Below are 55,389 nucleotides of genomic sequence, written 5' to 3'. Positions count from 1 at the left end.
GCCATCGTGTCGGTTACCGTGAGCAGGTGCTCACCGGCATCGACCGGAGCCTTGCGGTGGATCTGTTCTGCGGCAGCGCGTTCCACCGCCTGACGAGCGAGATACATGTCATCGACACGTTCTGGCGTCATCTCCATGACGAAGAGTCCGCGGTTGCGGATCGACAGCAGGAGCCCCTCCTGGGCGAGTCGTTGGAGGCCTTCGCGCAACGGTCCGCGGCTGACGCCGAGCTGGTGGGACAGCTCGGCCTCGCCGAGCTGGGCCCCTGGAGGCAGATCGCCGCGCGCAATGGCCTCGCGCACCTGATCGGCGATCATCCTCGCCGTGGACTCCTGCACGACGGGCTCAAGTGGTCTGCGCGCGTGCCGGCTCGTAGGCAACGGGTGCTCCTTCGGTCTGCTACGGGGACTCGGGGGTATCTGCTTTTCCATCTCCAGGTGAGAATACGTCGGATTGATCCGGCGGATCCTTCAGTCTCCTTCCGGGCGAGGGTTTCCGGGGCCGAGGAGCCGGGCGGCGGTCAGGGCATACGTACGTGCGGCCACCAGCAGCTCGGCGATGGCGACGGACTCGTCCGGTCGGTGCGCCTGGTCGTTGACCGATCCCGGTCCCAGCACCACCGTCGGCACGCCGAGGTCGCATGCGATGTATCCACCGTCACAGGCAGCTGTCCATCCGCCCAATGGCAGTCCGGGACCGCCGGACTCGGCCAGAGCGGCGTCGACGGCAACCGGGAAGGGGTCGGTGGCCGAGGTGTCGAACCCCGGCATGCTCATCGGCATCACGATCTCGAACGACAGGCCGTCGTTCTGCAGTCGCAGTGTCGCGATGCGCTGCCGCACGGACTCCAGCACCTGCGCCGGGTCCTCGCCTGGCAGCAGTCGCCGGTCGGCCTGCACTCGGCAGCGTGCGGGCACGATCGCCGTGCCCTGGCCGCCATCCACCTGGCCGACACTCCATGTCGCCGCACCCGCGAGTGGATGCGCGTGGGAGGCGAGCTCGTCGTGCCACGCGCGCAGGGACTCGATGATGCGCGCCGCCCCGTAGATGGCGTTGCAGCCGTCGGACGGGCGACCCGAGTGCGCCGCGACACCGTGCACGGTGATGTCCAGGTAGCAGTCACCGCGTGCGGCGATGATCGTCTGCAGGTCGGTCGGCTCGGCGGTGATGCACCCGAGATAGGGCGGATGCGACTCCTGCATGAGGTGCCGTATGCCGAGCCCGCCCTCCTCCTCGTCCACCGTGGCCGCCAGCTCGATGGGTCCGGTCAAGGCCGTTTGAGTCTCCGCAGCGGCACGCTGCACCGCGCTCATGGCGATCACGCAGGCGGCGAGTCCGCCCAACATGTCGGTGGATCCACGCCCGAAGATGCGTCCGTCACGCACGACACCGTCGATCGGGTCGACGGTCCAGCCCTCGCCGATCGGCACGACGTCGGTGTGTCCGAGCAGGAGGAGGCCAGGGCCTTCGCCGGCCCGCGTGGTGGCGTGCACGTTGTCCCGCCCGTCGGCTGCAGTCGAGGTCCGCACGGCCAGGTCGTGGTCCAGGCAGGCGCCGACCAGGGCCGCCACCGTGGCGGCCTCCTGCCCCGGTGGGTTCTGGCCGGGCTGGCGGATCAGCAGCTGCGTCAGACCGACCAGGTCGGACTCGTCGATCAGCTCCAGCGCGCGCCGCTCGAGCGGTGCGGGCGGCCGGGAGGGGGTCGGGTGGCGTGCAAGGTGGTCGGTCGTGCTGCTCACTTCGTCACCTTGTCGACGGCCCGGGCCAACCGGGCGACACCCTCGTGGATCCGGTCCGGCCGAGTGGAGGCAAAGCAGACCCGCAGCGCGTTCGGGAACCGCTTGCTCGGTGAGAACGCATTGCCGGGGATGAAGGCAACGCCTTCGGCCAGAGCCGGTTCGAAGAGTGCCTCGGTGTCCACCTCGTCACCGAACGTCACCCAGAGGAAGAACCCGCCTTCGGGGTCCGTCCACCGTGCCCGACCGGCGAAGTGCTCCTGCAGGGCAGCCTGCATGGCCTGCTTGCGCTCCAGGTAGACCGCACGCTGCGTGACCAGGTGGTCCTGGAGGTACCCGCCACGCAGGAATCCCGCAACGAGTCGCTGCAGCGGCAGGTTGGTGCAGGTGTCCATCGCCTGCTTGGCGTTGATGAGCAGCTGGCCCAGCCCGGGATCGGCATCGACCCAGCCGACCCGAAGGCCGGGCGCGATGATCTTGGAGAAGGTCCGCACCGAGTAGACCAGCGGGTCACCGTCTGCCAGCTCGTGCAGTGAGGGCATCGGATCGCCCTCGAACCGCAGCATGCCATAGGGGTCGTCGTCGATCACGGCGCTGCCCCACGTCCGTGCGAGCTCGAGCAGCCGCTTGCGGCGCGCGATCGACATGGTGGAGCCGGAAGGGTTCTGGAAGGTGGGGATCGTATAGATCGCCTTCGGGCTGCGACCGGCCTTCTCGACCAGCTGCTCTAGCCGGTCGACATCCATGCCCTCGTCATCGACCGGCGCCTCGAGCAGCTCGGCCTGGTAGGACAGTGCGGTCGCGGACCCGTTGGTGTAGGTGGGGGACTCGACGATCACCAGGTCACCGGGGTCGACGAACAGCTTGAACGCCAGGTCGAGTCCCTGCATACCTCCCGAGGTGATGGTCAGCCGCTCGGGTGTTGTCGCGTCGGTGGTTCCCGCGAGCATGTCGAGCAGTGCCTCTCGCAGGGCCGGATCACCCTCTGTCGCGGCGTAGTCGAATGCGTCCGGTGAGTGCTCACCCATGACCGCAGCGCCCACCTGGGCGAGTGCACGAGTCGGAATCGCCTCTGGCGCAGGGCTGCCCATCGCAAAGCGGACGATGTCGTGGGTCTGCTTGGCGAGCAACGAGGTGCTGGAGTCGATCACGGACCCCACCAGATCGGTTGCGCGGGATGCCAGGGGCAGGGAGGCGGTACTCTGCTGGGGCGGGTGTGTCATACGTTCACTCCTTCACGGTCAGGCCACGTGGCACGTTCGTCAGTTGTTCTGCGCCCTCACTCGTGACGAGCAAGGACTCCGAGGTCTCGTAGCCCCACCCGTCCATCCACATCCCGAGAATGATGTGGAAGGCCATGCCGGCCTCGATGACGGTCTCCTCCTCGGGGCGGATGCTCATGGTGCGCTCACCCCAGTCCGGCGGGTATCCGATGCCGATCGAGTAGCCGATCCGCGACTCCTTCTCCAGCCCATACCGACCGATGGTGCGGGCGAAGGCCCAGTGCACGTCCCGGCCGGTGGACCCGGGTCGCATCTGTTCGAGCGCGGCCGCCATTCCCTCGCTGACCGCATCCGCCACTGTGCGTAGGCGGTTCGGCGGGGTGCCGAGGGCAACGGTTCGGGCGAGTGGGGCGTGGTATCGCTGATGGACCCCAGCGATCTCGATCGTGGTTGCCTCGCCGGTCAGCAGCGGCAGGTCGCTCCAGGTCAAATGTGGTGTGCCGGACGTGATCCCGGTCGGCAGCATGGGGACGATGGCGGGGTAGTCGCCACCGAGATACTGGGAGCCGAGTGCCTGCGCGTGCTGGATCTCCGCGACGACGTCGCACTGCCGGCGGCCGGGGATGATCTGCTCGATCGCGATCTCCATGACGCGCTGGGCGATCTGACCCGCGCTGCGCAGCTTGGCCTGCTCGCGCTCGGACTTGATGACCCGCACCCAGTTGACCAGCTCGTGGCTGTCCACGAGACTCGCGTGCGTCAGCTGGCCCTGGATCGCCAGGAACCCACGGGGGCTGAAGAAGTGTGCGTCCATCTCCAGTGCGATGTGTGCATCGGAGGTGTCCGGCAGCAGCCCGATCTCCAGGGCGGTGCCGGCGATCCAGTCGAAGGGGTGCATGTCCGCCCGGTGGACGAGGTAGTCGGGGTAGCCGTGAATGTGCTCGGGCGGCAGGTAGGCCGTGTGCTGCGCCCCTTGCGCATCCATGTAGCGCGAGAACAGGTGGCATGGTCCATCGGCGGGCACGATCACGCACTGTGGTGTGTAGAAGGACCAGGCGTTGTACCCGGTGAGGTAGTACAGATTTGCCGGATCGACGACGATCAGCGCGCTCAGTGAGCGCTCGGCCATACGCGACTGCACCGCATGCAGACGTTCGATGTACTCCTGCTCGGGGAACGGGCGGGAGTAGAGCTCTTCGGTGGGTGCTGAGGGCACCGCCTCCTCGTTGTTGGTCACGTACTCATCGTGCCTCCAAAGTTAATTGTTGACAATCAGACACTTCGATTTCTACGTTGTGACCATGAGTGAGCATCAACCGGTGGTGGCGGTGCTGTGTGCCGAGCACGGCCCACGCCCGGCACACCTGGAGACCCTGGCGACCAGGGTGAGCCTGCGGTATACCGATGAGAAGGGCCTCGCTGAGGCGGTCGACGGCGCGCAGGTGCTGCTGCTCTGGGACTTCTTCTCCAGCGCGGTCGCGCAGGTGTGGGAGCACTGCGGCGCGCTTCGATGGATCCATGTGGCGGCCGCGGGCGTCGACAAGCTGCTCTTCGACGACCTGCGCGCGTCGGAGGTCGTGGTCACGAATGCCCGAGGTGTCTTCGACCGGCCGATTGCGGAGTATGTCCTGGGCGCCCTGCTCGCCGACGTCAAGGAGTTGCACGAGAGCCATGACCTGCAGCGCAGCCACACCTGGACGCACCGCGAGACGCGCACGCTGGTCGGTTCCCGCGCGATCGTGGTGGGCACCGGCGGCATCGGGCGCGAGATCGCTCGGCTGCTGCGCGCCGTCGGGGTGCAGGTCCGTGGCGCCGGGCGCACCGCACGCGCCGCCGACGACGACTTCGACGAGATCATCGCCAGCGGTGACCTGCCGCAGCACGTCGGGGAGGTCGACTACCTGATCAATGCGGCGCCGCTCACTGCGGCCACCCGCGACCTCATCGACGCCTCCGTGTTCGCCGCGATGCCTGCGCGCGGCTACCTCGTCAACATCGGACGCGGCGAGAGCGTCGTCGAGGCGGATCTGGTGGCTGCGGTCCGCAGCGGCCGACTGCGTGGCGCCTGCCTGGACGTCTTCCAGGAGGAGCCGCTGCGGGGCGATTCACCGCTGTGGGACCTGGCGGGCGTCACGGTGACTCCGCACATGTCGGGCGACACCCTCGGGTGGCGCGACGACCTGGCCCACCAGTTCGTCGACATCGCCCAGTCCTTCCTGGACGGTCGGCCGATGCCGAACGTCATCGACAAGCAGCTGGGCTTCGTCGCCACCTGACGCCGTTGGTCGGCGCCCTGGTGCGCCGTGCGCGACCTCGACGCCGGTGATGAGAGGATCGGCGGTATGACGCAGCGCGCCTCTGGCTGGTACGACGACCCCGACAATCCCGACCAGCTGAGGTACTGGGACGGCATCCTGTGGACCGGCCGGGTGATGTCCAAGGTCAAGCCGGGGCTGGAGGACTCCCACCTCACCGCGCCGCCGCCGGGTCCGTCTGCCGATCCGTATGCCGCGCGCCGCGCGCCGCATCCGGCAGCACACGACCCCTATGGGGGCCCCGAGCGCGGCCGGCGCCCCGACTACTCGAACCACGGAGGGAGCTACGCGCCCGTACGGGTCCCGACGACGCCCGACGGACAGCGCCTGTCCGGCTGGTGGCGACGCGTGTTCGCGCTCATCATCGACAACATCCTGATGTTCCTGGTGGCGGTCGCGATCACCTACCCGTGGGTCTCGGTCTGGATCAGTGCCTACCAGGACTGGGTCAATGCGGTCATGACCGCCGTCAACCACGGCAGTCAGCGACCCGCCATACCCGAGGCCGTGCTGCACTTCCCCTGGCAGACGCTCGCGGCAAACCTGATCGTGTACGCCGTGTACGAGATCGTGCTGATCACCTACCGGGGGCAGACGGTCGGCAAGATGATGACCGGGATCCGGGTCCGTCGGGCGAGCACCGGCGGGAACCCGTCGTTGCAGGAGTCGGCGATCCGCTTCGTCATCAAGCAGATCACTCTGATCGGCGGGCTGATCTCGGTGATTGCACCTCTGGCGTTGATCTTCACGATCGTCGACTACCTGACGCCGCTCTTCGACCGGTTGCACCGGGCGATCCACGATCGTGGCGCTCGCACCTACGTCGTGCGAACCAGCCCGCGAACAAAGCAGCGACAAGGCTGAGGGCGGCGGACCGAGGCGGTCAGTGGGCGGCGAGGATGGTGCCGCTCACCTCGCCCAGTGCGAGACGCCCGCCGTCCCTTCCCGCGGCATACCCCGTGATGGTCACGGTGTCACCGTCCTGGAGGAAGCTGCGAGTTGTCCCGTCCGCCAGGGTGATCGGAGTCTTGCCGCTCCAGGTCAGCTCCAGCAGGCTGCCGCGCTGGCCGGGTTCGTCCCCGGAAACGGTGCCGGAGGCGAAGAGGTCGCCACTGCGCAGACTGGCGCCGTTCACGGTCAGGTGCGCGAGCATCTGCGTGGGGGACCAGTACATGCCGCAGTAGGGCGGGCGGCTGACAGTCGTCCCGTTGATCGCGACCTCCAGGTGCAGATTCAGGCCGTAGGGGCGCTCGCCGCGCAGATAGGGCAGCGGTTGCGGATCCTGCCCGGGCAGGTCGACCTTGGTGTGCTCTAGTGCTTCCAGCGGCGTGATCCAGGCGCTGAGCGAGGAGGCGAAGGACTTGCCCAGGAACGGGCCGAGGGGGACGTACTCCCATGCCTGAATGTCCCGCGCGGACCAGTCATTGAACAGCGCGACCCCGAACAGGTGGTCATCTGCCTCATCGACGCTGACCCGTGAGCCGATCTCGGTCCGGCCGCCCACGATGAAACCCAGCTCGGCCTCGATGTCGAGCCGGATGCTCGGTCCGAACACCGGCTCGGAGTCCTTGGGTGTCTTGCGCTGACCGACTGGGCGAGTGATCTCGGTGCCGCTGACGACAACCGTCCCGGCGCGTCCGTGGTAGCCGATGGGCAGGTGCTTCCAGTTGGGGGTGAGTGCGGCCGAGTCAGGGCGGAAGATGCTGCCCACGTTGGTGGCGTGCTGCTCGCTCGCGTAGAAGTCTACGTAGTCGGCGACGTCGATCGGCAGGTGCAGGCTCACGTCTGCGAGCTCGTGCAGGTGTGGTTCGACGCCGGCCCGATGCACCTGGTCGGTCAGGATCTCGATCAGCCAGGCGCGTGCAACCGACCAGGCGTCTCGACCCAGCTCGAGGAACGCGTTCAGGCTCGGGGTCTGCCAGGCGGTGGCCAGGTCGGGGCCGTCGCCGACTCCGACGGCGCGGCCGATCGCGGCGACCGCTCCCGCATCGAGCACCCGATCGCCGATGCGCACGCCCACCCGGCGCGCTCCGCCTGCCGGTGAGAACACGCCATACGGGAGGTTGTCGATGCCGAACGGGTGGTCGGCAGGCAGGTCGAGCCAGGTGTTTGTGGTCATATGCGCTCCTCGATGAGGCCGTGGTCGGACAGGGCATGCACAGGGTCCAGGACGTCGCAGCACCCGTAGGAGTGGAAGGTTGCGCGGATGGTGGCGGCACGGTCGGCGGACAGGCTCCGCAGCGTGCCGACGAGGGCGTCGGTCTCTCGCGACGCCAGCAGGTCCTCGACGGCGGAGGCGCCGGCTCCGGCGAGCGCGGCATCGGTGGCGACGAGCACGTTGAGGAACCCGAACTGCGTCTCGCCCGCACCCGCGGGCTCACCGGTGATCGGGTGGTGCAGGCCACCGGTCAGCTTGAAGGCGAGGTCCTGGCTGAGGCAACCGACGATGAACGCGCCCAGCTGGGCCGGGGTGGGCACGGGGTTGTGCGGGGTGGATCCGGTGCGCAGCTTGACGTGGACCTGGCCGTCCACTTCCGTGATGTCCGAGAGGCGCTCCAGGCCGTCGGGGCCGGCGGGGATCTCCACGGCGAGCGGCACGCCGAGTGCGAGGGCGTTCCGCCAGTCGGAGCCGTGCGGCAGCTCGATGCCGGCAAGGGAGTGGCCGGCGGACGCCACCACCTTCTCGGCGGCAGCCAGCAGTGCGCCGGTCGAGGCACCGGGACGACCGACGACGGAGATCGTGAGCGGCGTGGCACAGGCGAGCGCCTCGTCGATCAGAGCCACAGGCAGCAGCAGCGGCCCGACATACCGGGCCGCGGCAGTGCCGCGGCGCCGCATCCGACGGGCGATGGCCTCCTCCAGCGGGAAGTTTCCCGGTGGGAAGACGGCCGCATCGTCGAGGAGGCCGTCGAACAGCGCAAAGGGCGGAAGCGGCGTTGACATACGAGTCACCGTACTGGATGCTCGGGAAGAAATCGATACATCAATGTCCGATAGTCGGACATGGGCTACTGTCCTGCTGCTCCGAACCCGGGCGCGGGAGACGACACGGAGGTCGGTCGATGGCGTACTACCGGTCCATGGGCAGGCTGCCCCGGCAACGGCACACCCAGCTGAAGAATCCCGATGGCGGCCTCTTCTATGAGGAGCTGATGGGGGAGGAGGGCTTCTCCTCCGACTCGTCACTGCTCTATCACCGCGGACTGCCGTCGGCGATCGAGAATGCCGAGCGGTGGGAGCTCGGTGACTCTCTGGCCACGACCGCCAACCACCCGTTGCTGCCGCGCCACCTCAAGCTGCACGACCTGTTCGCGCAGGACGGCAAGACCGGCGCCGACGCGGTCACCGGTCGTCGCCTCGTGCTCGGCAATGGCGACGTGCGGATCTCCTACGTCGTCGCCGACACCGTCAGTCCGTGGTACCGCAACGGCATCGGCGACGAATGCGTCTACCTCGAGCGGGGCAACGCGAGCGTCGAGACGGTCTTCGGGTCCTTCGAGCTGCGCCAGGGGGACTACCTGATGGTTCCTCGGGCGACGACGCACCGCTGGCTGCCACGCGTCGAGGGAGACGAGGGGTATGCCGAGCCGCTGCGGGCCTATGCCATCGAGGGCAACTCGCACATCACCCCACCGAAGCGCTACCTGTCCCGGTTCGGGCAGCTGCTCGAGCACGCGCCCTACTGCGAGCGGGACCTGCGCGGACCGCAGGGACCGTTGCTCGCCGAGGACGTGCAGGCGGAGGTGTCGGAGTCGACCCGGGTCTACGTGAAGCATCGCGGCGACGGCCCGAGCGGCATCGTCGGCACGATCTACACGTATCCCTACCACCCGCTCGACGTCGTGGGGTGGGACGGATGTCTTTATCCCTACGTGTTCAACGTCGAGGACTTCATGCCGATCACCGGCAAGGTCCACCAGCCACCGCCGGTCCACCAGGTCTTCGAGGGCACGAACTTCGTGATCTGCAACTTCGTGCCACGCAAGGTGGACTACCACCCCGACTCGATCCCGGTGCCCTACTATCACTCGAATGTCGACAGCGACGAGATCATGTTCTACGTCGACGGTGACTACGAGGCGCGCAAGGGGTCTGGCATTGGCAAGGGATCGATCTCGCTGCATCCTGGTGGGCACGCCCACGGGCCGCAACCCGGCGCCTACGAGAACTCGGTCGGTGTGCACGAGTTCGATGAGCTGGCAGTCATGGTCGACACCTTCCGGCCGATGGAGCTGGGCGAGGGCGGCCGCGCCACCGACGACGGGGCGTACGCCTGGAGCTGGGTTGGCGGCAAGCGCTCCTGACCCTGCGGTGGATGTGCCGTGACCACCGACCTGACGCTGACCGTGCTCGGCACGACTGACCTGCACGGCAACGTCTTCAACTGGGACTACGTGCACGGCGGGGCGTATGCCGACGTCGGCGGCAACGCTGTCGGGCTGGCCAGGTGCGCCAGTCTCATCCGGCAGGTGCGCGCCGAGCGCGGTTCGGAGCGCTGCATCACGCTGGATGCCGGTGACACGATCCAGGGCACCCTGTTGGCCCACTACTTCGCCCGTGTCGACCCCGTCACCGAAGGTGCCGTCCATCCGATGGCGGCGGGCATGAACGCTCTGGGCTATGACGCTGCGGCCCTGGGCAACCACGAGTTCAACTACGGGATGGATGTCCTTCGCGCGTTCCAGCGGCAGCTGGATTTCCCGCTGCTGGGCGCGAACGCGGTGGACTGGGAGACCGGTGAACCCACCTTCCCGCCCTTCGTCATCCGCACCATCGAGGTGGACGGGCTCCCGCCGCTGCGGGTCGGCATCCTCGGGCTCGTCACACCGGGGGTGGCGGTCTGGGATCGCGCGAATGTCGAGGGGCAGGTGCGCTTTCCAGGCATTGTCGAGCAGGCTGCGCGTTTCGTCCCGATCCTCAAGAGTGGGGGTGCGGACCTCGTGGTGGTGTCCTGCCACTCCGGCATGGATGCGGATGCCTGCTCCTACGGCGATCAGATCCCGCACGCGGAGAATGTGAGCACCCTTCTGGCGCGGCAGGTCCCAGGCATCGACGCGATCCTGGTCGGGCATGCGCACGTTGAGATCGCCGAACGCGTCATCAGCAACGAGGTGACCGGCCGGGCGGTGCTGCTCAGCGAGCCACTGTGCTGGGGGATGCGGGTGAGTGTGATGAACCTCGAGCTGTCCTGTGCGGGAGGCACCTGGCGGGTCGTGAAGTGCAGTGCAGAGCTGCTTCGGGCGAGTGACGCGCAGGAGGACCGGGCGGTGGCCGAGGCCGTGCGTGCGGCGCACGAGACGGTGGTCCGCTATGCAGACGAGGTGATCGCTGTGTCGAGCACCGAGCTGTCCTCTGCCGCAGCGAGATACCGGCAGAGCCGCGTGGTGGACCTGGTTAACCGGGTGCAGGCCGAGGTGCTGCGGGAGGCGCTCGTCGGCACCGAGTCCGAGGGGCTGCCGATCTTCTCGGTGACCTCTCCGTTCAACCGGGCATCGGCGATTCCGGCCGGTGTCGTCACGGTGCGAGACCTGACGGGCGTGTACGTGCACGAGAGCACGCTGGTCGGGGTGCGGATGACGGGCGCCGAGCTGCATACCTACCTTGAGCGCAGCGCGGAGTACTTTCGGCAGGTCGCCGGACCGGGTCCCTTTGCACCGGACGAGGTGACTGGTGCAGTGACCGCCGCGGCACCGCATGGCACTCCCGACTACAACTACGACATCCTCGGTGCCTTCGACGCACCAGTGGCATACGACATTGACGTCAGCCGTCCGTGCGGACAGCGCATCAGGGCACTGACGTATGCGGGCCATCCCGTTGATCCGGACTGCAGACTGGTCCTCGCAGTGAACAGCTATCGGCAGGCCGGTGGCGGACACTACCCGGTCGTGACGAAGGCACCGGTGGTGCATGACGCCCGCCGGGAGATTCGCCAGCTGCTCATCGACTGGGTGCGCGCGGTCGGACGCCTCGAGCCCGATCGAATTCCCGTGACGACCTGGCGACTGGTTGCCGGTGACGAGCCGGTTGAGGTCTCCGTCATCAGTTAGATTATCTATGTAGTTTCGGATAGACTGAGGCCGGTGAGTACGCGTCCCGTGGAACCGTCGACTGGGCCGACAAGTGTTGTCGGTCAGCTCTTTTCGGGCGTATTCGCCATCGGCCCGCACGCCGGTGCTCATCGCGTCGCGGTGCGCGCCGGCCTTTCGATGCTGGTGCCGCTCGCGGTGCTCGTGCTGTCCGGTCACGTGCCCTGGACCCCGTATGCCGCGTTCGGCGCGTTCACGTCGCTCTACGGACGGCGTGAGAACCACGCCAGCCGCATGGGTATGCAGGCCGCGGCCGGCCTGTGCCTCACCCTCTCCGTGTTGCTCGGCGTGGCCGTCTCACTCACCCACGACGGTCGCGTGCTGAGTGTGATTCTCGGATCTGTGGTTGCCGCCGGCGGATACCTCTTGTCCGGCGCATTCGACTGGCATCCGCCGGGACCGCTGTTCATGGTGTTCGGCTTTGCCGTGTGCGCGATCATGCCCGCCACCGGGTTCGGGCTGTTGATCGCGGCAGGCGTGGCCGGCGGAAGTGCGCTGCTGGCCATGCTGATCGGCCATGCGGGGTCGCTGCGCGAGCCGAAGTCATGGCGCCGCCCGCAGCTGCGGATGCGCAGCCTACGGTCAGTGTTGGGGATGCCAGGAGTGCGCAGCGATGTCGTGCGCTACCTCATCGCAACGCCGATTGCCGGCGGCATCGGCATGGCCATGGGTGGCACCCACCCATACTGGGCAATGGTCGCGGTCGTCGTGGCGATGTCCGGCCCCGACCTGCGATCGCGTCTGACGCGAGCATCGCATCGGGTCGTAGGCACCCTCGTGGGACTGCTGGTGGCCGCCGCCATCCTCAGCCCGCATCCGACGGGGTTGGCCGCCGTGGGCGTCATCGCCGTGCTGCAGGTCGCCGCGGAGATGCTGATCGGACGCAACTACTCGCTGGCACTGCTGGCGATCACGCCGTTGGCCCTCATGATGGGTCAGCTCGCGCACCCGGTGGCGGTTGGTCCGATGCTGGCCGATCGCTTCCTGGAGACGTTGCTGGGTGCAACCGTGGGCGTGGTCGCGCTGCTGGTGCCCGACTACTTCCCCGGCCGCCGGTCAAGGTCGCGGGCGCCACAGGGCTAGCGGACCGGTCAGGGGATCTGCTCGAAGGCGCAGCATGGTCCTCTCGTGTTAGCCAGCCTGGCGTCGCAAGTAACCAGCACGGCGTCGAGCCGTACCGCGTACGGGCTGACGTAGTCCCCGGCCAGCGGGTTCTTGCCGGCGACGTGCCACACGACGGTACGGGTGTGGCGACAGGGCTGGCAGGAGGCCCGTGACGACTTGTTGTTCCTCGGCCTGCACGTCGTCGAGATCGCAGTTCTTCGCCTCAAAACTGGGTGGAAGGGCAGAGAATTGCGATCTGGTTGACGGGCAGCGTCGAAAACTGCGACCTCAGCGGCGTGACGCTGAGAGGCGTGCAACCCCGGCCGGGGAAGGAGGTGGCGGTCCACGAGCTGCGGCCCGGGAGTCCTCACCGTGGGCCGAACGCCTGTCGGCCTGCGCACCATACGTCCACCGAGTCAACCTATGGTGGTTGGGCGCCGGCCACGATCAACACCACCCGTCACGGTCTCGGGAGTCGTCTGATGCTGTCTCGTTGCTGATGCGGGCCGAGGGGCCGGTGAGCTACGCGGTGCGGACGACCGGTTCGCCGCTGAGTATGACCCCGGCGCCTGCCAGTTCGGTCAGCGTTTTCGCAGTGCTGCTCGCGGCGACGCCGGCCGTGAGGCCTAGGAGCACGCGGGTGGAGAGGTTCGCGGCGGCGGCATCGAGCGCGGTCGCCCGCACGCAGTAGTCGGTGGCGATGCCGACGACGTCGACCGCGTCGATGGCGTGTCCGGACAACCAGTCGGCCAGACTCTCGGTGCCGCCCTCGACTGTTGCCGAGCCCTCGAAACCACTGTAGGCAGCGCTGAACTCGCCCTTGCGGAAGATGGCCTCTACCCGGTCGACGGCAGGCTGGACCGCCGGGTGGAACTCAGCTCCGTGGGTGCCGATCTCGCAGTGGACTGGCCAGCTGTTCACGAAGTCCGGTGCATCGGACCAGTGCGATCCAGGATCGCGGTGCCAGTCGGCGGTGGCGACGAGCGCGGAATACCACTCGCCCTGCTGCGTCACGTAGCGGGAGATGGCCGCGGCGACGTCGCGACCGCCGGTCACGCCCATCGAGCCGCCCTCGCAGAAGTCGTTCTGCACATCGACGATGATCAGCCCACGGCGCGTCTCACTCATGCTCCGACTCTACGGCCGGGCGCACGGGATGCGCCTGCGGTCAGTCCTGCCGGCCCTGGTAGATCGTCGAGATGACGGGCTCGCCACGTGACAGCTGCGCCGCCTGGACCGGCAGCTCGGCCATCGACGCGGCATGTCGCGCCCTGGCGTCACCCAGCGTGCCCGTCCACACCACCTCGCCCCGCCGGACCAGCGGGACCAGAAGGTCCCTGGCCGATGTCCTGACTCCCGCCGAAACCCGGCCCACCTCGGGGGGCTCGCCGATGCCGATGAGCTCTGCGTCGGCGACGTCGTCTGCGCCGAGTCGGCGCAACGCATACTTGCGACCCCCGACCGACAGCTTGTCCTGGCTCTTCTTGGCCACCCCGATCAGCTCACCGGACCCGTTCTCGCGGGCCACGAGCTTGTAGACCAGGCCGGCCGTCGGCGCCCCGGATCCGGTCACCAGGCTGGTGCCGACACCATACGAGTCGACCGGGCCGGCCTGCAGGGCCGCGATGGCGTATTCGTCGAGGTCGGAGGTCACCACGATGCGGGTCTGGGTGGCCCCGAGCGCATCCAGCTGGTCGCGCACCTCGCGCGCCTGCTGCAGCAGGTCGCCGGAGTCGAGGCGCACCGCGCCGAGCTCGGTGCCGGCGACGTCCACCGCGAGCTCGACTGCCTGTGGCACGTCGTAGGTGTCGACGAGCAGCGTCGTGCCGGAGCCGAGGCAGTCCACCTGCGCCTGGAACGCCTCCCGCTCGGTGTCGTGCAGGAGGGTGAACGCGTGCGCGGCGGTGCCGGCGGTCGGCACGCCGAAGGAGCGACCGGCCTCGAGGTTGGAGGTGGCATCGAACCCCGCGAGGTATGCCGCTCGTGCGGCGGCGACGGCTGCCTGCTCGTGGGTGCGTCGCGAGCCCATCTCGATGCACGGCCGCCCGTCGGCGGCCGCCGTCATCCGCGACGCTGCCGCCGCGATCGCACTGTCATGGTTGAGGATCGACAGGGCGAGGGTCTCAAGGATCACGCCTTCTGCGAAGGTCGACTCGACCACCAGGAGAGGGGACCCAGGGAAGTAGGCGTCGCCCTCGGCATACCCCCAGATGTCGCCGGAGAACCGGTAGGCTGCGAGCCACTCCAGCGTGTCCGCATCGAAAATGCCCCGGCTGCGCAGCCGGTCCAGGTCAGCCGGCGTGAACCGGAAGCATTCGAGGGCGTCCAGGAAACGCCCGGTCCCGGCCACGACCCCGTAGCGCCGGCCGTTCGGAAGCCGCCGAGCGAAGACCTCGAAGACGCTGCGCCGGTGGGCAGCGCCACTGCGCAGCGCGGCCTCCAGCATGGTCAGCTCGTAGTGGTCGGTCAGCAGTGCCGTGGACCCGGCACGAGCGGCGTCGGCCGCGGGGGTGGTGTCGATGCTCACCCGGCCACCTTAGGGTGGAAGGCGTGTCCGTGGCGCCCCCTGAGCATGCAACGCCCGACGTCGATCGCGACGTCGAGCGGAATACCGACGTCCAGGAGGGTCTCGATCGGCCCTGGGTGACGATTGTCTGGAACGACCCGGTCAACCTGATGTCCTACGTCTCCTGGGTCTTCCAGAGCTATTTCGGCTACTCCAGGAAGAAGGCGGAGCGGCTGATGATGGAGGTGCACACCCAGGGCCGCGCCGTCGTGTCGTCGGGGTCGCGCGAGAAGATGGAGGCCGACACCGAGGCCATGCACGGCTACAGCCTGTGGGCGACCCTTCAGAAGGACGAGTGAGTGGCAACCGCATTCAAACGTAAGGGACCCCAGATCGTTGGCCGGCTCGGTGAGCAGGAGCGTGGGCTGGTCGTCGAGCTCTTGACGCAGACCCATGAACTGGTTGCGCCGGCTTACGACGAGGTGACCGGTGATGTCTTTACCGACCTGATGTCGAGTATGGGGGAGGGCCCGGGCCAAGAGGAGCTCGCCGATCGTGACTCGGCGCTGCGGCGCCTGCTGCCGGATGCCAGTCGGGACGATCCGGAGATCTCGGCGGAGTTTCGCCGGCTCACGGAGCACGGCCTGCGCCGGACCAAGGCGACGCGTCTGAAGGCTGCTGCCGATGCGCTGCGCGGCGAGTCCGGCGGCCGGGGCACCAAGGTGGTGCTCGACGTTGCGCAGGCGCAGGACCTGATGGTTGCGCTCACCGACGTGCGGCTGGTCCTCGGCGATCGGGTGGGCCTGCAGACCGAGGAGGACGGTGAGCGGCTGCAGGCCCGACTGGAGGCGTCCGAGGGCCTGGACGACCCCGTCGTCGTGCTCTATGCCTACTACGACTTTCTCACCTGGCTGCAGGAGTCGCTCGCCCAGGCGCTGATGGGCTGAGCCGACGGACTGACGGTGCTGTCGCAGGGGTTGACTAGGATCGGCCCATCATGAGCACCTCTTCTGCACCCAGCGATGGCCGTCCCGTCCGACTTCGCGTGGCACCGTCCCCGACCGGCGACCCGCACGTCGGCACGGCCTACATGTCGATGTTTGACCTGGCCTTCGCTCGCCAGCAGGGTGGCAAGTTCATCCTGCGCATCGAGGACACCGACCGCGTCAGGTTCCAGGAGGACAGCGAGCAGCAGATCTTCGACACGCTGCACTGGCTCGGACTGAACTGGGACGAGGGCCCGGACCTCGGTGGGCCGTTCGAGCCCTACCGGCAGTCCGAGCGACTCGGCACGTACAAGCCGTATGCCGACAAACTGGTTGCCGAGGGCCATGCGTACAACTGCTGGTGCTCCAGTGAGCGGCTCGCCGAGATGCGTGACATGCAGCAGAAGACCAAGCAGCCGACCGGCTATGACCGGATGTGTTACGGCAAGACGCGCGAGGAGCGCGCCGAGCTGCCCGGTTTCAGCGACAAGCCGGTCGTGCGCATGCTGGTCCCGGACGACGTCCAGCTGACGTTCACCGACCTGATCCGCGGCCAGGTCAGCGCACCGCGACCCGACGACCAGGTGATCGTCAAGGCCGACGGGTTCCCGACCTACCACCTCGCCGTTGTCGTCGACGACCACGAGATGGGCATCACCCACGTGGTGCGCGGCGAGGAGTGGATCTCCAGCACGCCCAAGCACATCCTGCTCTACCAGTGGCTCGGCCTGCCGATGCCGCACTTCGCGCACATGCCTCTGCTGCGTGATGAGAAGAAGGCGAAGATCTCCAAGCGCAAGAGCCCGTGGGCGCGCCTCACCTGGTTCAAGGAGCGGGGCTACCTTCCCGAGGCCCTGATCAACTTCCTGGCGCTGCTCGGCTATCCGCCGATCATCGAGTCGGACGGGAGTGAGCGGGAGATCTTCACCTTCGCCGAGTTCACCGAGCGCTTCGACTGGTCCAAGGTCAACGCGGTCGGCCCGATCTTCAACCTGGAGAAGCTCACCTGGCTGAACGGACACTACATCCGCGAGCTCGAGTTGGATGACCTGTGCGCGCGTCTACTGCCCCACCTCCAGCATGACGGTGTGCTGTCGGAGCAGCCATCCGCCGACGACCTGGCGCGTCTCAAGCGGATTGGTGAGCTGATCCAGACTCGGATCACGTTGCTGACCGACGCGACCGCGCTCGTGGCGCCGTTCTATCTCGACGACGCCGCCCTGGAGGTTGCCGACGATGCCCGCAAGCAGCTGAAGGACGGCGCGCCACAGGTCCTCGACGCCGCAACTGCCGTCCTTGAGCCGATCAGTGACTCCGTCGGTGCGTCGGATGGTGCGCAGTGGACCGCCGAGCGGATCGAGGCGGTCTTGCGCGAGACACTCGTTGAGGGGCTGGGAATCAAGCCCCGGCTCGCCTTCGGGCCGCTACGCACCGCAGTGTCCGGCCAGAAGATCTCACCCCCGCTGTTCGAGTCGATGGAGATCCTGGGAAAGGAATCGACCCTCGCACGCCTGCACGGCCTGCGCGCCTCGCTGTGAGTGGTCGCGCCGTCGCCGGCGTACTGCTCGATCTCGACGACACTCTGATCGACACGACAGCGGCCCTCGTGGCTGCCGGTGCGGTGGCTATGGCGGCCTTGTGGCCGGACGCACCGACCGACGTGCACCGGGCGGCCGCGCGGCTGTATCGCGACGACCCGGCGGGGCTCTTCCGCCGTTTCATGCAGGGCGAGATCACGTTCGAGCAGATGCGCGCCGTCCGCCTGACGGCGGTGTGCGACAAGTTCAGCCTGGATCCGGTGGAGGATGCCGGTCCCCGCTACGACACGGCGTTCGCGCCGGCGTTCCGCGCGGCCTACGGCGAGCCGGGCCGGCTCTTCGAGGATGCCGTGCCGCTCATCGAGCGGATAAGAGCGCAGGGGACACCGGTTGGTCTGCTCACCAACTCCAACGACGACTTCACCAAGGCCAAGCTCGAGGCGACCGGGCTCGCGGGACGTTTCGACTGCGTCGTAACGCGCGATGCGCTGGGTTTCGGCAAACCGGACCCCAGGGTCTTCCACCACACCTGCCAGCTGATCGGCATCGACCCCGGCCGATCGACGTACATCGGGGACGACCTGCACGCCGACGCGCTCGGTGCGGCGGCGGCGGGGATGACCGGCATCTGGTTGAACCGTACGAGCGGGGGAGTGGACTCGAAGGTGGCGTTCGACCGCGCGCCGGCCGCGGCGGAGATCCCTGCGCACATCCGCGTCGTCGAGACGCTCACCGAGGTCTAGCTCGCGGGGCACCGAGTCACGGCCTCGATTTGGGCTAGAGGACCCGAGGCAGGTAGAGTCTCCCCTCGGTTCACCCCTTCAGGATTGTGGGGCGTGATACCCCCTTGGGGTATGGTGTAATTGGCAGCACGACTGATTCTGGTTCAGTTAGTCTAGGTTCGAGTCCTGGTACCCCAGCGCTGATCAACAGCGATTGCAAGATCGTGGTGGATTCGGAGAAATCTCACGGATGCCGTAGGATTTCGTCCGCTTGCGCATTCGGCTCGCCGAGTGTGAAAGACGCAATGGCCCCGTTGTGTAGCGGCCTAGCACGCCGCCCTCTCAAGGCGGTAGCGCCGGTTCGAATCCGGTCGGGGCTACATTCGTGAAGGACCCCAGCTCATCCGAGCCGGGGTCCTTCATATTTCATCGGCGCAGCTCTGCTGGTGGCGTCAGTGCGTCGCGGTTGCGTGACATTCGCCACCCAGGGAGCTCATCGACTGCACCGTGCGCCGGTAGGACGCGGAGCCGACAGGTGCCTTGTGCACGACATGACCGGGGCCGACGTAGACCGGCAGGTAGGACATCGACCGGTGGATCCGGCCGTGAGCGTCGCGCCGGAACGTCAGGGTCGCGATGACACCGTCCTGAGCGGACTCCGACAGATCCGCCGACGGGCCCAGTGCATCGAGACGATCACGATGTCCGCGCGGGCGGCCCGTGCCCGCCGCGCGTCGGCAACGATGCCGGCCGAGCTGCGGGCGGGGTAGAGATTGGTGCGCAGCCAGGGAGCCGACGGTGGCGGCTGGGCGGTGTCGTGCTCTACGGCGTTGTCCACCGAGTAGCTGTAGGGCAGCTGCGCCCGCATACGCCCAGCGCAGTGACGAACCACCCTCAGTCGAGGCCGAACCGCTGCGCACTGACATCCTGCTGCCCGAGCCGGCGCAGGGTGATCAGGATCGGGTCGATCAGGACCGTCGCCACGACGACCTGGCGCACCGCGCCCTGCGGGTCGTCCGGCACGGACTCGACGTCGACCTGTGCGACCTCGTGCATGCTGGTCGCGTAGGTGCGTAGTCGCTCGTCCGGCACCGCAACACCGGCCGCATCCGCGGCATCCAACTGGTGCTCGAGATCGGTCAACAGGGGTGAGCCGGGGTCGATCCGCCAGCTAAGGTCGTTCATCAGCGCCCGTGCTCGTGGACAGGAGACAGGCTCCGCCCTCGTGCTGCCCGTCAGGGCGCACTGCGCGGCGCCGAGCAGGTCGTGGCGCCTGTCCGGTGGGCTCTCGAGCGCCTGCACCACCTCCTTGACGCTCGCGAGGCTGAGACCGCCGGCCTCGATGAGCGCACGCACCAGCCGCACGCGTGCCACATGCGACGCGTCGTAGTCGGCCTGGGTGCGTCCCCGGCTCGCACCGGCGTGCAGGAGGCCCTCGCGCAGGTAGTACTTCAAGGTGGCGCGGGCAACACCGGTCTCGTCTGAGAGCTGGGAGATCTTCATTGACATTGGATAGTACTACTAGCCATTATTGGAGAGCGCTACTATCCAATGGAGGAAATCATGGGTGACCGCACGACGCACGCCCACACCGGTGAGCTCGCCGTGTTCCTGATCGGTATGCGGATCAATGCCGTGTGGCGACCGGACCTCTGGGGGCCGACGATCGCCGCAATGCGGCCGATGCTGACCGAGCTCTACGAGAACAAGGCAGCCGCACGGGCCGGCGACGTCCCCTGGTGGGGCTTCTATGACGCCCGCACGATGGTCGACGGGCGCGGGCCGACGGTGCTGCAGTACTGGCGCAGCGTCGATGACATCTACGCCTACGCAAACGACACCGAGCTACGACACCGGCCGGCCTGGGGGGCGTTCTATCGCAGGGCGCGCCGTGGCGACGGTGCGGTCGGCATCTGGCACGAGACCTATCGCATCCCGGCGGGCGGTCACGAGTCGATCTACACGGGGATGGCGCCGACGGGCCTGGCTCGGGCGACCGGCTCGGTGCCGGTCGCCCGTCGTGGTGAGCGCGCGCGTGAGCGGATCGCGTCGTGGAAGGGTTAGGCGGACTCGCTCTGCCGCGGCTGTGAGGCCGCGTGTGCTCGCGCGAGCACCTCGGTGAGCTTGTTGGCGCCCGCGACGACCGTGGCCGCATGCAGCCGACCCGGCTGGCGGGACACTCGGTCGATCGGGCCGGAGATCGAGACCGCGGCAATGACGCGGCCGGACGGGCTGCGCACCGGCGCCGAGACGGAGGCCACGCCTTGTTCGCGCTCGCTGACGCTCTGGGACCATCCACGTCGGCGAACGGCGGACAGCATCGTCGCGGTGAACTTGGCACCCTGGAGTCCTCGGTGCAGTCGGTCGGGCTCCTCCCAGGCCAGCAGCACCTGTGCGGCCGAGCCCGCCTGCATCGACAACGTGGCTCCGACCGGGATCGAGTCCCGCAGCCCCATGGGGCGATCGGCGGCCGCAACGCAGATCCGCTGGTCACCTTGACGGCGGAAGAGCTGCGAGCTCTCATTCGTGTGGTCCCGAAGCGCTCCGAGCACCGGCCCGGCGGCGGCAAGCAGTCGGTCCTCGCCGGCGGCCGACGCAAGCTCGCTCAGGCGAGGGCCGAGCACGAAGCGACCCTGCATGTCGCGCGCGACGAGTCGGTGGTGCTCGAGCGCAACCGCCAGGCGGTGCGCCGTGGGGCGAGCGAGTCCGGTGTGCGCGACCAGCTGGGCCAGGGTCGAGGGACCGGCTTCCAGGGCTGAGAGCACGATGGCGGCCTTGTCGAGCACGCCCACTCCGCTAGAGTTGTCCATGCACTGATACTGACGTCTCATTCCGCGAGACGCAAGTCCTTCACTCGAACTCCCGCGAGATTCTTGTCACAGATGGAAGGAGAAAGCGTTGAAAAAGACACTGGCTGAGAAGGTCTGGCGCCAGCACGTCGTGCGGGCGGCCGACGGGGAACCCGACCTGCTCTACATCGACCTTCACCTGCTGCACGAGGTGACCAGCCCCCAGGCATTTGACGGTCTCCGCCTCACCGACCGGTCCGTTCGCCGCCCCGATCTAACAGTGGCGACCGAGGACCACAACGTGCCGACCACGCCCGGCCCGATCACCGACCCGGTCAGTCTGACCCAGGTGGAGACGCTGCGCAAGAACTGCGCCGAGTTCGGGGTGCGGCTCTTCTCGATGGGTGATGCGGAGCAGGGGATCGTGCACATCATCGGTCCGCAGCTCGGGCTGACCCAGCCGGGGGCGACGATCGTCTGCGGCGACAGCCACACCTCGACGCACGGTGCCTTCGGCGCGCTCGCGTTCGGCATCGGGACCAGCGAGGTCGAGCATGTCCTGGCAACCCAGACGCTGCCGCTGAAACCGTTCAAGACCATGGCGATCAACGTCGACGGCGACCTGCCGGACGACGTCTCGGCCAAGGACATCATCCTGGCCGTCATCGCCAAGATCGGCACGGGCGGCGGTCAGGGCTACGTCCTCGAGTATCGCGGGTCGGCCATTCGCAGCCTCTCCATGGAGGCGCGGATGACGATCTGCAACATGTCGATCGAGGCCGGAGCACGGGCCGGCCTGATCGCGCCCGACGAGACGACCTTCGAGTACCTGCACGGACGTGACTACGCGCCCAAGGGATCCGAGTGGGATGCGGCGGTGACCGCCTGGCGGGAGTTGCGGACCGACGACGGCGCGGAGTTCGACGCGGTCGTCGACATCGATGCCGCCACCCTGGCGCCATTCGTGACCTGGGGCACCAACCCCGGTCAGGGCCTGCCGCTGTCGGCGAGCGTGCCCGACCCGGAGATGTTCCCCGACGAGGGCGACCGTTCGGCCGCCGAGCGGGCCCTGTCCTACATGGGCCTGGAGCCCGGGACCCGGTTGCGGGACATCAAGGTCGACACGGTCTTCCTGGGGTCCTGCACGAATGGCCGCATCGAGGATCTGCGCGCGGCGGCCGGCGTCATCAAGGGCCGGCAGGTTGCTGCCGGCGTACGCATGCTGGTGGTGCCCGGCTCTGCAAGAGTGCGTCTGCAGGCCGAGTCCGAAGGGCTCGACCGGGTCTTCGCCGAAGCCGGCGCCGAGTGGCGACTGGCCGGGTGCTCGATGTGTCTGGGGATGAATCCCGATCAACTGACACCCGGGGAGCGGAGTGCGTCCACGTCGAACCGCAACTTCGAAGGGCGGCAGGGCAAGGGTGGCCGAACTCACCTGGTGAGCCCGGGGGTTGCCGCCGCAACAGCCGTTCGGGGCACGCTTTCGAGCCCAGCCGACCTGGCCGGAAGCCGCTGAGGCGCAGGGAAGGACACAGCTGTCATGGAGAAGTTCACTACGCACACCGGTGTTGGCGTGCCGCTGCGCCGCAGCAATGTCGACACCGACCAGATCATTCCGGCGGTCTACCTCAAGCGGGTGACTCGGACCGGGTTTGACGACGGGCTGTTCGCCGCATGGCGCGGTGATGAGACCTTCGTTCTCAACAATCCGGTCTACACCAGAGGTTCGGTCCTCGTGGCCGGGCCGGACTTCGGCACCGGATCATCCCGAGAGCATGCCGTGTGGGCCCTGATGGACTACGGCTTCCGGGTTGTGCTGTCATCAAAGTTCGCTGACATCTTTCGAGGCAACTCGGGCAAGTCCGGGCTGCTGACCGCGCAGCTGCGGCAGGAGGACATCGAGCTGCTGTGGAAGCTGCTCGAAAACAGTCCGGGCACTGAGGTGACCGTCGATCTGGAGCATCGGATGGTCACTGCGGGGGAGCACGTGTTCGCCTTCGAGGTGGATGAGTACACCCGCTGGCGCCTCCTGGAGGGCCTCGATGACATCAGTCTGACGCTGCGACACGCGGATGAGATCAAGAACTTTGAAACGTCTCGGCCCGCCTGGAAACCCCGGGTAGAGCCGGCTCGCTGATCGGCTCAGGAAGCGCCGGTACCTCGTTGAAAGCGAGGTGCCGGCGCTTTCGTCATGCTGAATAAAGTTCGGAATAAATAAGATTCGAATTTCACCCGAAGGTCTGAAGTTTTCTCGTCAGACTCTGCGAATGTGTCGCGCCGGGTGGAATGAGTCCAAAATTGCCCGCCAATGCTGTTGTGCGACAAGGCGATGCAAGGGCGGGTCGGCTTGCCGCCAAGGCCCTGCGCGGCATACCGTCTGTCCCAGCCGGACTAATCGTCCGGTGTGAAAGAGGCAGAGCCGGCGACAGCCGGGTCGCGTGTATCCCTGAAGGGGCAACCATGAACAAGGCAGAACTCATCGAGAGTCTGGAGAATCGCCTCGGCAGCAAGAAGGCTGCCAGCGAGGCGGTCGAGGCCGTTGTCGATGCCATCATCCGCGAGGTTGCCAAGGGCAACAAGGTGGGCATCACCGGTTTCGGCACATTCGAGAAGATCGCACGGGCAGCCCGCACCGGCCGCAACCCCCGCACCGGTCAGACGGTGCGCATCCGTAAGACCGCGGTGCCCAAGTTCAAGCCGGGCACCGCCTTCAAGTCGGTCGTCGCCAACCCCCGTTCGTTGCCGAAGTCGGGCAACGCCGGTGGCCGCGCGAGCGCGGGCACCTCCGCGGCACCCGCGGCGAAGAAGGCCGCCGCGAAGAAGACCACCGCCAAGAAGGCGACTGCGGCGAAGAAGGCCACGGCCAAGAAGGCGACTCCGGCGAAGGCTGCCGCGAAGAAGACCACCGCCACAAAGGCCACGGCCAAGAAGGCGACTCCGGCGAAGGCTGCCGCGAAGAAGACCACCGCCACGAAGGCCGCTCCGGCGAAGGCTGCCGCGAAGAAGACCACGGCAAAGAGGGCAGCAAAGCGCTAGTCGGGTCACTGACCAGGCGTACACCGAGAAGTGCCGATCCCGCTGAGGGGTCGGCACTTCCGGGGCGTTCGGCGGCTATCGAATGCGCTGGCCCGGGCCGATTCCCTCGATCCACAGCCGTTCCACCCCGGAGGGACCGACGTCGATGCTGACCCGCTGTCCGGTGCGTACATGGCGCAGACGCGAGGCGGAGAACACCGATGCGCTGAACGCGAGCTCGCGCCCGTTGTCGGTCAGGACGGAGCCCTCGCCGGTCGCGAGGTCGAAACGATGAATGGTGGCCTGCACGACGTTCAGGGTAGTGACATCTCGCCCGTCAGGTCATCGGGCCCTGTGCTTGAGCGATTGGCCAGCACGCGTGAGGTCGCCGGCCCGAGGCCGAGCGCGGATGCCGCTGCAAGCGCGACATCGTCGTCGACATCGGTGCGCAGGCGAGGGAGTGCAAGATCCAGCCGAGTTGCGGTGCGCGCGTGTCGAGCCGCGGAGCCGGTGCCGAAACGGGGCTGTAGGCGCGCCACGTCGTGGTGAGCCAGCAGCACTGTGCCCGTGCCCTCATGGTCGGGCACGAGTGAGGACTCGGCGGCAGCACAGGCATGCAGACCGTCATACAGCTCGGTCGCCGTCAGTGCAGGCAGGTCGCCGAGGAGGATAGCACCGGCCACGCCCGGGTGATGGCTGATGGTTGCCGTGATACCGGCAACGACAGCAGCATTGAGACCGCGACCGGGGTCGGGCAGGACGCGGGCCCCCCGGAGACCCACGTGCGTGGCGATCTCGGAGTCACTGCTCACGACCACGAGGTGGTCCGCCGGTAGGACCTCGAGGACGACTTCCAACGTATCTATGGCAATGGCGAGCGCGAGGTCGCTACGTTGGACCCCGTGCGGTGGATGCAGCCGTGACTTGCCCTGGTGGTGGTCCTTCACTGGGACGACCAGGTGCCAGGTCGAGGTGACTGCGGCATTCACGGGCATGATGGTGTCAGATGGGTTGTCGACAGATGTCGGCGGTTCCGGTCGACAGCAGAGCCAGCACCGGTCAAGATGGCTCGAACATCGTTAGCGAAGGAGGCCCGGTTGTCCCGCCCACCGATGAGCGAGCAGATCACGCCCCTCTACGAGCATGTGATCGCCGGGCTGCGACCGATGCTTCGACAGATCACCGTCCAGGACTGGAGGGGCACGGAATATGTCCCTCGGACGGACGGATTCGTCGTCTCCTCGAATCACCTGTCCTACCTCGATCCCTTCGTGCTCGCCCACTTCCTCGTGGACCAGGGCAGGGCTCCGCACTTCCTCGCGAAGAGCTCGCTCTTCAAGCCTCCCGGCGTGCGGCAGGCCATGGAGGGCACCGGCCAGATCCCGGTCTATCGCGGCACGGCGCGCGCCGTAGACGCCTTCAGCGCCGCGCTGAAGGCCATCGCGAACGGCGCCTGCGTGTGCGTCCTCCCCGAGGGCACGTTGACCCGAGATCCCGACCTGTGGCCGATGACGGGCAAGAGCGGGGCCGCCCGGATAGCCCTGGAGACGGGATGTCCACTGCTTCCCGTCGGAGTGTGGGGCACACAGGACGTGCTCTGGCCCTACCGTGGCAGGGTGCCCAGACTCCTGCCCCGCAAGACGATCCACGTGTATGCGGGTCCTCCGGTCGACCTGGATGATCTGCGTGGGCAGCAAGTGACCGGGGGCCTGCTGAAGCTGGCGACCGAGCGGCTGATGGACGCGATCACCGCGCAGGTGGCTCTGGCACGACGGATGGAAGCACCCGAGACGCGCTGGAACCCCAACGAGCACGGTGGATACAAGGGAGCGCAGTGATGACCCGTACAGCGGTGCTGGGCAGCGGCAACTGGGGCACGGCATACGCCGCCATCTTGGCCGATGCCGGCCAGGAGGTGTGCCTCTGGAGCAGGCGCAGGGAGGTTGCCGACGAGATCTCGGCGACCCACGTCAACAGTGCATACCTGCCGGAACTGATGCTTCCGGAGTCTGTGACCGCGACCAGCGACCCGGAGCGGGCGGTCGAGGGGGCCGAGATCGTCGTCCTGGCCGTGCCGTCGCAGAGCCTGCGCGACAACCTCGCCCAGTGGGGGCCGGCGCTACCTCGAGATGCAGCGATCGTGTCCTTGATGAAGGGAATCGAGCTCGGCACGGCAAGCCGGATGAGCCAGGTCATCGCCGAGGCCGGGAAGGTGGAGCTGGAGCGGATCGTCGTAGTCTCCGGCCCGAATCTGGCCAAGGAGATCGCCGCGAAGCAGCCCGCTGCGGCAGTTGTCGCGTCCAGCAGCGCCCGCATGCGTGCGAAGGTCGCGGAAGTGAGCGCAGCCCCCTACTTTCGTCCCTACCTGGGCGGCGACGTGGTCGGGACAGAGATTGCCGGAGCCGTGAAGAACGTCATCGCGCTGGCCGTCGGGATGGCGAGCGGGATGGGCATGGGAGAGAACACCATGGCCAGCCTGCTCACCCGAGGGCTCGCAGAGACGGCACGACTCGGCGCCGCTCTTGGCGCGGATCCGCAGACGTTCCTAGGCCTCGCGGGTGTGGGCGACCTGGTCGCGACATGCACGTCTCCGCTGTCTCGCAACCGGACCTTCGGTTACAAGCTCGGCACGGGAATGACCTTGGCGGAGGTCGTCGCGGTGACCAAGCAGACCACCGAAGGCGTCAAGTCGTGCGAGTCGATTCTGCAGCTTGCCCGGTCGGTGAACGTCGAGGTGCCGATCGTGGAGAACGTCGCGGCAGTCGTGCACGAGGGCCGCAAACCGATCGATGTCCTTGAGGCACTGATGTCCCGGGCGCGCAAGCACGAGGCTTCCTAGCCCGGTCTATTGGGCCGGGTTCCGGGGAGGATCAGCTGCCGGCGCGCAGTGCGGTGTCCAGGTCACGCCAGAGGTCCTCGACGTCCTCGATGCCGACGCTGAGACGCACCAGGTGCTCCGGCACGGACTTGGGCTCCAGTGGGTGGCGGCGGCGTCGCTCGAGCATCGACTCCACACCGCCGAGACTGGTGGCCGGCAGCCAGAGCCGCACGGCGTGCTCCAGCGCCTTGGCACTCGCGATGCCACCGACCGGTTCGATGGCGATGATCGCGCCCCGGCCGGGATAGCGGACCCGTTCGATGGCCGGGTGCTGCTGGAGACGATCCACCAGCACGGCCGCGCTCGCGCAGGCCCGCTGCAGACGCAGGTGGAGGGTCCGCATACCGCGTAGTGCCAGCCAGGTCTCCATCGGTCCGGGAATGGCTCCGTGCAGAGTGCGATAGGTGGTGAGGCGTTCGTGGAGGTCGTCGCTCGCGGCGATCGTGGCTCCGAGCAGAAGATCGGAGTGTCCGGACAGGTACTTCGTCACGGAGTGCACGACCACGTCGGCGCCGAGCTCGATCGGCCGCTGCAGCAGCGGCGTGGAAAAGGTGTTGTCGCAGACCGACAGGACTCCGCGGGCACGGGCCTGCTCGAACACGGCGGGCAGATCGGCCACTTCGAGCATCGGGTTGGTAGGCGACTCGAGGTAGACCAGCGCGGCGCCGTCCATGGCCTGCACAACCTCACTCGTGCGCGTGACGTCCACCCGACGCACCTGCAGCGCCCCGTCGGACTCCAGCTGTGCCAGCAGGCCGCCAGTGCCGTTGTAGGCATGCTGTGGGGCCACCACGACGGTCCCCGGCGGGCGGGATGCGCTGCCACCGTGGCCAGTGAGGGACAGACTGGCGGCGATGGCCGCCATGCCACTGGCAAACGCCAGAGCGCGACCGCCCTCGAGGCATCCCAGCGTCTCTTCGAAGGCACTCCAGGTGGGGTTGCCGCTGCGCGCATAGCTGAGCTCGCCGTCCGCCAGATAGGTCGACGTCAGCTCGACGGCCGGCCCAACCGGTGCGCCGGGCTCACGTGGTGGGCGGCCCAAGGTCACCAGTTGCGAGTCGACGGACAGGTCGGACGGCATCTGTGGCATGGCGACAGGGTGGCACGCCGAAGAGGCCGGCAGCACCGGCGACCGCATATCGGGCGCTACGCTCAGGCGTGATGAGCACTGCAGCCCACCCCAGCCCAGCCGGATCCCGGTCCGCCAAGCCCGTTGTCGCGATCGTCTTCGGCGGCCGGTCGTCCGAGCACGCCGTCTCCTGCGCGACCGCCGCGAGTGTGCTCCGGTCGATCGACCGGGACCGGTTCGACATCGTGCCTGTCGGGATCACCGAGCAGGGCCGATGGGTGCTGATGGCGGACGACCCCGAACCGCTCCAGCTGGCCATCGGCCGCACCCCGCGCGTCGAGGGCACCAGAGAGGTTGTGCTGTCGGCAGATCCATCCAATAGCGAGCTGACCGTTATGGACCCGGGGCAGCCTCCGCAGCTGCTCGCGGAGGTCGACGTGGTGCTGCCGCTGCTGCACGGTCCATTCGGCGAGGACGGCACCTTGCAGGGCTTCCTCGAGCTGGGCGACGTGCGGTATGCCGGGTCCGGTGTTGCCGCGTCTGCGGTCATGATGGACAAGGCACTGATGAAGGTGGTCTTCACCTCCGCCGGCCTGCCGGTCGGCCCCTATGTCGTCATCACGGACAAGCAGTGGCGTCGCGACCCGGCCAGCTGCATGGATCCGGTGCCGGCTCTCGGCTGGCCGGTCTTCGTCAAGCCTGCCCGCGCCGGATCAAGCGTCGGCGTGGTCAAGGTGGACCGACCCGAGGACCTCAAGGACGCGATCGAGCACGTTCGGCAGTTCGACCCGAAGGTGCTGGTGGAGGCCGCCATCGAGGGGCGAGAGGTGGAATGCGGTGTGCTCGAGGGCCACGGCGCGCAACCGGCTCGTCCGGGCGAGGTCGGCGAGATCGAGGTGGTCAAGGGCAAGCACGGCTTCTACGACTTCGAGGCGAAGTACCTGGGCGACGACGCGCAGCTGACCTGCCCGGCGAATCTGCCCGACGCGGCCGCGAAGGAGATCAAGGAGCTGTCCGTCAAGGCGTTCGAGGCGGCCGGCTGTGAGGGCCTGGGCCGGGTCGACTGGTTCTATCAGCGGGACGGTCGAGTGGTGCTCAACGAGATCAACACGATGCCGGGATTCACTCCGTCCTCGATGTTCCCGCGGTCCTGGGACGCGGCCGGCATCGACTACACCAGCCTGATCACCGAGCTGATCGAGCTCGCGCTGGAACGTCGGATCGGACTGCGCTGAAACCCACGAAGGCGGACCTCGGACCCGGCCGGCGAGGGACCGGTCGGAGCCGGCTCAGCATCGTCTCAGGCGCACAGTCAAGCATCGGGTCGTGCCATGTCCGAGGAACTACGTCCGGTGCCACCGGACGGCGTCTGCGGGGGCTGCCCTGTTGGCCCTCGCATCGCTTGCGGGTGCGGCTGGTTGCTCGGGATCGACTCCTGACCCGATCCATTCACCGACGTCACGGGCGACACAACCGGTCGGCGCCGGGCCCCCGCGGACGCACGCGGGTGTTCGCGCCGCTGTGATGCCGTGGCGGGTGCCGCAGGTCAGCCGGGAGGCCGTCCTTCGGGTCGACGACACGCACGTGACGGTGCTGGGCGGGCTGCGCGCCGGGGGAGTCTCCAGCGGCGAGGTCGACCTGCTCGACCTCGCCTCGGGCACTACCCGCCGGGTGGGCACGTTGGCGCTGCCCGTGCACGATGCCGCCACCGGGCTTGTCGGCACCCAGGAGATGGTTGTCGGCGGTGGTGCCCCGACCACGCTCGGGCAGGTGCAGACCGTCACTGTGTCGGCGACCGCGGTGACCGGGCGACCGCGGGTCACCGGGCGGCTGCCGCGGCCCCGATCGGACGCCACCGGTGTCACGGTGGGTGGCAGGCTGTTCATCGTCGGCGGGTATGACGGGTCGGTCGCCGACCCCATGGTTCTCGCCACCACCAACGGTCGCACTTTCACCGATGTGGCGGATCTCCCTGTGCCCGTGCGTTATCCGGCTGTGGTCACACTAGGAGGCGTGATCTATGTCCTCGGTGGTCAGGCGACCCAAGGACCGGATGCCGGTCGGGCGGTGGACGTCGTGCAGATGATCGACCCTGCTCGCCGGTCGGCGCGAGTCATGGCTCACCTGCCGCACCCGTTGACGGGTGCGAATGCCGTGCCTGTCGCGGGAGTCATCTACCTCCTCTGCGGTCGTGAGACCGCCGAGACCACCGCGACGGCTACGCATTCCATCGACCGACTCGACCCGCATACCGGCCACCTGGTGTCGGTGGGCAACCTGCCGGTGCCCGTATCGAACGCCCCCGCGGTCGTCACGGGTCGCACGGTGTGGCTGGTGGGCGGCGAGACGGTCTCCACCCCCCAGCCCTACGTCCAGCGAGTCGTCATCACCCCATGAGGAGACCCACGATGCCCAAGAGTCCCGCCCGATTGACTCTCCTTGCCGCAGTAGCCCTCGGCCTCGCGGCCTGCAGCAGTGGGACGACTCCCTCGTCCCACGGGTCCTCGCACTCTGCCCGTGCGACGCACCATGCGGCAGCGCGCACGGCCACCGCCGCCCGGCAACCCTGGCAAGGAAGCCCCCCGCCGAACAGCGTCGGGCACCTGCAGCCCGGCTCGGACCCGGCAGCGTTGCCGACCGGCCTGTTGATCGCGGACAAGGCGAACAACCGGTTGATCATCGTCGACCCGCAGGGAAGGATCCGCTGGGAGTTTCCGCGCAAGGGGGATCTCGCACCCGGCCAGACGTTCTTGATCCCGGACGACGCGTTCTTCACCCCCGACGGTCGTCACATCATCGCCACCGAGGAGGACGACTACGTCATCCGGGTCATCGACATCGCGACCCACAAGATCACCTACGAGTACGGCAAACCCGGCGTCCATGGCACCGGGCCCGACCGGGTGTGGAACCCGGATGACGCGATCATGCTCAAGGACGGCTCGATTGTCACCGCGGACATCAAGAACCAGCGACTGCTGCACATCGCCAAGGGCGCGCACCGACCCAGCCAGGTCTGGGGCGGGATCACGGGCGGTTATCACCACCCGCCACAGGACTGGGGCGCCCCGAACGGCATGTTCCCGCTCGGCAACAACCAGTTCCTGGTCACCGAGATCCGCGGCGACTGGGTGACGGCGATGAACCTGCGAAGCAAGGTCATGTGGTCCACCCACCCTCCGGAGGTCCTCTACCCCTCCGACACCAACCAGATTGCCCCCAATCGCTACCTGACGGTCGACTACTCCTATCCGGGACAGATCGTCATCTTCAACAAGGCCGGCACCGCCCTGTGGCGATACAAGCCCACCGGTACGGCGGCGATGGACCACCCCTCTCTGGCGCTGCCCATGCCCAACGGCGACATCGTGTGCAATGACGACTACAACGAGCGGGTGTTCATCATCGACCCGCGCACCAACAAGATCGTCTGGCAGTACGGGTACACCCACCACAAGGGCAGCCGCGCCGGCTACCTGTCGAACCCGGACGGGGTTGACCTGGTCCCGCCGAACTCCCTGGTCGACCGGATGCTCAACGCCGGCCACTGACGGGGCCCGCCGCGAGACTGCCCGGTGGCCGCCATAGGTTGACGCTCGGTGGACGGATTGCGCCCGTGATCGGGTCAGCCGCACCATGGGTTGCCGCTCGGTGGACGTATGGTGTGCCGGTCGATGGCCGCACGCCAGCCCTGTCGCCACGCCCCGCACCGTCATCGGCCTACGAGATCCGACTGGCCGGGTGGCGCGCGGCCTCAGCAGCGATCTCGATCGGGTGGGACTTCGGCTGGATCGCGGGCGCAACGACGACGGCAGGTGGATGAACCCGCAGCCGGTTTCGATGCCGCCTGATGGGAGTGAAGTTCAGTGTGAGTGGTGCCGTCGGGTGCCGCATCGCGCATACTTCGTCGTTGACCAGCAGCCGCTGTGCATCAGGCATGCTGCGGACGCCGTGTTCCCGGCGGACGACACGAGAGCACACGACATGGTGCACGCCGCCTACCTTCGCCTACAGGGTGACGGAGTGAGCGACGCGTACTGACGCTCGTCTGCCGGCCGGCCCGCGCATACGCGAGCCCGGCGACCCGTAAGCATCGATCCGTCTTCGACGCATCGCCGACCGGACGTCGGATTGCCTGGAGTGCGCTCCAGGGTGACATCATCGTGAGGTGATGCCTGTCGATCTCCCGCCGTCCGGGCTGTCCATTGCCGATGCCGCCGCACGCACGGGTCTGACCAGCGACGCCCTGCGGTACTACGAACGTGACGGGCTGCTTCTGCGGCCCGTGCGGCGAGCAGCGAGCGGGCACCGGCGATACGAGGCCGAGGACTTGCGCTGGATCGACCTGCTGACCCGGCTTCGCGCGACCGGCATGCCGATCCGAGACGTCCGTCGGTATGCAGCGCTCGTCCGAGACGGGCCCGGCACCGAGGCCGGGCGGCTCGATCTGCTGCGGGCACACCGCCGGAACGTTCTCGACCGGCTCGCACAGATCACTGAGCACCTCGGAGCGATCGAGAGGAAGATCGGGATCTACGAGGACGCGCTCACCGAGGTTGAGGAGCCGGCTTGACCTGGAGTGCACTCCAAGGCGTTGACTAGGGCGCATGGCCACCTCAACACGCACTCTCGGTGCGACCTCACCCCTGACCGTCTCCGCGCTCGGCCTCGGCTGCATGGGCATGTCGGAGTTCTACGGCACCGGCGACGAGCAGAGCGGCATCGACACCATCCGTCGCGCGATCGACCTCGGCGTCACCTTCTTGGACACCGCCGACATGTACGGACCGTTCATCAACGAAGAACTCGTCGGGCGGGCGATCGCCGGACGCCGCGACGAAGTTCAGCTCGCGACGAAGTTCGGCAACGTCCGCGACCAGGACGGCGCGCGCCTCGGCATCGACGGCAGCCCCGACTACGTCCGGAAGGCCTGCGACGCAAGCCTTCGGCGACTGGGCGTTGACCACATCGACCTGTACTACCAGCACCGTGTCGACCGGTCGGTCCCGATCGAGGAGACCGTCGGCGCCATGGCCGGACTCGTCGAGGACGGCAAGGTGGGCCACCTCGGCCTGTCCGAGGCCTCCGCCGCCACGATCCGCCGGGCCCACGCCGTCCACCCGATCACCGCACTGCAGACCGAGTACTCGCTGTTCACCCGGGACCTGGAGGACGAGGTCCGGCCGACGCTCCTCGAGCTCGGCATCGGGCTGGTCTCCTACTCCCCGCTCGGCCGCGGCATCCTGACGGGGGCGATCACCTCCGAGTCCTCGCTCGAGCTGAGCGACTCGCGGCGGACCGCGTACTTCCCCCGCTTTCAAGGAGAAGCGCTTGAGGCCAACCTCGCTCTCGTCGAGAACGTAGCGGAGCTCGCAGCGCAGAAGGGCTGCACCGCAGGCCAGCTTGCCCTCGCCTGGGTCCTCGCGCAGGGCGCAGACATCGTCCCCATCCCCGGCACGAAGCGGGTGCGCTACCTCGAGGAGAACGCCGGCGCACTCGACGTGCGGCTCTCCGGCCAAGAGCTCGCCGCCCTCGAAGCCGCGGTCCCGCGCGGCTCGGTAGTCGGCGAACGCTACGGCGACATGAACTCCATCGACCGCTGAACTCGGCGAGTAGATATACCAGAGGCCGAAGCCGGATCGCGCAGCGGGCACACTGTCCGTATGCGAGTCATCGGTGCGGGCTGGGGTCGGACGGGGACCACGTCGGCGGCGGCCGCACTGGAACTCCTCGGCTTCGGCCCTTGTTTTCAGATGCAAGACGTCTGGAGCCGCCCGGAGCTGGCGTCGCTGTGGAACAGCCACCGCTTAGGAGAATCGGTGGACTGGCGTACGGAGCTCGGCGATTTCGATTCCTGCGTGGACTGGCCGGGGTGCTGGCAATGGCGCGAGTTCGCGGCGCTGTGGCCGCAGGCCCGAGTCCTTTTGACCGTGCGAGATGCGCAGTCCTGGTATGACAGCGCACTCGGTTCGATTCACGCATGGACGGCACCGGGTCAAGACGTTGGACCACCCGAGGTCGCCAGGCTGCTCGCTGCGGTCTGGGACGAGCATTTCGGGGGTTGGGAGGGCTTCCTCGATCGCGAACGAGCCGTCGCGGCCTACGAGGCCCACGTCGACGACGTTCGCACCAGCTGTCCCGGCGATCGTCTGGTCCAGTGGCAGGTCTCCGACGGATGGCAGCCCCTGTGCGACTCCCTTGGCGTTCCGATCCCCGACGTGCCCGTTCCGCACCTCAACGCACGCGAATTGCCGTGACAGGTTCGACCCACGCGTCCTGAGCCAGCCCTGCCCGCGGTGGCGTCGATCGACGTCACCGGGTCAGCCGATCGACCAGTGCTTGGTATCGGTCCGAGGTCGCGCTGACCACGGCGGGCTCGAGTTCGGGCGGTTCGCCTTCGCCATTCCAGTGCTCCTTGAGCCAGTCGCGCACAGGCTGCTTGTCGAAGCTCTGGCCGCGATGGCCGGCTGCATAGGTCGTGGCATCCCAGTAGCGACTCGAGTCGGAGGTCAGCACCTCGTCGCCGAGGGTGATGACACCATCGGTCACACCGAACTCGAACTTGGTGTCGGCGAGGATGATGCCCTTGGCCTCCGCGATCGTGGACGCTCGGTCGAACGTGAGGAGGGACAGGTCGCGCAGTGCAGTCGCATTCTCGATCCCGACGAGCTGGGTCATGCGCTCGAACGTGATGTTCTCGTCGTGCTGGCCCGTCGGGGCCTTGAACGCCGGGGTGAAGATCGGTTCGGGGAGCTTGTCACCCTCCTGCAGTCCGGCGGGAAGCTCGACACCGCACACGCTCTGGCTCTGCTGGTATTCGACCCAGCCGCTGCCCGCGAGGTAGCCGCGCACGACGCACTCGATGGGGAACATCGCCAGCTGCGTCACGAGCATCGCGCGGTCGGCGACGGACCCCGGGATGGCCGTCCACTCCTCGCGGGGCGCCAGGTGGTTGGTCACTTCCTGCAACTGGTCGAACCACCACACGCTGAGTTCGGTGAGCAGGGCTCCCTTGCCGGGGATCGCGGGCGAGAGCACCTGGTCGGCCGCGCTCACGCGGTCGCTTGCGACCATGAGAACCCGGTCTGGATGCTCGGGCGACGAGTAGAGGTCGCGCACCTTGCCGGAATAGTCGTGGTCGAATCCGTCGAACATCCGCTCTGCCATGACTTTTCCGCCTTCTTGTAGCGATCGAATGGTGCATTCGACACTGGCGATCTGCCGGTCGAGTCGCGACTTCTCCTCCTCGAGCCAGCGCAGGTGCGAGCCGAGCGCGTCGACATCCGAAGCCCCGTCCCGAAGAATCTGGGCGATGGCCGGTATGCCGAGTCCGAGTCCGCGTAACAGCAGGATTCGCTGCAGTCGCACCAGCGCATCGGCGTCGTAGTAGCGGTACCCGTTCGAGCCGATGCGGCTGGGTGCGAGCAGCCCGACGTCGCCGTAGTGGCGAAGGGTTCGAGATGTCGTCCCGGCAAGCCGCACGACCTCCTGGATCGAGAACTCGCTCGAAGTCATGCGCCGACCGTACAAGTTGACGCAGAGTCAAGGTCAAGCGCCGGGCTCGACGGCAACTAGGTGCAGTGGTGCGGGCCCTGCGGGATCGCCTTGGCCGCGGCGGTGAACGCCGGTAGCAGCTCCGCGGAGTACTTCTTCGGCGCGAGGACCTCGATGGCCGGGGATCTGCCGAAGGTCACCATCTCGTTGCCGTCGGACAACGGGTTCACTACCCAGTCGACGCCGTTGACGGTGATGCAGTTCGGATTGGGTCCGGGTGCGGTCACCCCGCAGCGCGCGATGATGGGCGGGTCGCCCCAGGCCTTCACCGTGGGTGACTTCACCGACGTCTTGCGGGACGTCTGGTTGGAGACGGTGCTCGGCCAGTGCGCAGCGGCTCGCGCGCATGCAGGCAGCCCCGCATACTTGGCGGTTGTCACCTTGACCCGTGACGGTGAACCGCCGCACGCGGCGAGGCTCACCGCCAGCGCGGGTAGGAGCAGCAGGCTCAGACGTGAACGATGGTGCACGTGAGGGTTCGCGAGACGCCCGGGGTGTCCTGGATCTTGGCGATGACGAGACTGCCCAACGCGTTCACGTCTTCGGCCTCGATGCGCGCGATCACGTCATACGGACCGGTCACGTCCTCGGACAGGGACACTCCGTCGATCTCCGCGACCTTCGCCGCGACGTCCCGCGCCTTGCCGACGTTCGTCTGAATGAGGATGTATGCCTGGACCATCTCGCCTCCGAGGGTGCGTGCCGTGCGGGAAGGGTGCTGCACCCGGCGGATCCGCCGGGCGAGGACCTCACTCTAGCCGGGGTCCCCGCGAAGTATCGGAGTGAGGCACGAGCGGAGAGCTTTGTGGGGTGGTTCTAGCCGGGGTCCCCGCGAGGTATCGGAGTGAGGGAGAGGGGAGAACTTTGTGGGGTGGCTGGAGACGCTACGGTGCGGGTGACCTGTCTCGTGCTCACTAGGGGAGAACACCGTTGCTGCCTCCGGTTCATCCGCAGACCCTCGCCGACGTGAGCGAGGACGATCTGCTGGCCCTGATCTTCCCGAGCCTGCCGACGAACGACTCGGTCCTGGTCGGACCGGGTGATGACACGGCCCAGCTGGCAACCGGTTCGGGTGCAGTGCTGGCGACCACAGACGCGATGGTGCTCGGCCGGGACTGGCGCGATGAGTGGTCCACCGGTGAGGACGTGGGACGTAAGTGCGTAGCACAGAATGTCGCAGACATCGCCGCCATGGGCGGTGTCACCACCGGCCTGCTGATCACCCTTGTGGCCGCGCCCGAGACCAACGTCGCGTGGGTGCAGTCGTTCACGAAGGGGCTGGTTGCCGCCGCCGGTGAGATCGGCGTGGCCGTGCTCGGCGGTGATCTCTCGTCGGCTCCCGCAGGCGTGCGGATGATCAGTGTGACGGCACTGGGGGAGACCGAGGTGCCGGTCGTGCATCGATCCGGTGCCACGCCCGGGGACGTCATCGCGTTCGCGGGGTCGCTCGGTCGATCCGCGGCCGGACTCGAGCTGCTGCAGCGGGGGACCCCCGACCTGGCCCCCGAACTGGTGGCCTACCACTGCCGCCCGCGGGCGGCATACGAGCAGGGTCCGGTTGCCGCCCGCTGCGGCGCCACCGCGATGCTGGACCTCAGTGACGGGCTCGTGCGCGACCTCGGGCGCATTGCGAAGGCCAGTGGTGTCCGGGCACAGCTGGATGGTGCTGCGCTCGCGCCATTCGTCGAGGCACTCGCAACGGCCGTCGGCGAGGAGGCGAGAGCCTGCGTGCTCACCGGTGGTGAGGAGCACTCTCTGCTCGCCACGTTCCCGGACCGGGGGGCGGTGCCGGAGGGCTGGCACGTCCTCGGGACCGTGGGTGAGGGTGCGGGAGTCGTGCTCGACGGTGAGCTCCAGCACGGCGGCGGCTGGGATCATTTCGCGGGTTAGTCGGCCGCGGGACGGGCGAGGACCTGGGCGTGCGGGATCATGAACCAGCCGTCGGCGTCGTCGGACCACCGCCGCCAGCCGGCACTGATGCGCCGCAGGTCCGCAGGGGAGGCCCAGCCGAGGTCGGTCAGCTGCCGGGCCAGTGCGCTGCCCTGTATGCGGTCGGCCCACATGCCGCCCCACCAGTGGCGTTCCTCGGCGGTCCAGTAGGTCCAGGTCGACGTCGTGACCTCGACCGGCTCCAGACCGGCCGCCCGTGTCCAGGCATACAGGTGCCGGCCGGCATCCGGCTCGCCGCCGTTGTGCCGTGCGGCGCGACGGTAGAGGCCCAGCCACTCATCGAGCTCGGGCACCACGGGATGCCAGAGGAACCCGGCGTAGTCCGCGTCGCGCACAGCGACCAGCCCGTCCGGGCGGGTCACCCGGCCCATCTCCCGCAGGACCTGCACAGGGTCCGAAACGTGCTGCAGCACCTGATGGGCGTGACTCACATCGAACTCGGCGTCGGCAAACGGCAGGTGCAACGCATCGGCGACCAGGACGTCCGCCTCCGCGCCGGCGTCGGCCAGCCCGGACCGGGTGAGAGCGGCCGCCTCCTCGTGCATCTCGACCGCGGTAACCCGCCCCGGGGCCACGAGGTTCGCCAGATCCGCCGTGATCGTGCCCGGGCCGGACCCGACGTCCAGAACGTCCTGACCGCCCGTGAGGTGCGGCAGCAGGTAGGCAGCCGAGTTGTGCACCGTGCGATTGCGGTGGGAGCGCAGCACGCTCTCGTGGTGACCGTGGGTGTAGGACGGCGCATCGCCGGTGTCATGGGCCATGTCTCAGGGGTAGCAGAGCGGCGTGGCCGAGCCCAGGGCCGTCTCACGGGTGGAACGCGACATCCGGCGGAAGGGGGCAGCAAGAAGGCCGACCCTCGGGTGGAGGATCGGCCTTACGAGTATGCCCGGGGAGGAAGGTCAGCGCTTGACCTTGCCCGCCTTCAGGCAGGAAGTGCAGACATTGAGCCGCTTCGGGGTCACGCCGGCCTCGCCCACAAGCGCCTTTACGCGCTGAATGTTGGGGTTCCAACGGCGCTTGGTGCGGCGGTGCGAGTGCGAGATGTTGTGACCGAAGCTGGGGCCCTTGCCGCAGACGTCGCAGGTGGCAGCCACGGTGATCTCCTACAGGTGATTGAGTGAACGTTCGTAGCCCCGATCACGTGCGACGCAAGGTCGTCCGCGGTGGGGACCTGCCAAGATTAGCCGAGGCGCGGCATACGGCCAAATTCAGCCCGCCGTCGCAACCTGGAACTACATTTGCGCGCGTCACCGGGTCGAGGGAGGGTTCGATGTCGTATGGAGTGGCCCCAGGTGGGCTGGGCCCGCGCCGCGCTGCTAGCGCAGCAGCAGGACGATTTATCGCAACGGTCATTTTCCAGAAGATCCGGTGCGGTGTGCTGCTGAGCACGATCATGGTCGTTGCGGCGGTGGGCGGTCTGCTCGTCGCCTTCGGCTGGCAGGACTACCGCGATCCCTACCGCGAGAGGTCACACGGCGTGACCCTCACGTTCTATGGCGTCGGCCTCGTGATGTGCGCTCTGGGAATCGTCGGGCCGATCCTCGTCACCTGGCGCGGTGCGCGGTGGACACACACCTTCCGCAGGACCGTCACTCGGGACCGCATGGCGGCGGCCAGAGGGCTGGCGGGCCCCGTGCCTGTCGAGTTGGCGACGCTCTGGGATGTGCGCCGACCGGAGCAGTTGCTGCCGGGCCTCGTCCCGGCCCTGCCGGGGATCCTGCGTGCGCCCCACGTCCGACACTCGCGCTTGCGCGGCGGCTGGACGGGCCTGCTTGTCGCCCTGCTGACCTGCGTCGTCGGTCTGGTGAATCTCTGGGATCCGATCGACCCGCCCGTGGAGCACGCGCCGGGCACCAGGCTCGCCTCGACTCCCGCCCTCGCGACCGGGATCACCTACCTGGTCGCCTGGACGGTGCTGTGGACCTTCATCGCGCGAGCCTCCGATCTGCGGGACGTTCACCTCGTGGAGGTCGTGGCCTACGGGTGGGTTCTCCCCGGTGGGGAGGAGGCGGCAATGGTGGGCGTCCCCTCGCGACGCCTGACCGGTGGTCCGCTGGCCGTCGTCGTGATCCTGCTGGTCATCGGTGTCGCGCGGTTCCTCCGCGACCCCCTGGCGGCCGGGATCGCCATGGCGATCGTCGCCCTCTTCCTGGTCCCGGTCATCGTCGTGAGGGTCTTGAGACGCCGTCACCCGCGTACGCTGCCGATGATGACCTGGGACCAGAAGGGGCCTGCGCCGTTGGGCTGCGCGCCCGCGTGCCGGGTCGAGCTGACCGCTCAGCCGGGGATGCTGCACGTCGTCGATCGCCAGGGGACCAGGCCGGCCCTCACCTTGGCGGCGCACGACGTCGTGGCGGTCGTCGACGTGGTCGGTGTGTCCGGCACCGTTGCCGTGACCGGCACCGACGACATTCTGCTGGCCCTGACCGGCAACGACGCGGGCCGGCTGATCCGGGAGTGGTGGGCAGAGAACCGGACGGAGGAGACACACGCCAGGGCCGCCGAGTAACGTGCCAGTGACCACGACAGCCGACGGTGGATGGATCGTATGACGCTCACGCAGCTCGATGTGGTCGCGCTGCGCCGCTGGGTGGTGACCGCACGGGCCGATCTGTCCACGCATGCCGCGTCGCTCGACCGGCTGAACGTGTTTCCCGTGCCCGACGGCGACACCGGCACCAACCTGCTGATCACCATGGACCGGGCGCTGCACACGCTGGCCGAGGAGGCACCGACGCAGCTTGGTCCGGCGGCGCAGGCCCTCGCCCAGGCGACGCTGGTGGCGGCACGCGGCAACTCCGGTGTCATCCTCAGTCAGCTCGTGCGCGGCGTCGCCCAGGTGGTGTCCGAGCTCGACCGGGCAGCGCTGGACGGCCGGGACGTTGCGGCGGTATTCCAGCGCGCGAGTGATCTGGCGCGCCGTGGCGTGGGAGACCCGGTCGAGGGCACGATGCTCACGGTGGCCGCGGCCGCTGCCGAAGGTGCTCGGCGAGCCGCCGAGAGCTCCGGTCGCCTCGTCGACGTGGTCGACTCGGCGATCGACGCCGCGTCGGTAGCGCTGCTCGCCACCCGCGAGCAGCTCGAGGTGCTGCGCGAGGCGGGTGTGGTGGACGCCGGCGGCGCCGGCTACCTGTTGGTGATCCAGGCGCTGCAGCGCGTGGTGCATGGCGGCCCGCCGATGATCGGGGAGGACGAGCCCGAGTGGCTGCGAGTCAGCCGGGGTGCCCGGACTCCGCAGACCCCTGGTGCGGTGGGGCGCTTCGGGTCCGGTGCCGGGCCGGGTGGCCCGGCATACGAGGTGATGTTCCTGCTGTCCGACAGCGACGACGAGCGGGTCGAGATGCTGCAGGAGACCCTGCGACCGTTGGGGGACTCGCTGATCGTGGCCGGTGGGCCGCAGCTGTGGACGGTGCACGTGCACGTCGACGATGTGGCCGCGGCGCTGAACGCCGGCGCGGAAGCCGGTCGACCGCATCGATTTTCGGTGACCCGGTTCGTCGACCAGATGGCGGGCACCGGCTGCGTCGAGCTGGACGAGAAGCACGTGTGCCGTCTCGCGCTGGTCGACGGGCCCGGACTGGTCGAGGTGGCTCAGCGTGAGGGCGCGGTCGTGCCTCATGCGGCCGGCGGAGGCATGCCCACCGCGGCCGAGTGCAGCGCCGAGGTCGCGGCGTCCGGTGCCGCTTCGGCGGTGCTGCTCGCCGGCTCGAAGCATGCGCGCATCATCGCGTTGGAGGCCGCCGAGATCCTCGGACGCAGCGGGCGCCGGGCCGTGGTGCCGCACTGCGCTCACCCATCGCAGGTGCTCGCGGCGCTCGCCGTGCTGGGTCCGGAGCCGGACGGCGACCTCGACTCGCTGGGCACGTGCGTGGAATCGGCCGTCGCGGACATGCGCACTGCACGAGTCGAACTGAAACAGGGCGGTGGACCCGTCCCGGGCAGCGGGGTGCTCGGGACGATCGGAGACGAGGAGGCGATGGCCGGCGCAGACGTCGCGGACGTCGCCACGGCGCTGCTCGACCGGCTCCTCGACGACGGAGGCGAGCTGGTCACCGTCGTGGCCGGAGAGGGCGCACCGGACGACCTGTTGGATCGTGTGGTCGCTCACCTGCGGGCGCGCTCGCAGGGGCTGGAGGTCACGGCCATCGCCGGCGGTGGGCACGGCCAGGCGCTCGCGATCGGAGTCGAGTGATGGAGCAGATCGACCGCAACACCAAGCTGCGCACGGTGCTCGGCGAGATGGCCGCACGCCTCAAGCGCGGCCGGGATCTGGAGACGGTCGGCGATCTGCTGGACTTCCTCCCGCGGCGCTACATCGACGCGACCACCTCCGGGCGGTTGGCGGACTTCGAGATCGACGACACCGCCGTGCTCATGGCGACCGTCGTCTCCGCCACGACCCGAGCAATGCAGCGGCGCAAGGGCCGAATGCTCCAGGTCACGATCGAGGATGCCGACGGCAAGCAGGCCGGTCTGGTGTTCTTCAGCGCCTACGGGCATGAGAGCCGTTTGATCCCAGGCGTTCGGGCGCTGTTCCGGGGCAAGGTCCAGCGATACAAGCAGTCTCTGCAGCTCGCGCATCCGGACTACACGCTCATCACCTCCGACGACGACAACCCGTATGCCGGCGGCCTGGTACCGATCTATCTGGCCGTGCCCAAGGTCAGCGACATGCAGATCAGCCAGTCCGTGCGATTGGCGCTGGACCACCTGGACGACGCCTCGGACCCGGTCCCGGCGCAGATCCGCACGGCGCGAGGGCTGGTCGGCCAGGCCACCGCCTACCGGCTGATCCACCTGCCTTCGGATCACGCGGATGTCGGGCGAGGCAAGCGGCGGCTGCGCTACGACGAGGCGCTGGTCGTGCAGACCGCGCTCGCCGCGCGAAGGGCGGCGTATGACGCGCAGGAGGCCACGGCGCGGCCGGCGGTCTCCGGCGGTCTGCTCGCGGCCTTCGACGAGCGGCTGCCGTTCGAGCTGACGAAGGGTCAGCGGCAGGTGGGGGAGGAGATCGCGGCGGACATGGCCAGGTTGCATCCGATGCACCGGCTGCTGCAGGGTGAGGTCGGCTCGGGCAAGACCGTCGTGGCGCTCCGGGCGATGCTGGCCGCGATCGACGCCGGCGCGCAGACTGCGCTGCTGGCGCCCACGGAGGTGCTCGCGCAGCAGCACGAGCGTTCGATCCGTGCACTCCTGGGCGAGCTGGGCGAGGCCGGCATGCTCGGCGGCGCCGAGGACGGCACGCGGGTCGCCCTGCTCACCGGGAGCATGACCAAGAAGCAGCGCGAGAAGGTGCTGCTGGAGATCGCCACCGAACCCATCGGCATCGTCATCGGCACCCACGCGCTGATCCAGGAGCACGTGATGTTTGCCGACCTCGGGTTCGTCGTCGTGGATGAGCAGCACCGATTCGGAGTCGAGCAGCGGGATGCCTTACGCGGAAAGGCCGTTCGTCCGCCGCACGTGCTCGTGATGACGGCGACACCCATCCCTCGCACCGTCGCTATGACCGTCTTCGGCGACATGGACACCTCCTCCTTGATGGAGCTGCCCCGCGGCCGTCAGCCGATCGTGTCGCACGTCGTGCCGGCCGCGAAGCCCGGCTGGTTGGAGCGCACCTGGCAGCGACTGGCGGAGGAGGTCCGGTCCGGACACCAGGCCTACGTCGTGTGCCCGCGGATCGGCGAGCCCGAGGACGGTCGAGTGGACACCGTCGCCACCGAAGCCGTCGAGCCGCTCGATCTGGAGGAGGCGTACGGGGACCAAGAGCTCGCCGAGCAGGAGCCGCGGGAGCTGACCGGCGTCTACCAGCTGATGCAGAGGCTGCACGACGAGCCGGCGATGAAGGGCCTGCGTCTGGAGATGCTGCACGGCCGCCTCCCGAGCGACGAGAAGGATGTCGTGATGCAGGCCTTCGGCCGCGGCGAGATCGACGTGCTGGTCTCGACAACGGTCATCGAGGTCGGAGTCGATGTCCCCAACGCCACCGCCATGGTGGTCATGGATGCGGACCGCTTCGGCATCTCTCAGCTGCATCAGCTGCGTGGCCGCGTCGGCCGGGGGGACGCGGGCGGCCTGTGCCTGTTGGTGACCGAGTCCGACAACCCGGACACGCTGCAGCGGCTCGAGTCCGTCGCCGGGACCACCGACGGGTTCGAGCTGGCGAATCTCGACCTCGAGCTGCGCCGTGAGGGTGACGTGCTCGGTGCGAGCCAGAGCGGATACCGCTCCCAGCTGCGGCTGCTGCGCCTGACACACGCCAAGGACGTCGAGCTGATCGAGCAGGCGCGCGAGGACGCCACGGCGCTCGTGGCGCGGGACCCGCAGCTGGCCGGGCACCCGGAGCTGGCACAGATGGTGCGGTCCCGACTGGACGACGAGCAGGCCGCCTTCCTGGAGCGCGGCTGATGACGCGAATCATCGCCGGCACAGCCGGTGGTCGGCGCATCGGCACGCCGCCCGGCAGTGGCACCAGGCCGACGAGCGACCGGGTGCGGGAGGCGCTGTTTGGCCGCCTCGAGCACCTGGATGCGCTGCACGAGGCCCACGTGCTCGACCTGTATGCGGGGTCGGGTGCCCTCGGACTGGAGGCCGCCAGTCGGGGTGCCGCATCCGTGCTGCTGGTGGAGTCCGACCGGCTGGCCGGGCAGGTGATCCGGCGCAACATCACGGACCTCGACATGCCGCAGGCGCAGGTGCGCGCCGAGCCGGTGGAACGGGTCCTTGCCGGCCTCGCCCCGCAGCGGATGCACCTGGTTGTGGTGGACCCGCCCTATGCGGTCGGCGACGAGGCGCTGGCGGGTGTGCTCGCCCAGCTGGTCGACGGGGACTGGCTGGCTCATGACGCGGTCCTGGTCGTCGAGCGGTCCCGTAGGTCGCCGGAGCCGACCTGGCCGGTCGGCTGCGAGCCGCTCGGCCCCCGGAGGTACGGCGAGACGACCTGCTGGTTCGCGGAGTACGTCCCCGAAGGCGAGATGGCCTGAGGCAGAGCTGACGTGAAAGGTATGAAGTCAGTCCTTGACGGGTTGCTGCGGCACGAATGATACTGCTGCAAGGGCTGCGGAAGGAGACGGCGATGGGCGAGGTCGAGCCGGTCGAGGCAGCAGGAGCCAGAGCGCCCGACGAGGACGAGCGCCGCCTTCACGAGATGGGTTATGCGCAGGAGCTGCGGCGCCACATGTCGGCGTTCTCGAACTTCGCAGTGTCGTTCACTATCATCTCGGTCTTGTCGGGTTGCCTCACTCTCTACGGTTATGGCCTTGTCACCGGGGGTCCAGCGGAGATTGTCTGGTCGTGGCCGATCGTGGGAGTCCTGGTTTTGTTCGTGGGGCTCGCGATGGCCGAGGTGTGCTCCAGCTTCCCTACAGCCGGGGGGCTTTACTATTTTTCGGCCAAGCTGGCCACACCGAAGAACGCGCCGGTCGTGTCGTGGTTCACCGGGTGGTTCAACCTGCTGGGCGAGGTGGCGGTGACCACCGGTATCGACTTCGGAGCTGCCTTGTTCCTCAACGCCTACCTGGACCTGCAGTTCGGGTTCACCGCGACGCCCCCGCATACGATCTTGCTGCTCGCCTGCATCTTGATCCTGCACGGGTTGTTGAACACGATCGGTGTCAGCGCGGTCAAGCTGCTGTCCAACATCAGCGTCTGGTGGCACATCATTGGCGTGCTGGTCATTGTCGGGGTGCTGACCTTCGTGCCCAGCCACCACCAGTCGGCGGGATTCGTGTTCACCCACTTTGTCAACCAGACCGGGTGGGGCTCGTGGATATACGTGATGTTCATCGGGATCCTGTTGGCGCAGTACACCTTCACCGGCTATGACGCATCGGCACACATGAGCGAGGAGACCCGGAACGCGGCGATTGCCGGCCCTAAGGGCATCGTGAACTCCATCTGGGTGTCTCTCTTAGCCGGCTGGTTGCTGCTGATCGGGGTGACGTTTGCCATCCAGAACTACGGTCACGCGGTGAGCACTCCGACCGGGGTTCCGCCGGCGCAGATCTTCATCGACGCGTTGGGGCCGACCGGGGGCAAGTTGCTGCTGCTGATCGCGATTGTGGCGCAGCTGTTCTGTGGGATGGCGTCGGTGGCCGCGAACTCGCGCATGATCTACGCGTTCAGTCGGGACGGAGCGGTGCCCGGCCATCGGTTGTGGCACAAGGTGAACTCGCACACTCGGACTCCTACGAACGCGGTGTGGTTCGCGGCGGTCGGCGCCTTCATCTTGGCCATTCCCTACCTATGGAACTCGACCGCCTATGCCGCCGTGACCTCGGTTGCTGTGATCGGGTTGTACATCGCTTACGTGGTGCCGTCGTTCCTGCGCTTCCTGCGCGGAGACGCCTTCCAGCGCGGCCCGTGGAACTTGGGTCGGTGGGGACGACCGGTCGCGCTGATCGCCACGATCTGGGTGTGCATCATTGTCATCTTGTTCATGCTGCCCACCGTCAGCCCCGTGACGGCCAGTACCTTTAACTACACGGTCGTCGCGGTCCTGGTGGTCATCGGATTTGCCGGAATCTACTGGCTGGTCTCGGCCCGTAACTGGTTCACCGGCCCTCAGGTGCAAGGCAGCGAAGAGGAGTTGCGGGCGGTCGAGGCCGATCTGAAGAAGGGGGCGGTGTGAGCCAGGATCCGCGCGGGGCACTGGGGCCCACGCTGCTCCAGCCTCTGCGGGGTCGCCACGTCTTCGAGTTCTGTGTGGAGCAACTGGCCACGAGCATCCGGTTGGGCGCGTACCTGCCAGGCAGTCCACTTCCGCCCGAGCGCGAGTTGGCCGACCGGCTGGGAGTCTCACGGGCGACGCTTCGCGAGGCGATCGCGGCGCTGCGGATGGCCGGCATGGTATCCACCCGGCGCGGCCGTGGCGGGGGCACCGTCGTCTGCTTCGAGCCCCCCAAGCCGGGATCGGACCAGGGACGGCGGTTCGACCATGCAGAGATCCTGGACGCACTGAGGTTCCGTCGGGTAGTCGAGCCGGGTGCGGCTGCGCTGGCGGCTCGACGTGACTTTGACGGGGTCGAGCGTGACATGCTGACCGGGAGCCTGGTCGCCGTGACGAACGCACCTAACGAGGCGCAGCACCGGCAGGCCGACTCGCGGCTGCACCTGACAGTGGCGACACTGTCCGGGTCACCGATGCTGACTGCGGCGGTCACCCAGGCACAAAAATACCTACACGACATGCTCATTTCGATCCCGGTGCTGCCACGCAACATCCACCATTCCAACGAGCAGCACGCGGCGATCGTTCACGCTGTGCTTACTGGGGACGCCAACCGGGCACGCCAATGCATGGAGAGCCACTGTGACGATACTGCGGCACTTCTACGAGGGCTGCTCGGCTGAGCTCCCAGGACCAAGGAGACAACAACACATGAGTTCCATCCGTTCGAACAGGCGCATGCTCAGTCTGGGGCAGCTGCGTGCCCAGATAGACGCCGGCGACATCGACACGGTGATCGTGGCATTCACCGACATGCAAGGGCGGCTGCAGGGCAAGCGGCTGCACGCGCGGTACTTCCTCGACGAGGTGGTCGAGCACGGCACTGAGGGGTGCAACTACCTGCTGGCTGCCGATGTGGAGATGAACACCGTCGCCGGCTACGCCATGACCTCGTGGGAGCGCGGCTACGGTGATATGGAGTTCCGCCTCGACTTCGACACGATCCGACGACTGCCTCACCTGCCTTGCACGGCGATGATCCAGTGCGACCTGACCTGGATGGATCACACGTTCGTCGAGCAGTCTCCGCGGCGCATCCTCGCCGTGCAGCTCGAACGGGCAACGGCGGACGGCCTTGTCGCGCTCGCGGGCACCGAGCTGGAGTTCATCGTGTTCACCGACTCCTTCGAGCAGGCGTGGGACCGTGGATACCAAGGGCTCACACCGGCCAACCAGTACAACGTGGACTACTCGATCGTAGGGACGACGCGGGTCGAACCGCTGCTGCGCGACATCCGCAACGCGATGTATGCAGCCGGGCTGGATGTCGAGTCGGCCAAGGGGGAGTGCAACCCCGGGCAGCACGAGATCGGGTTCCTCTACGACGAGGCCATGCGCACGGCCGACAACCACTCGGTCTACAAGACGGCGGCCAAGGAGATTGCGGCGCTGCATGGGCAGTCCCTGACCTTCATGGCGAAGTACAACCAGCGTGAAGGCAGTTCGTGTCACATTCACCTCTCGTTGCGCGGAGCCGACGGCTCAACGGTCTTCTGGGACGAGGAGCGCGGGACGAGGAGCGCACTGTATGAGAAGTTCATCGCGGGCATCCTTGCGACGATGGCCGACTTCACCCTGATCTATGCGCCGAACATCAACTCCTACAAGCGCTTTGCAGATGGTTCCTTCGCCCCCACCACGGTCGGATGGGGCACGGACAACCGCACATGTGCCGTGCGACTGGTAGGCAAGGGAGCGGGCGCGAGACTGGAGAACCGGCTGCCCGGCGGGGACGTCAATCCCTACCTCGCACTGGCGGCGATGCTCGCGGGCGGGTTCCACGGGATCGACCACGACCTCGAGCTGGACGACGAGGTGACCGGCAATGCCTATACCTCCGGCCGCCCGCACGTGCCCACGACACTGCAGGAGGCGCGTGATGCCTTCCACGGATCTGCGCTGGCCCGCAGCGCGTTCGGGGACGACGTGGTGGACCACTACACGAACATGGCCGACGTCGAGCTCGCAGCATTCAACGCCGCGGTGACCGACTGGGAGCTGCGCCGCGGCTTCGAAAGGATGTGAACAGGTCGTGACTGAGATGTATCCCGTCATCAATCCGGCGACCGAGCAGGAGTGCGCCCAGGTCACGCTCGCGGGCGTGACTGAGGCCGACGTCGCCATCGAACGTGCCCATGACGCATTCGCCCGCTGGCGTGAGGTGGCTCCTGGCGAACGAGCCACGCTCCTTCGAGGATTCGCGTCCGTCATCGACGGGCACATCGACGAGCTCGCCGAGCTCGAGGTCCGCGGCGCCGGTCACACCTGGAGCAACGCACGCTGGGAGGCCGGCAATGTCCGGGACGTCCTGAACTACTACTCCGCCACACCGGAACGCTTGTTCGGCAGGCAGATTCCGGTGCCTGGTGGGATCGACATCACCTTCCGGGAGCCGCTCGGAGTCGTGGGTGTCATCGTGCCCTGGAACTTCCCGATGCCGATCTTCGGCTGGGGGGTCGCCCCGGCTCTGGCCGCGGGCAATACGGTGGTGGTCAAACCCGCCGAGCTGACTCCGCTGACAGCTCTGCGGATCGGCGAGCTGGCCCTCGAAGCCGGCCTGCCCGACGGGGTGCTGACCGTCATACCGGGTCGGGGAGACGTCGTCGGACAGCGTTTCGTCACTCACCCGCTGGTGCGCAAGGTCAGCTTCACCGGCTCCACCCGAGTCGGCAAACAGGTCATGGCAGGCTGTGCGCACCAGCTGAAGCGCTGCACGCTCGAGCTGGGTGGCAAGAGCGCCAACATCATCTTCGCCGACGCCGACCTGCACAAGGCTGCCGCCACTGCGCCCTACGCGGTCTTCGACAACGCCGGCCAGGACTGCTGCGCCCGATCGCGCATCCTGGTCGAGCACAGCGCGTATGACGAGTTCTTGACCTTGTTCGAAAGGGCCGTGGCCGGTGTGCGCGTTGCCGATCCGGCGTCCGACACCGACAGCGAGATGGGACCCCTGATCTCGGCGGTGCAGCGGGATCGGGTGCAAGGGTATCTGGACGGGGTCGACGTGGCCTTCACCGGCAGTGCACCGCAGGGGGATGGCTTCTGGGTGCCACCCACGGTAGTGCTGCCGGTGTCCACCGCCGATCGGGTGTGGCAGGAGGAGGTCTTCGGGCCGGTCGTGTCGGTGCTGCCGTTCGATGACGAGGACGAGGCCGTCGCAATGGCCAACGACTCCGCATACGGACTGTCCGGGTCGATCTTCACCGGCGACGTCGGTCGAGCCCTTCGCGTGGCCCGTGGCGTCGAGTCGGGGAACCTGAGTGTGAACTCGCATGCGGCAGTGCGCTACTGGACCCCCTTCGGGGGCTACAAGCAGTCCGGACTCGGCCGTGAGCTGGGCCCGGATGCACCGGATGCGCTGACCGAAGAGAAGAACGTCTTCATCGCAACCACAAAGGAGTGAAAGTGACTGGAAGAGTGCAGGACAGGACCGCTGTGGTGACCGGGGGTGGCTCCGGCATCGGGCTGGCCACGGCGCGCCGACTGGCGCAGGAGGGTGCCCACGTCGTGATCGGCGACGTCGACGACCGGGCCGGCAGGGCCGCGGCGGACGGCGTCGATGGGCTGTTCGTCCACACCGACGTCACGAACAAGGAGCAGGTGGACGCGCTCTTCAAGGCTGCCAAGGACACCTACGGCTCGGTGGACATCGCCTTCAACAACGCCGGAATCTCCCCGCCGGACGACGACTCGATCCTCACCACCGAGCTGGATGCGTGGCGCAGGGTTCAGGAGGTCAACCTGACAAGCGTCTACCTGTGCTGCAAGGCGGTGCTGCCCTACATGCTGGAGCAGCACCGCGGGTCGATCATCAACACGGCGTCCTTTGTCGCCGTGATGGGCGCGGCCACGTCGCAGATCTCCTACTCGGCGTCCAAGGGCGGCGTGTTGTCGATGAGCCGTGAGCTCGGCGTGCAGTTCGCCCGAGAGGGTGTGCGGGTCAACGCTCTCTGCCCGGGGCCGGTGAACACGCCACTCCTGCAGGAGCTCTACGCGAACGACGCCGAGAAGGCGCAGCGTCGTCTCGTGCACGTGCCGATGGGCCGGTTCGGGGAGCCCGAGGAGATGGCCAACGCGGTGCTCTTCCTCGCATCCGACGAGTCCAGTTTCATGACCGCGTCCACCTTCATGGTGGACGGCGGCATCTCCGGCGCCTATGTCACCCCACTCTGAGCCGGCGCCGGTCGTCGGCATCTCCACCTATCGGGAGTCCGCCCGCTGGGGGGTGTGGGAGGTGCCCGCCGACCTGCTGCCGACGACGTATGCCGATGCCGTGCGTCGCGCAGGCGGCGTGCCTGTGCTGTTGCCGCCGGTGGCGGACCCCGATGACGCGGCCAGGCGCGTGCTGCCGCGCCTGGACGGGCTGATCATCTCCGGTGGGGCGGACGTGGATCCGGCGCGTTACGGCCAGGCGCCCGGCGACCATACGACCTCCTGGCGCGACGACCGCGACGCCTGGGAGCTGGCGCTGCTGGCCGCCGCGGACGAGTGTGATGTCGCGATGCTCGGCATCTGCCGAGGCATGCAGGTCATGGTCGTCCACGGCGGCGGCACCCTGCAGCAGCACCTGCCGGATGCCGTTCACCATGACGGGCACAGTCCGGGCGGCGATGTCTATGGCACCACCGCAGTGGACGTCCTGCCCGGATCGCCGCTGGGTGCCCTGGTGGGCGCCCAGATCCGGGTCCGGTGTCACCATCACCAGTCGGTGGCGGAACATCCCGGCCTCGAACCGGCGGCACGCGCAGCGGACGGGACCCTGGAGGCGGTGCACCGCGCCGACCGGCCGTTCTGGCTGGGCGTGCAGTGGCATCCCGAGGTGTGCGAGGACCTGGGACTCTTCGCCGGCCTGGTGGCGGCTGCGATGATGGTGCGGTGAGTCCCCGCGTCGTCGCAGTGCACGTCAACCCGGTGCACACCTTCAGCAAGCAGAGCGTGCCGTCGGTGACCCTGCGTGAGGGCCTCGGGGTGGTCGGTGACGCGCACTACGGGGTGACGGTGCAGCACCGGTCGCGCGTCGCGAAGGATCCGTCCGAGCCCAATCTGCGTCAGGTGCATCTCATCCACGCCGAGCTCTTCGACGACCTGGCGAAGGCCGGCCACCAGGTCGCCGCGGGCGATCTGGGCGAGAACATCACCACTCGGGGCATCGACCTGCTCGGACTGCCGGTGGGCGCCCGCCTGACGATGGGTGACGCGGTCGTGACCGTCACCGGGCTGCGGAACCCCTGCCGGCAGATCGACGAGTTCCAGGACGGCCTGTTGAGACGAGTCGTCTACACCGATCCGTCAGGGCGGGTGGTGCGCCTGACCGGTGTCATGGGCATCGTCTGCCGGGACGGCACCGTGAGCTCCGACCAGCCGATCGAGGTCGCACTGCCACCCGGAGAGCACCACCCGCTGACCCGCGTCTGAGCAGTTGGTGCACGCCGGCTGTTCCTCGCGGGATCTCGGACACTTTGGGTCTGTCGGACGCCCTGGCGACCGCCATAGGTTGACTCTCGGTGGGCGGATGGCGTCGGAGACCGGGCTCGCCGCGCCATGGGTTGACTCTCGGTGGGCGGATGGCGCACCGGCCGACAGCGGATCGGCTACCGGGTCAGCTCACAGTCACGGCGGGTGGTCGCTCCATACTCTTGGACGGTGACCACTCACTTTCACGTCTCTTCAGTCCACAACCGCGAGTCGATCAGCAAGTACGGTCTCGACTGGCGCCGAATGGGCGCCGCGCCCGGGATCGCCGGAAGTAGGCAACCCGAGCAACCTGGCTGCTTCCTCGTCGATCACGAGTCCGACGTCGAATGGTTCGTGCGAATGAACAACACGGGAGGTGCAGTCGATGTCTGGGAAGTCAACGGAGTCGACGTGAGCGAATTAGTCGAGTCGCCAGAGGGGGGATACCTGTATCTGCCAACTGTCGTCCCGAGCCGACAACTACGCCTCGCGCAACGAGACCTCCTTCTGACCGGGTTCTAACTCCGAGCACGCGCTGGCGTCCCGATCGCCGATCCTTCATCGGGATGGCGTCGTCTCGAAGATATGGTCGAGTTGCTGGTCAATGGCCATGATGGCGGTTTCGGCGCATGTGGGGTCGAGGAGACAACGGAGCATCAGCCCGTCGGCCGTGGCGAACAGCGCCATGGCTTCCATCTCAGCGTCGAACGAGAGGCTCGTCTCGCCGGCGTCTTGTGCGGCTCGCAGGTGGTCGGCCCCGAAAGCGACGAGGTCGTCGTGGCGTACGAATTGTGCGAGGTCGGGGTTAGCGGCGGCGCGGGCCAAGAAGGCTACCCATAAGGGTGCCTCCGTCCGGCCCAGCGGGTCGATCGAGACCATGGCCACCAGTACGTCCCGCAACCGGTCACGGTATGAGGTCGGCGGGCCCCCGGGCGGGGCCGCGTCGGTGATCCGCTGAGTGAAGCGTTCGCTGAGCTGCTCGAACGCGAACAGGAGCATTTGGTCCTTGTCGGTGAAGTAGTGCTGGACCTGTCCCATCGACACTCCTGCCTCGGCTGCGACATGCCGCAGCGAGACTCCCTCCAGTCCATCTCGGGCTGCCAGGCGGCACACGGCGTCGGCGATGCGTTCCCGCCGTTCTTGATGATCGACCTGTTTCGGCATCCGCACCCACTTTCCAATGCAAACGACTTGCAACGGACTGCCTCTCCGTTTTACAGTGCGACTGCATTGTAAAACGGGTCGAGAGGTGACCGCCATGGCCTGGTTCCAGCGTGTCGGCCCGTGGCTGCCGCTGGGAGTCGTGGCGGCCGATGCGGCCCTGGTCTGGAGCGGCGTGCTGCCGCTACGGGATGCGGTGATCGTCGGCATCTGTCTCGAGGTGGTGACCTGGACGGTGCTGGTCACGCGCCTGGCGTCCGCAGTGCGCTGCTACCGAGAGGCCCGACGCCGTGGTGTGTCGGGGTGGATGGCCCTCGAGCGCGGCACGGCCCGCATCATGCCCGCGCGGCTGGCCCGGCTGATGGTCTACGAACCGCGCATGTGGATCTGCCTGACCCGATGGTTGACCGGCCAGCGCCCGGCGCGGGCACCCGGCCGGGCCGCCTACCACCACGAGAAGACCCTGCTGTTCGCCACCCTGGCCGGGCTACTCGGGTTCGAGTCCCTGCTCACCCACCTGCTGCTGTTAGCCATCGTCGGCAACACGTGGTGGGTGTGGGCCTTGTTCGCCATCGACGTGTACACCCTCGCCTGGATACTCGGGTTCTACGCGTCCCTGGTCGTCCTGCCTCACCAGTTGGACGCCACCACGCTGCGGCTGCGGTACGGCTACCTCAGCGAAGTGATCATCCCACGCTCGGCGATCCGCGGCGTGCGCCCGGCGCGGCGACCGGAAAACACCAAAGGCAAACTGGTGACCAACCCAGACGGCGGTGCGGGCTACTACACCAGCGGACCAGCCAGCATCGCCATCGACCTAGATCCTCAGGCCCGCCTGACCTACCGTGGCCTGCCGGTCACCGAACCGATCCGCACCATCTACCTGACTGCCGACGATGCGACCACCGTGGCCGCATCATGGCGCGCCGCCACCGCACAGTCTCCCGCGTCGTGAGTATCCGAGACCGCCAAGCGGGGGACCGTGACGACCCAGCAGCACCGAAAGACGATCGGCATGCTCCGCATGACGATCGCCAAACGGCGACGGGTTCGGGTTGCTCAGAGGTCTTCGCGGTGCCTGTCGACGAAGCCGTCCATGCCTGGGACGGTGTACGCGATCATGCCGTGCTCGGGCGGGTAGACCAGGCCCTTGGAGATGAGGCCGGCACGGTATGGGCCGAGGCTGGTCGCCTTGATGTTGAGCCGCCGGGCGACGTCACCGACTGCAGAGGGTCCGTCGCCATCGGTCGCCATGGCGACCATGAAGCGACGTTCGGACCGGGTCGCACGGTCCCAGCGAGACCGGAAGAATCCGTCGTCGAGCCGTGCCAGGCCGGTCTCGATCGCAATGCGGGCGTCGTCGACGGTGGCTCGGGGCCCGGGTGCTGCGTCCCAGACCGCGCGTCCGTACTCCTGCAGGAAGTACGGGTAGCCGCCGGAGGCTTCCAGCAACAGTGCGAGGGCGCGGTCCTCGAAATCAAGACCCAGTGGGCCTGCCGGGTCCACGAGCGCGGCACGTGCCTGTTCGCTGGGAAGGCGCGCGACTGTGCGGTAGTCGAACAGTCGCTCGGCGTAGGAGCGGGCGTCGGTCAGGACACGCGGGAGATTCGGCAGCCCGGCGGCGACGATGTAGAACGGCCAGCCGCGCTGCCCGGCCTGGTGCTGGGTGACCAGCAGGGCTCGCATCAACTCGGAGTCCAGGTCCTGAAACTCGTCGATGAACAGGCCGAACGCGCTGCCGCGTTCGGCCAGCGCGGCGCACAAGTCCTGGACGAGTTCGGGCAGGTCGATCTCCAGGTCGCCGGAGTCGGCACGGCCCTCAGCGCGTTCGACACCCAGCGCGACACCGCTCGCGCCGAGGGAGACGTTAAATGCCGTGATGGTGGCCAGGGCTTCTTTGACCGTGGCGGCTACTGCCTTGCCTCGCGCGAGCGTGCGGGCCTGCGTGGCGACGGCGCGGCCGAGCAGCCTGCGGATGCTGGATGCACCGGCCGCGTCAGGCCGGGCCTCGAGCGACACGACGAACCAGCCCTGTTCCTCGGCCAGGTTGCGCATCTCGTTGAGCAGCACCGTCTTGCCGACACCGCGCAGCCCGGAGAGCACAATGCCTCGCGACGACAGGTCGCGCCGGGTCCGTTCCACAAGGATCTCAAGGGCTTCCAGCTCACGCTCCCGTCCGACCAGGGCCGGCGGGCGGAGGCCGGAGCCGGGACTGAACGGGTTGAGCGCGGCCTGCATATAGCCAAGTGTAGCCCAGAATTAGAATTTCCTAATCATGAGCAATCATTCATAATCTCGATCGCCGCGGTCGCTGGGGCACCCCAACGTCCAGCCTGCGCCGAACTGATGCGACCTGTACGTCGACCGAGTGGACCGACACGGTGGTCGCCTAACCCTCAATCGCCAGGTGGGCATCGGCAAAGGGCGACGCGTTCGGGGCTGCTTCGTATGCCGATCGGCATGCGGAGCATGCCACAAGGCGATCGGCATGCGGAGCATGCCACAAGGCGATCGGCATGCGGAGCATGCCACAAGGCGATCGGCATGCGGAGCATGCCACAAGGCGATCGGCATG

General features: G+C 67.9%; 59 protein-coding genes, 2 tRNA genes and 1 pseudogene (1 of these 62 only partly in view). 39 read left to right on the top strand and 23 right to left on the bottom strand.

What is annotated here, in order from left to right:
- The 4 genes from FGL98_RS12960 to FGL98_RS12945 all read right to left on the bottom strand — a co-directional run.
- On the bottom strand, positions 1–380 hold the 5' portion of the coding sequence (locus FGL98_RS12960; RefSeq protein ID WP_246136531.1) for a GntR family transcriptional regulator. 301 nt of this gene lie to the left of the window's left edge; the window shows 380 of its 681 coding nt (coding positions 1–380); its start codon is at positions 378–380; the stop codon falls past the left edge of the window.
- A gap of 90 nt (positions 381–470) precedes the next feature.
- A complete protein-coding gene (locus tag FGL98_RS12955; RefSeq protein ID WP_146317187.1) occupies positions 471–1,739 on the bottom strand; it encodes a M20 family metallopeptidase in 1,269 nt (422 codons plus the stop codon).
- The gene (locus tag FGL98_RS12950) at positions 1,736–2,959 is read right to left on the bottom strand and encodes an aminotransferase-like domain-containing protein (protein WP_146317186.1); all 1,224 of its coding nucleotides are present in this window, start codon (positions 2,957–2,959) and stop codon (positions 1,736–1,738) included. The genes FGL98_RS12955 and FGL98_RS12950 overlap by 4 nt, the downstream gene beginning before the upstream one ends.
- A 4-nt stretch (positions 2,960–2,963) precedes the next feature.
- Positions 2,964–4,196 carry a M24 family metallopeptidase gene (locus FGL98_RS12945; RefSeq protein WP_246136530.1) on the bottom strand — a complete coding sequence of 411 codons (1,233 nt, stop codon included), beginning with the start codon at positions 4,194–4,196 and terminating at the stop codon, positions 2,964–2,966.
- Between the two features lie 64 nt (positions 4,197–4,260).
- On the opposite strand from FGL98_RS12945, the gene FGL98_RS12940 reads away from it, so the two are divergent.
- Positions 4,261–5,235 (top strand): D-2-hydroxyacid dehydrogenase, encoded by a 975-nt coding sequence (locus FGL98_RS12940; RefSeq protein ID WP_146317185.1) that lies wholly within the window; start codon positions 4,261–4,263, stop codon positions 5,233–5,235.
- 66 nt (positions 5,236–5,301) lie between these two features.
- Complete coding sequence (locus FGL98_RS12935) at positions 5,302–6,138, top strand: RDD family protein (RefSeq protein ID WP_146317184.1); 837 nt, start codon at positions 5,302–5,304, stop codon at positions 6,136–6,138.
- Between the two features lie 19 nt (positions 6,139–6,157).
- Here the strand turns inward: FGL98_RS12935 and fahA are convergent, their stop codons facing one another.
- Both fahA and FGL98_RS12925 read right to left on the bottom strand, forming a co-directional pair.
- Positions 6,158–7,393 carry a fumarylacetoacetase gene (gene fahA, locus FGL98_RS12930; RefSeq protein ID WP_146317183.1) on the bottom strand — a complete coding sequence of 412 codons (1,236 nt, stop codon included), beginning with the start codon at positions 7,391–7,393 and terminating at the stop codon, positions 6,158–6,160.
- Positions 7,390–8,217 carry a hypothetical protein gene (locus FGL98_RS12925; protein WP_146317182.1) on the bottom strand — a complete coding sequence of 276 codons (828 nt, stop codon included), beginning with the start codon at positions 8,215–8,217 and terminating at the stop codon, positions 7,390–7,392. Before FGL98_RS12925 ends, fahA begins: the two co-directional genes overlap by 4 nt.
- A gap of 119 nt (positions 8,218–8,336) precedes the next feature.
- Between FGL98_RS12925 and FGL98_RS12920 the strand changes: the two genes are divergently transcribed.
- From FGL98_RS12920 to FGL98_RS12910, 3 genes are read left to right on the top strand one after another with little or no spacing between them, the layout of a single operon-like run.
- Positions 8,337–9,578, top strand: a complete 1,242-nt coding sequence (locus FGL98_RS12920; RefSeq protein ID WP_146317181.1) for a homogentisate 1,2-dioxygenase — start codon at positions 8,337–8,339, stop codon at positions 9,576–9,578.
- An 18-nt stretch (positions 9,579–9,596) separates the two neighbouring features.
- On the top strand, positions 9,597–11,324 hold the full coding sequence (locus FGL98_RS12915) for a bifunctional metallophosphatase/5'-nucleotidase (RefSeq protein ID WP_146317180.1): 1,728 nt from the start codon (positions 9,597–9,599) through the stop codon (positions 11,322–11,324).
- A gap of 33 nt (positions 11,325–11,357) precedes the next feature.
- The gene (locus FGL98_RS12910) at positions 11,358–12,446 is read left to right on the top strand and encodes an FUSC family protein (RefSeq protein WP_246136529.1); all 1,089 of its coding nucleotides are present in this window, start codon (positions 11,358–11,360) and stop codon (positions 12,444–12,446) included.
- 543 nt (positions 12,447–12,989) lie between these two features.
- On the opposite strand, the gene FGL98_RS12905 is transcribed toward FGL98_RS12910, so the two are convergent.
- Together FGL98_RS12905 and FGL98_RS12900 are read right to left on the bottom strand one after the other, a co-directional pair.
- On the bottom strand, positions 12,990–13,595 hold the full coding sequence (locus tag FGL98_RS12905) for an isochorismatase family protein (RefSeq protein ID WP_146317179.1): 606 nt from the start codon (positions 13,593–13,595) through the stop codon (positions 12,990–12,992).
- A gap of 40 nt (positions 13,596–13,635) precedes the next feature.
- The gene (locus tag FGL98_RS12900) at positions 13,636–14,994 is read right to left on the bottom strand and encodes a nicotinate phosphoribosyltransferase (protein WP_146317178.1); all 1,359 of its coding nucleotides are present in this window, start codon (positions 14,992–14,994) and stop codon (positions 13,636–13,638) included.
- A gap of 23 nt (positions 14,995–15,017) precedes the next feature.
- On the opposite strand from FGL98_RS12900, the gene clpS reads away from it, so the two are divergent.
- The 6 genes from clpS to FGL98_RS12870 all read left to right on the top strand — a co-directional run bounded on the left by clpS (position 15,018) and on the right by FGL98_RS12870 (position 18,599).
- A complete protein-coding gene (gene clpS, locus FGL98_RS12895; protein ID WP_146317177.1) occupies positions 15,018–15,332 on the top strand; it encodes an ATP-dependent Clp protease adapter ClpS in 315 nt (104 codons plus the stop codon).
- Positions 15,333–15,920, top strand: coding sequence for a DUF2017 domain-containing protein (locus tag FGL98_RS12890; protein WP_146317176.1), 588 nt, complete (start codon positions 15,333–15,335; stop codon positions 15,918–15,920).
- Between the two features lie 50 nt (positions 15,921–15,970).
- Positions 15,971–17,497 (top strand): glutamate--tRNA ligase, encoded by a 1,527-nt coding sequence (gene gltX, locus FGL98_RS12885; RefSeq protein WP_146317175.1) that lies wholly within the window; start codon positions 15,971–15,973, stop codon positions 17,495–17,497.
- A complete protein-coding gene (locus tag FGL98_RS12880; RefSeq protein WP_186526154.1) occupies positions 17,494–18,240 on the top strand; it encodes an HAD family hydrolase in 747 nt (248 codons plus the stop codon). Before gltX ends, FGL98_RS12880 begins: the two co-directional genes overlap by 4 nt.
- A 105-nt stretch (positions 18,241–18,345) precedes the next feature.
- Positions 18,346–18,417, top strand: a tRNA-Gln gene (locus FGL98_RS12875).
- 109 nt (positions 18,418–18,526) lie between these two features.
- Positions 18,527–18,599, top strand: a tRNA-Glu gene (locus tag FGL98_RS12870).
- Between the two features lie 72 nt (positions 18,600–18,671).
- On the opposite strand, the gene FGL98_RS26745 is transcribed toward FGL98_RS12870, so the two are convergent.
- Genes FGL98_RS26745 through FGL98_RS12860 form a run of 3 tightly spaced genes read right to left on the bottom strand, consistent with a single transcriptional unit; the run spans position 18,672 to position 19,722 of the window.
- Positions 18,672–18,806 (bottom strand): hypothetical protein, encoded by a 135-nt coding sequence (locus tag FGL98_RS26745; protein ID WP_281289177.1) that lies wholly within the window; start codon positions 18,804–18,806, stop codon positions 18,672–18,674.
- A gap of 38 nt (positions 18,807–18,844) precedes the next feature.
- Positions 18,845–19,087 carry a CapA family protein gene (locus tag FGL98_RS12865; RefSeq protein WP_146317173.1) on the bottom strand — a complete coding sequence of 81 codons (243 nt, stop codon included), beginning with the start codon at positions 19,085–19,087 and terminating at the stop codon, positions 18,845–18,847.
- A gap of 26 nt (positions 19,088–19,113) precedes the next feature.
- Positions 19,114–19,722, bottom strand: coding sequence for a MerR family transcriptional regulator (locus FGL98_RS12860; protein WP_146317172.1), 609 nt, complete (start codon positions 19,720–19,722; stop codon positions 19,114–19,116).
- 60 nt (positions 19,723–19,782) lie between these two features.
- On the opposite strand from FGL98_RS12860, the gene FGL98_RS12855 reads away from it, so the two are divergent.
- The gene (locus FGL98_RS12855; RefSeq protein WP_146317171.1) at positions 19,783–20,283 is read left to right on the top strand and encodes a DUF4188 domain-containing protein; all 501 of its coding nucleotides are present in this window, start codon (positions 19,783–19,785) and stop codon (positions 20,281–20,283) included.
- Here the strand turns inward: FGL98_RS12855 and FGL98_RS12850 are convergent.
- Entirely contained in the window at positions 20,280–21,029 is a 750-nt protein-coding gene (locus FGL98_RS12850; RefSeq protein ID WP_146317170.1) for an IclR family transcriptional regulator, read from the bottom strand. The two genes, FGL98_RS12855 and FGL98_RS12850, sit on opposite strands and share 4 nt — an antisense overlap.
- 88 nt (positions 21,030–21,117) lie before the next feature.
- On the opposite strand from FGL98_RS12850, the gene leuC reads away from it, so the two are divergent.
- From leuC to FGL98_RS12835, 3 genes are all read left to right on the top strand, one after another.
- A complete protein-coding gene (leuC, locus tag FGL98_RS12845) occupies positions 21,118–22,521 on the top strand; it encodes a 3-isopropylmalate dehydratase large subunit (RefSeq protein WP_146317169.1) in 1,404 nt (467 codons plus the stop codon).
- A 24-nt stretch (positions 22,522–22,545) separates the two neighbouring features.
- Positions 22,546–23,142, top strand: a complete 597-nt coding sequence (leuD, locus tag FGL98_RS12840) for a 3-isopropylmalate dehydratase small subunit (RefSeq protein WP_146317168.1) — start codon at positions 22,546–22,548, stop codon at positions 23,140–23,142.
- 323 nt (positions 23,143–23,465) lie between these two features.
- A complete protein-coding gene (locus tag FGL98_RS12835) occupies positions 23,466–24,041 on the top strand; it encodes an HU family DNA-binding protein (RefSeq protein WP_146317167.1) in 576 nt (191 codons plus the stop codon).
- Between the two features lie 75 nt (positions 24,042–24,116).
- Here the strand turns inward: FGL98_RS12835 and FGL98_RS12830 are convergent, their stop codons facing one another.
- Positions 24,117–24,329, bottom strand: a complete 213-nt coding sequence (locus tag FGL98_RS12830) for a hypothetical protein (protein WP_146317166.1) — start codon at positions 24,327–24,329, stop codon at positions 24,117–24,119.
- A gap of 5 nt (positions 24,330–24,334) precedes the next feature.
- Entirely contained in the window at positions 24,335–25,009 is a 675-nt protein-coding gene (gene cofC / locus FGL98_RS12825) for a 2-phospho-L-lactate guanylyltransferase (RefSeq protein WP_186526153.1), read from the bottom strand.
- A 108-nt stretch (positions 25,010–25,117) separates the two neighbouring features.
- Here cofC and FGL98_RS12820 point away from each other — a divergent pair, with 108 nt between their 5' ends.
- Positions 25,118–25,858 (top strand): lysophospholipid acyltransferase family protein, encoded by a 741-nt coding sequence (locus FGL98_RS12820; RefSeq protein WP_246136528.1) that lies wholly within the window; start codon positions 25,118–25,120, stop codon positions 25,856–25,858.
- On the top strand, positions 25,858–26,859 hold the full coding sequence (locus FGL98_RS12815; protein ID WP_146317164.1) for an NAD(P)H-dependent glycerol-3-phosphate dehydrogenase: 1,002 nt from the start codon (positions 25,858–25,860) through the stop codon (positions 26,857–26,859). Before FGL98_RS12820 ends, FGL98_RS12815 begins: the two co-directional genes overlap by 1 nt.
- Before the next feature lie 31 nt (positions 26,860–26,890).
- On the opposite strand, the gene FGL98_RS12810 is transcribed toward FGL98_RS12815, so the two are convergent.
- The gene (locus FGL98_RS12810) at positions 26,891–27,988 is read right to left on the bottom strand and encodes a trans-sulfuration enzyme family protein (RefSeq protein WP_246136527.1); all 1,098 of its coding nucleotides are present in this window, start codon (positions 27,986–27,988) and stop codon (positions 26,891–26,893) included.
- Positions 27,989–28,059: 71 nt separating this feature from the next.
- On the opposite strand from FGL98_RS12810, the gene FGL98_RS12805 reads away from it, so the two are divergent.
- From FGL98_RS12805 to FGL98_RS12775, 8 genes are all read left to right on the top strand, one after another.
- Positions 28,060–29,202, top strand: coding sequence for a D-alanine--D-alanine ligase family protein (locus FGL98_RS12805; RefSeq protein ID WP_146317163.1), 1,143 nt, complete (start codon positions 28,060–28,062; stop codon positions 29,200–29,202).
- 301 nt (positions 29,203–29,503) lie between these two features.
- A complete protein-coding gene (locus FGL98_RS12800; protein ID WP_186526152.1) occupies positions 29,504–30,364 on the top strand; it encodes a Kelch repeat-containing protein in 861 nt (286 codons plus the stop codon).
- An 11-nt stretch (positions 30,365–30,375) separates the two neighbouring features.
- Complete coding sequence (locus FGL98_RS12795; RefSeq protein WP_146317161.1) at positions 30,376–31,518, top strand: NHL repeat-containing protein; 1,143 nt, start codon at positions 30,376–30,378, stop codon at positions 31,516–31,518.
- A 65-nt stretch (positions 31,519–31,583) separates the two neighbouring features.
- Complete coding sequence (locus tag FGL98_RS12790) at positions 31,584–31,790, top strand: hypothetical protein (RefSeq protein ID WP_146317160.1); 207 nt, start codon at positions 31,584–31,586, stop codon at positions 31,788–31,790.
- Positions 31,791–31,852: 62 nt separating this feature from the next.
- Complete coding sequence (locus FGL98_RS25445; RefSeq protein ID WP_186526151.1) at positions 31,853–32,008, top strand: hypothetical protein; 156 nt, start codon at positions 31,853–31,855, stop codon at positions 32,006–32,008.
- A gap of 130 nt (positions 32,009–32,138) precedes the next feature.
- The gene (locus FGL98_RS12785; RefSeq protein WP_146317159.1) at positions 32,139–32,540 is read left to right on the top strand and encodes a MerR family transcriptional regulator; all 402 of its coding nucleotides are present in this window, start codon (positions 32,139–32,141) and stop codon (positions 32,538–32,540) included.
- A 34-nt stretch (positions 32,541–32,574) separates the two neighbouring features.
- Complete coding sequence (locus FGL98_RS12780; RefSeq protein ID WP_146317158.1) at positions 32,575–33,570, top strand: aldo/keto reductase; 996 nt, start codon at positions 32,575–32,577, stop codon at positions 33,568–33,570.
- A 60-nt stretch (positions 33,571–33,630) separates the two neighbouring features.
- Positions 33,631–34,224 (top strand): sulfotransferase family protein, encoded by a 594-nt coding sequence (locus FGL98_RS12775; protein WP_186526150.1) that lies wholly within the window; start codon positions 33,631–33,633, stop codon positions 34,222–34,224.
- A gap of 55 nt (positions 34,225–34,279) precedes the next feature.
- Here FGL98_RS12775 and FGL98_RS12770 read toward each other — a convergent pair whose 3' ends face one another.
- The 4 genes and pseudogenes from FGL98_RS12770 to FGL98_RS12760 form a co-directional block, all read right to left on the bottom strand.
- Positions 34,280–35,134 (bottom strand): phosphoribosylaminoimidazolesuccinocarboxamide synthase, encoded by an 855-nt coding sequence (locus FGL98_RS12770; protein ID WP_246136535.1) that lies wholly within the window; start codon positions 35,132–35,134, stop codon positions 34,280–34,282.
- A gap of 141 nt (positions 35,135–35,275) precedes the next feature.
- Positions 35,276–35,482, bottom strand: a pseudogene (locus FGL98_RS26325) (MerR family transcriptional regulator); the annotation flags it as partial.
- Positions 35,483–35,538: 56 nt separating this feature from the next.
- Positions 35,539–35,991 (bottom strand): DUF3515 family protein, encoded by a 453-nt coding sequence (locus FGL98_RS12765; RefSeq protein ID WP_246136526.1) that lies wholly within the window; start codon positions 35,989–35,991, stop codon positions 35,539–35,541.
- A complete protein-coding gene (locus tag FGL98_RS12760; RefSeq protein ID WP_146317227.1) occupies positions 35,970–36,203 on the bottom strand; it encodes an Lrp/AsnC family transcriptional regulator in 234 nt (77 codons plus the stop codon). The genes FGL98_RS12765 and FGL98_RS12760 overlap by 22 nt, the downstream gene beginning before the upstream one ends.
- A gap of 284 nt (positions 36,204–36,487) precedes the next feature.
- Between FGL98_RS12760 and thiL the strand changes: the two genes are divergently transcribed.
- The gene (gene thiL / locus FGL98_RS12755; protein WP_246136525.1) at positions 36,488–37,411 is read left to right on the top strand and encodes a thiamine-phosphate kinase; all 924 of its coding nucleotides are present in this window, start codon (positions 36,488–36,490) and stop codon (positions 37,409–37,411) included.
- Here the strand turns inward: thiL and FGL98_RS12750 are convergent.
- Together FGL98_RS12750 and rpmB are read right to left on the bottom strand one after the other, a co-directional pair.
- A complete protein-coding gene (locus FGL98_RS12750; RefSeq protein WP_146317154.1) occupies positions 37,408–38,232 on the bottom strand; it encodes a methyltransferase domain-containing protein in 825 nt (274 codons plus the stop codon). The genes thiL and FGL98_RS12750 overlap by 4 nt on opposite strands.
- Positions 38,233–38,370: 138 nt before the next feature.
- Complete coding sequence (gene rpmB, locus FGL98_RS12745; protein ID WP_146317153.1) at positions 38,371–38,565, bottom strand: 50S ribosomal protein L28; 195 nt, start codon at positions 38,563–38,565, stop codon at positions 38,371–38,373.
- A 176-nt stretch (positions 38,566–38,741) separates the two neighbouring features.
- Here rpmB and FGL98_RS12740 point away from each other — a divergent pair, with 176 nt between their 5' ends.
- From FGL98_RS12740 to FGL98_RS12685, 12 genes are all read left to right on the top strand, one after another.
- Positions 38,742–39,980 (top strand): hypothetical protein, encoded by a 1,239-nt coding sequence (locus FGL98_RS12740; protein WP_146317152.1) that lies wholly within the window; start codon positions 38,742–38,744, stop codon positions 39,978–39,980.
- Positions 39,981–40,019: 39 nt separating this feature from the next.
- Positions 40,020–41,663: a DAK2 domain-containing protein gene (locus FGL98_RS12735; RefSeq protein ID WP_186526149.1), complete on the top strand. Its 1,644-nt coding sequence runs from the start codon at positions 40,020–40,022 to the stop codon at positions 41,661–41,663.
- Positions 41,663–43,879, top strand: a complete 2,217-nt coding sequence (locus FGL98_RS12730; RefSeq protein WP_146317150.1) for an ATP-dependent DNA helicase RecG — start codon at positions 41,663–41,665, stop codon at positions 43,877–43,879. Before FGL98_RS12735 ends, FGL98_RS12730 begins: the two co-directional genes overlap by 1 nt.
- Positions 43,879–44,454: a 16S rRNA (guanine(966)-N(2))-methyltransferase RsmD gene (gene rsmD, locus FGL98_RS12725; protein WP_146317149.1), complete on the top strand. Its 576-nt coding sequence runs from the start codon at positions 43,879–43,881 to the stop codon at positions 44,452–44,454. Before FGL98_RS12730 ends, rsmD begins: the two co-directional genes overlap by 1 nt.
- A 92-nt stretch (positions 44,455–44,546) precedes the next feature.
- Positions 44,547–46,100, top strand: coding sequence for an amino acid permease (locus FGL98_RS12720; protein WP_222432158.1), 1,554 nt, complete (start codon positions 44,547–44,549; stop codon positions 46,098–46,100).
- Entirely contained in the window at positions 46,097–46,822 is a 726-nt protein-coding gene (locus FGL98_RS12715) for a FadR/GntR family transcriptional regulator (RefSeq protein WP_246136524.1), read from the top strand. The genes FGL98_RS12720 and FGL98_RS12715 overlap by 4 nt, the downstream gene beginning before the upstream one ends.
- 28 nt (positions 46,823–46,850) lie before the next feature.
- Positions 46,851–48,224, top strand: coding sequence for a glutamine synthetase family protein (locus tag FGL98_RS12710; RefSeq protein WP_146317148.1), 1,374 nt, complete (start codon positions 46,851–46,853; stop codon positions 48,222–48,224).
- Between the two features lie 16 nt (positions 48,225–48,240).
- Positions 48,241–49,602, top strand: a complete 1,362-nt coding sequence (locus tag FGL98_RS12705) for an aldehyde dehydrogenase family protein (protein ID WP_146317224.1) — start codon at positions 48,241–48,243, stop codon at positions 49,600–49,602.
- A gap of 2 nt (positions 49,603–49,604) precedes the next feature.
- Positions 49,605–50,372: a 3-oxoacyl-ACP reductase gene (locus tag FGL98_RS12700; RefSeq protein ID WP_146317147.1), complete on the top strand. Its 768-nt coding sequence runs from the start codon at positions 49,605–49,607 to the stop codon at positions 50,370–50,372.
- On the top strand, positions 50,356–51,078 hold the full coding sequence (locus FGL98_RS12695; RefSeq protein ID WP_146317146.1) for a gamma-glutamyl-gamma-aminobutyrate hydrolase family protein: 723 nt from the start codon (positions 50,356–50,358) through the stop codon (positions 51,076–51,078). Before FGL98_RS12700 ends, FGL98_RS12695 begins: the two co-directional genes overlap by 17 nt.
- Positions 51,075–51,614 carry an MOSC domain-containing protein gene (locus FGL98_RS12690; RefSeq protein WP_146317145.1) on the top strand — a complete coding sequence of 180 codons (540 nt, stop codon included), beginning with the start codon at positions 51,075–51,077 and terminating at the stop codon, positions 51,612–51,614. Before FGL98_RS12695 ends, FGL98_RS12690 begins: the two co-directional genes overlap by 4 nt.
- Positions 51,615–51,842: 228 nt before the next feature.
- Positions 51,843–52,175 carry a hypothetical protein gene (locus FGL98_RS12685; protein WP_146317144.1) on the top strand — a complete coding sequence of 111 codons (333 nt, stop codon included), beginning with the start codon at positions 51,843–51,845 and terminating at the stop codon, positions 52,173–52,175.
- A 36-nt stretch (positions 52,176–52,211) separates the two neighbouring features.
- On the opposite strand, the gene FGL98_RS12680 is transcribed toward FGL98_RS12685, so the two are convergent.
- Complete coding sequence (locus FGL98_RS12680) at positions 52,212–52,817, bottom strand: TetR/AcrR family transcriptional regulator (RefSeq protein WP_186526148.1); 606 nt, start codon at positions 52,815–52,817, stop codon at positions 52,212–52,214.
- A 94-nt stretch (positions 52,818–52,911) separates the two neighbouring features.
- On the opposite strand from FGL98_RS12680, the gene FGL98_RS12675 reads away from it, so the two are divergent.
- On the top strand, positions 52,912–53,769 hold the full coding sequence (locus FGL98_RS12675; RefSeq protein ID WP_186526147.1) for a hypothetical protein: 858 nt from the start codon (positions 52,912–52,914) through the stop codon (positions 53,767–53,769).
- A gap of 104 nt (positions 53,770–53,873) precedes the next feature.
- On the opposite strand, the gene FGL98_RS12670 is transcribed toward FGL98_RS12675, so the two are convergent.
- On the bottom strand, positions 53,874–55,052 hold the full coding sequence (locus FGL98_RS12670) for an ATP-binding protein (protein ID WP_146317141.1): 1,179 nt from the start codon (positions 55,050–55,052) through the stop codon (positions 53,874–53,876).
- Positions 55,053–55,389 lie beyond the last annotated feature (337 nt).

The organism is Leekyejoonella antrihumi (assembly GCF_007845645.1).
Lineage (GTDB): Bacteria > Actinomycetota > Actinomycetes > Actinomycetales > Dermatophilaceae > Leekyejoonella > Leekyejoonella antrihumi.
This window is presented reverse-complemented; position numbering and strand designations above follow the sequence as displayed.

Coding starts and splice junctions, on each gene's coding strand:
- FGL98_RS12950 (WP_146317186.1), bottom strand. CDS start 2,959: ATGACACACCCGCCCCAGCAGAGTACCGCCTCCCTGCCCCTGGCATCC.
- FGL98_RS12940 (WP_146317185.1), top strand. CDS start 4,261: ATGAGTGAGCATCAACCGGTGGTGGCGGTGCTGTGTGCCGAGCACGGC.
- FGL98_RS12935 (WP_146317184.1), top strand. CDS start 5,302: ATGACGCAGCGCGCCTCTGGCTGGTACGACGACCCCGACAATCCCGAC.
- fahA (WP_146317183.1), bottom strand. CDS start 7,393: ATGACCACAAACACCTGGCTCGACCTGCCTGCCGACCACCCGTTCGGC.
- FGL98_RS12925 (WP_146317182.1), bottom strand. CDS start 8,217: ATGTCAACGCCGCTTCCGCCCTTTGCGCTGTTCGACGGCCTCCTCGAC.
- FGL98_RS12920 (WP_146317181.1), top strand. CDS start 8,337: ATGGCGTACTACCGGTCCATGGGCAGGCTGCCCCGGCAACGGCACACC.
- FGL98_RS12905 (WP_146317179.1), bottom strand. CDS start 13,595: ATGAGTGAGACGCGCCGTGGGCTGATCATCGTCGATGTGCAGAACGAC.
- gltX (WP_146317175.1), top strand. CDS start 15,971: ATGAGCACCTCTTCTGCACCCAGCGATGGCCGTCCCGTCCGACTTCGC.
- FGL98_RS26745 (WP_281289177.1), bottom strand. CDS start 18,806: ATGTCCTACCTGCCGGTCTACGTCGGCCCCGGTCATGTCGTGCACAAG.
- FGL98_RS12865 (WP_146317173.1), bottom strand. CDS start 19,087: ATGCGGGCGCAGCTGCCCTACAGCTACTCGGTGGACAACGCCGTAGAG.
- FGL98_RS12860 (WP_146317172.1), bottom strand. CDS start 19,722: ATGAAGATCTCCCAGCTCTCAGACGAGACCGGTGTTGCCCGCGCCACC.
- FGL98_RS12855 (WP_146317171.1), top strand. CDS start 19,783: ATGGGTGACCGCACGACGCACGCCCACACCGGTGAGCTCGCCGTGTTC.
- FGL98_RS12850 (WP_146317170.1), bottom strand. CDS start 21,029: ATGGACAACTCTAGCGGAGTGGGCGTGCTCGACAAGGCCGCCATCGTG.
- leuD (WP_146317168.1), top strand. CDS start 22,546: ATGGAGAAGTTCACTACGCACACCGGTGTTGGCGTGCCGCTGCGCCGC.
- FGL98_RS12835 (WP_146317167.1), top strand. CDS start 23,466: ATGAACAAGGCAGAACTCATCGAGAGTCTGGAGAATCGCCTCGGCAGC.
- FGL98_RS12815 (WP_146317164.1), top strand. CDS start 25,858: ATGACCCGTACAGCGGTGCTGGGCAGCGGCAACTGGGGCACGGCATAC.
- FGL98_RS12810 (WP_246136527.1), bottom strand. CDS start 27,988: ATGCCACAGATGCCGTCCGACCTGTCCGTCGACTCGCAACTGGTGACC.
- FGL98_RS12805 (WP_146317163.1), top strand. CDS start 28,060: ATGAGCACTGCAGCCCACCCCAGCCCAGCCGGATCCCGGTCCGCCAAG.
- FGL98_RS12795 (WP_146317161.1), top strand. CDS start 30,376: ATGCCCAAGAGTCCCGCCCGATTGACTCTCCTTGCCGCAGTAGCCCTC.
- FGL98_RS12785 (WP_146317159.1), top strand. CDS start 32,139: ATGCCTGTCGATCTCCCGCCGTCCGGGCTGTCCATTGCCGATGCCGCC.
- FGL98_RS12780 (WP_146317158.1), top strand. CDS start 32,575: ATGGCCACCTCAACACGCACTCTCGGTGCGACCTCACCCCTGACCGTC.
- FGL98_RS12775 (WP_186526150.1), top strand. CDS start 33,631: ATGCGAGTCATCGGTGCGGGCTGGGGTCGGACGGGGACCACGTCGGCG.
- FGL98_RS12770 (WP_246136535.1), bottom strand. CDS start 35,134: ATGGCAGAGCGGATGTTCGACGGATTCGACCACGACTATTCCGGCAAG.
- FGL98_RS12760 (WP_146317227.1), bottom strand. CDS start 36,203: ATGGTCCAGGCATACATCCTCATTCAGACGAACGTCGGCAAGGCGCGG.
- FGL98_RS12750 (WP_146317154.1), bottom strand. CDS start 38,232: ATGGCCCATGACACCGGCGATGCGCCGTCCTACACCCACGGTCACCAC.
- FGL98_RS12740 (WP_146317152.1), top strand. CDS start 38,742: ATGTCGTATGGAGTGGCCCCAGGTGGGCTGGGCCCGCGCCGCGCTGCT.
- FGL98_RS12735 (WP_186526149.1), top strand. CDS start 40,020: ATGACGCTCACGCAGCTCGATGTGGTCGCGCTGCGCCGCTGGGTGGTG.
- FGL98_RS12730 (WP_146317150.1), top strand. CDS start 41,663: ATGGAGCAGATCGACCGCAACACCAAGCTGCGCACGGTGCTCGGCGAG.
- rsmD (WP_146317149.1), top strand. CDS start 43,879: ATGACGCGAATCATCGCCGGCACAGCCGGTGGTCGGCGCATCGGCACG.
- FGL98_RS12720 (WP_222432158.1), top strand. CDS start 44,547: ATGGGCGAGGTCGAGCCGGTCGAGGCAGCAGGAGCCAGAGCGCCCGAC.
- FGL98_RS12710 (WP_146317148.1), top strand. CDS start 46,851: ATGAGTTCCATCCGTTCGAACAGGCGCATGCTCAGTCTGGGGCAGCTG.
- FGL98_RS12705 (WP_146317224.1), top strand. CDS start 48,241: ATGTATCCCGTCATCAATCCGGCGACCGAGCAGGAGTGCGCCCAGGTC.
- FGL98_RS12695 (WP_146317146.1), top strand. CDS start 50,356: ATGTCACCCCACTCTGAGCCGGCGCCGGTCGTCGGCATCTCCACCTAT.
- FGL98_RS12680 (WP_186526148.1), bottom strand. CDS start 52,817: ATGCCGAAACAGGTCGATCATCAAGAACGGCGGGAACGCATCGCCGAC.
- FGL98_RS12675 (WP_186526147.1), top strand. CDS start 52,912: ATGGCCTGGTTCCAGCGTGTCGGCCCGTGGCTGCCGCTGGGAGTCGTG.
- FGL98_RS12670 (WP_146317141.1), bottom strand. CDS start 55,052: ATGCAGGCCGCGCTCAACCCGTTCAGTCCCGGCTCCGGCCTCCGCCCG.